At 68.5% G+C, this 57,671-nt stretch carries 50 protein-coding genes and 4 tRNA genes (1 of these 54 running past the window's edge); 34 read left to right on the top strand and 20 right to left on the bottom strand.

Annotated features, from left to right (window positions below; genetic code table 11):
- The 18 genes from MZC64_RS38215 to MZC64_RS38130 all read left to right on the top strand — a co-directional run.
- Positions 1-509: the 3' portion of a prepilin peptidase gene (locus MZC64_RS38215; protein ID WP_247764561.1), read on the top strand. 142 nt of this gene lie to the left of the window's left edge; 509 of the gene's 651 nt are visible here — the last part of the coding sequence; the start codon falls outside the window, past its left edge; its stop codon occupies positions 507-509.
- 40 nt (positions 510-549) lie between these two features.
- Positions 550-1,098, top strand: coding sequence for a hypothetical protein (locus MZC64_RS38210; RefSeq protein WP_247764560.1), 549 nt, complete (start codon positions 550-552; stop codon positions 1,096-1,098).
- Complete coding sequence (locus MZC64_RS38205; RefSeq protein WP_247764559.1) at positions 1,095-2,051, top strand: hypothetical protein; 957 nt, start codon at positions 1,095-1,097, stop codon at positions 2,049-2,051. Before MZC64_RS38210 ends, MZC64_RS38205 begins: the two co-directional genes overlap by 4 nt.
- A 5-nt stretch (positions 2,052-2,056) precedes the next feature.
- Positions 2,057-2,737: an SAF domain-containing protein gene (locus MZC64_RS38200; protein ID WP_247764558.1), complete on the top strand. Its 681-nt coding sequence runs from the start codon at positions 2,057-2,059 to the stop codon at positions 2,735-2,737.
- Positions 2,738-2,753: 16 nt separating this feature from the next.
- Entirely contained in the window at positions 2,754-3,566 is an 813-nt protein-coding gene (locus MZC64_RS38195) for a hypothetical protein (protein WP_374205847.1), read from the top strand.
- Complete coding sequence (locus MZC64_RS38190) at positions 3,563-5,038, top strand: CpaF family protein (protein WP_247764556.1); 1,476 nt, start codon at positions 3,563-3,565, stop codon at positions 5,036-5,038. Before MZC64_RS38195 ends, MZC64_RS38190 begins: the two co-directional genes overlap by 4 nt.
- The gene (locus tag MZC64_RS38185; RefSeq protein ID WP_247764555.1) at positions 5,035-5,913 is read left to right on the top strand and encodes a type II secretion system F family protein; all 879 of its coding nucleotides are present in this window, start codon (positions 5,035-5,037) and stop codon (positions 5,911-5,913) included. Before MZC64_RS38190 ends, MZC64_RS38185 begins: the two co-directional genes overlap by 4 nt.
- Positions 5,910-6,815: a pilus assembly protein TadB gene (locus tag MZC64_RS38180; RefSeq protein WP_247764554.1), complete on the top strand. Its 906-nt coding sequence runs from the start codon at positions 5,910-5,912 to the stop codon at positions 6,813-6,815. Before MZC64_RS38185 ends, MZC64_RS38180 begins: the two co-directional genes overlap by 4 nt.
- A gap of 6 nt (positions 6,816-6,821) precedes the next feature.
- Positions 6,822-7,079 (top strand): hypothetical protein, encoded by a 258-nt coding sequence (locus MZC64_RS38175; RefSeq protein ID WP_247764553.1) that lies wholly within the window; start codon positions 6,822-6,824, stop codon positions 7,077-7,079.
- A 12-nt stretch (positions 7,080-7,091) separates the two neighbouring features.
- On the top strand, positions 7,092-7,535 hold the full coding sequence (locus tag MZC64_RS38170) for a TadE/TadG family type IV pilus assembly protein (protein WP_247764552.1): 444 nt from the start codon (positions 7,092-7,094) through the stop codon (positions 7,533-7,535).
- Positions 7,532-7,978 carry a TadE/TadG family type IV pilus assembly protein gene (locus tag MZC64_RS38165; RefSeq protein WP_247764551.1) on the top strand — a complete coding sequence of 149 codons (447 nt, stop codon included), beginning with the start codon at positions 7,532-7,534 and terminating at the stop codon, positions 7,976-7,978. Before MZC64_RS38170 ends, MZC64_RS38165 begins: the two co-directional genes overlap by 4 nt.
- Positions 7,975-8,403 (top strand): hypothetical protein, encoded by a 429-nt coding sequence (locus tag MZC64_RS38160; RefSeq protein WP_247764550.1) that lies wholly within the window; start codon positions 7,975-7,977, stop codon positions 8,401-8,403. Before MZC64_RS38165 ends, MZC64_RS38160 begins: the two co-directional genes overlap by 4 nt.
- Positions 8,400-11,186, top strand: a complete 2,787-nt coding sequence (locus tag MZC64_RS38155) for a BTAD domain-containing putative transcriptional regulator (protein WP_247764549.1) — start codon at positions 8,400-8,402, stop codon at positions 11,184-11,186. The genes MZC64_RS38160 and MZC64_RS38155 overlap by 4 nt, the downstream gene beginning before the upstream one ends.
- Positions 11,187-11,974: 788 nt before the next feature.
- Positions 11,975-12,388: a hypothetical protein gene (locus tag MZC64_RS38150; protein WP_247764548.1), complete on the top strand. Its 414-nt coding sequence runs from the start codon at positions 11,975-11,977 to the stop codon at positions 12,386-12,388.
- A gap of 112 nt (positions 12,389-12,500) precedes the next feature.
- Entirely contained in the window at positions 12,501-12,782 is a 282-nt protein-coding gene (locus MZC64_RS38145) for a hypothetical protein (protein WP_247764547.1), read from the top strand.
- A complete protein-coding gene (locus MZC64_RS38140; protein ID WP_247764546.1) occupies positions 12,782-13,144 on the top strand; it encodes a hypothetical protein in 363 nt (120 codons plus the stop codon). The genes MZC64_RS38145 and MZC64_RS38140 overlap by 1 nt, the downstream gene beginning before the upstream one ends.
- 44 nt (positions 13,145-13,188) lie before the next feature.
- Complete coding sequence (locus MZC64_RS38135; RefSeq protein ID WP_247764545.1) at positions 13,189-14,454, top strand: hypothetical protein; 1,266 nt, start codon at positions 13,189-13,191, stop codon at positions 14,452-14,454.
- A 189-nt stretch (positions 14,455-14,643) separates the two neighbouring features.
- Positions 14,644-16,509 carry a hypothetical protein gene (locus MZC64_RS38130; RefSeq protein ID WP_247764544.1) on the top strand — a complete coding sequence of 622 codons (1,866 nt, stop codon included), beginning with the start codon at positions 14,644-14,646 and terminating at the stop codon, positions 16,507-16,509.
- A gap of 141 nt (positions 16,510-16,650) precedes the next feature.
- Here MZC64_RS38130 and MZC64_RS38125 read toward each other — a convergent pair whose 3' ends face one another.
- From MZC64_RS38125 to MZC64_RS38075, 11 genes are all read right to left on the bottom strand, one after another.
- On the bottom strand, positions 16,651-17,229 hold the full coding sequence (locus MZC64_RS38125; protein ID WP_247764543.1) for a hypothetical protein: 579 nt from the start codon (positions 17,227-17,229) through the stop codon (positions 16,651-16,653).
- 149 nt (positions 17,230-17,378) lie between these two features.
- The gene (locus MZC64_RS38120; protein WP_247764542.1) at positions 17,379-18,134 is read right to left on the bottom strand and encodes a hypothetical protein; all 756 of its coding nucleotides are present in this window, start codon (positions 18,132-18,134) and stop codon (positions 17,379-17,381) included.
- 1,019 nt (positions 18,135-19,153) lie between these two features.
- Positions 19,154-20,083, bottom strand: a complete 930-nt coding sequence (locus tag MZC64_RS38115; RefSeq protein ID WP_247764541.1) for a bifunctional lytic transglycosylase/C40 family peptidase — start codon at positions 20,081-20,083, stop codon at positions 19,154-19,156.
- A gap of 83 nt (positions 20,084-20,166) precedes the next feature.
- Complete coding sequence (locus MZC64_RS38110; protein ID WP_247764540.1) at positions 20,167-21,153, bottom strand: replication-relaxation family protein; 987 nt, start codon at positions 21,151-21,153, stop codon at positions 20,167-20,169.
- A gap of 19 nt (positions 21,154-21,172) precedes the next feature.
- Positions 21,173-22,561 carry a type IV secretory system conjugative DNA transfer family protein gene (locus MZC64_RS38105; RefSeq protein ID WP_247764539.1) on the bottom strand — a complete coding sequence of 463 codons (1,389 nt, stop codon included), beginning with the start codon at positions 22,559-22,561 and terminating at the stop codon, positions 21,173-21,175.
- Between the two features lie 23 nt (positions 22,562-22,584).
- Positions 22,585-23,766 carry a hypothetical protein gene (locus tag MZC64_RS38100; RefSeq protein ID WP_247764538.1) on the bottom strand — a complete coding sequence of 394 codons (1,182 nt, stop codon included), beginning with the start codon at positions 23,764-23,766 and terminating at the stop codon, positions 22,585-22,587.
- Positions 23,763-25,586, bottom strand: coding sequence for an ATP-binding protein (locus MZC64_RS38095; protein ID WP_247764537.1), 1,824 nt, complete (start codon positions 25,584-25,586; stop codon positions 23,763-23,765). Before MZC64_RS38095 ends, MZC64_RS38100 begins: the two co-directional genes overlap by 4 nt.
- 5 nt (positions 25,587-25,591) lie before the next feature.
- Positions 25,592-26,587, bottom strand: a complete 996-nt coding sequence (locus MZC64_RS38090) for a PrgI family protein (protein ID WP_247764536.1) — start codon at positions 26,585-26,587, stop codon at positions 25,592-25,594.
- 5 nt (positions 26,588-26,592) lie between these two features.
- A complete protein-coding gene (locus tag MZC64_RS38085) occupies positions 26,593-28,548 on the bottom strand; it encodes a hypothetical protein (protein WP_247764535.1) in 1,956 nt (651 codons plus the stop codon).
- Positions 28,549-28,550: 2 nt separating this feature from the next.
- Complete coding sequence (locus MZC64_RS38080) at positions 28,551-28,910, bottom strand: hypothetical protein (protein ID WP_247764534.1); 360 nt, start codon at positions 28,908-28,910, stop codon at positions 28,551-28,553.
- Between the two features lie 242 nt (positions 28,911-29,152).
- Complete coding sequence (locus MZC64_RS38075; RefSeq protein WP_247764533.1) at positions 29,153-29,920, bottom strand: hypothetical protein; 768 nt, start codon at positions 29,918-29,920, stop codon at positions 29,153-29,155.
- Positions 29,921-31,340: 1,420 nt separating this feature from the next.
- Here MZC64_RS38075 and MZC64_RS38070 point away from each other — a divergent pair.
- Both MZC64_RS38070 and MZC64_RS38065 read left to right on the top strand, forming a co-directional pair.
- Positions 31,341-31,709, top strand: coding sequence for a hypothetical protein (locus tag MZC64_RS38070; RefSeq protein ID WP_247764532.1), 369 nt, complete (start codon positions 31,341-31,343; stop codon positions 31,707-31,709).
- Positions 31,706-32,704, top strand: a complete 999-nt coding sequence (locus MZC64_RS38065; RefSeq protein ID WP_247764531.1) for a TRM11 family methyltransferase — start codon at positions 31,706-31,708, stop codon at positions 32,702-32,704. Before MZC64_RS38070 ends, MZC64_RS38065 begins: the two co-directional genes overlap by 4 nt.
- Here MZC64_RS38065 and MZC64_RS38060 read toward each other — a convergent pair.
- Positions 32,620-32,928 (bottom strand): hypothetical protein, encoded by a 309-nt coding sequence (locus MZC64_RS38060; RefSeq protein ID WP_247764530.1) that lies wholly within the window; start codon positions 32,926-32,928, stop codon positions 32,620-32,622. The genes MZC64_RS38065 and MZC64_RS38060 overlap by 85 nt on opposite strands.
- A gap of 809 nt (positions 32,929-33,737) precedes the next feature.
- On the opposite strand from MZC64_RS38060, the gene MZC64_RS38055 reads away from it, so the two are divergent.
- The gene (locus MZC64_RS38055; RefSeq protein ID WP_247764528.1) at positions 33,738-33,998 is read left to right on the top strand and encodes a helix-turn-helix domain-containing protein; all 261 of its coding nucleotides are present in this window, start codon (positions 33,738-33,740) and stop codon (positions 33,996-33,998) included.
- A gap of 136 nt (positions 33,999-34,134) precedes the next feature.
- Entirely contained in the window at positions 34,135-35,277 is a 1,143-nt protein-coding gene (locus tag MZC64_RS38050; RefSeq protein WP_247764527.1) for a tyrosine-type recombinase/integrase, read from the top strand.
- Between the two features lie 117 nt (positions 35,278-35,394).
- Here MZC64_RS38050 and MZC64_RS38045 read toward each other — a convergent pair.
- From MZC64_RS38045 to MZC64_RS38030, 4 genes are all read right to left on the bottom strand, one after another.
- A tRNA-Val gene (locus tag MZC64_RS38045) sits at positions 35,395-35,466 on the bottom strand.
- 56 nt (positions 35,467-35,522) lie between these two features.
- Positions 35,523-35,930 carry a TIGR02611 family protein gene (locus MZC64_RS38040; protein ID WP_247764526.1) on the bottom strand — a complete coding sequence of 136 codons (408 nt, stop codon included), beginning with the start codon at positions 35,928-35,930 and terminating at the stop codon, positions 35,523-35,525.
- A gap of 66 nt (positions 35,931-35,996) precedes the next feature.
- Positions 35,997-36,851, bottom strand: coding sequence for an anti-sigma factor (locus tag MZC64_RS38035; protein ID WP_247764525.1), 855 nt, complete (start codon positions 36,849-36,851; stop codon positions 35,997-35,999).
- The gene (locus tag MZC64_RS38030) at positions 36,848-37,426 is read right to left on the bottom strand and encodes a sigma-70 family RNA polymerase sigma factor (protein WP_247764524.1); all 579 of its coding nucleotides are present in this window, start codon (positions 37,424-37,426) and stop codon (positions 36,848-36,850) included. The genes MZC64_RS38035 and MZC64_RS38030 overlap by 4 nt, the downstream gene beginning before the upstream one ends.
- 332 nt (positions 37,427-37,758) lie before the next feature.
- On the opposite strand from MZC64_RS38030, the gene MZC64_RS38025 reads away from it, so the two are divergent.
- From MZC64_RS38025 to MZC64_RS38010, 4 genes are all read left to right on the top strand, one after another.
- Positions 37,759-38,184: an SsgA family sporulation/cell division regulator gene (locus MZC64_RS38025; protein ID WP_185007996.1), complete on the top strand. Its 426-nt coding sequence runs from the start codon at positions 37,759-37,761 to the stop codon at positions 38,182-38,184.
- A gap of 160 nt (positions 38,185-38,344) precedes the next feature.
- Positions 38,345-38,417: transfer RNA gene (locus MZC64_RS38020), tRNA-Gly, on the top strand.
- Between the two features lie 70 nt (positions 38,418-38,487).
- Positions 38,488-38,559 (top strand) — tRNA-Cys (locus tag MZC64_RS38015).
- Between the two features lies 1 nt (position 38,560).
- Positions 38,561-38,635, top strand: a tRNA-Val gene (locus MZC64_RS38010).
- 13 nt (positions 38,636-38,648) lie between these two features.
- Here MZC64_RS38010 and MZC64_RS38005 read toward each other — a convergent pair.
- Positions 38,649-40,040: a site-specific integrase gene (locus MZC64_RS38005; protein WP_247764523.1), complete on the bottom strand. Its 1,392-nt coding sequence runs from the start codon at positions 40,038-40,040 to the stop codon at positions 38,649-38,651.
- Positions 40,041-40,251: 211 nt separating this feature from the next.
- Entirely contained in the window at positions 40,252-40,572 is a 321-nt protein-coding gene (locus MZC64_RS38000) for a helix-turn-helix domain-containing protein (RefSeq protein WP_247764522.1), read from the bottom strand.
- Between the two features lie 598 nt (positions 40,573-41,170).
- On the opposite strand from MZC64_RS38000, the gene MZC64_RS37995 reads away from it, so the two are divergent.
- Complete coding sequence (locus MZC64_RS37995; RefSeq protein WP_247764521.1) at positions 41,171-41,314, top strand: hypothetical protein; 144 nt, start codon at positions 41,171-41,173, stop codon at positions 41,312-41,314.
- Positions 41,315-41,403: 89 nt separating this feature from the next.
- Here the strand turns inward: MZC64_RS37995 and MZC64_RS37990 are convergent, their stop codons facing one another.
- A complete protein-coding gene (locus tag MZC64_RS37990) occupies positions 41,404-42,168 on the bottom strand; it encodes an SAM-dependent methyltransferase (protein ID WP_247764520.1) in 765 nt (254 codons plus the stop codon).
- Positions 42,169-42,712: 544 nt separating this feature from the next.
- Between MZC64_RS37990 and MZC64_RS37985 the strand changes: the two genes are divergently transcribed.
- The 3 genes from MZC64_RS37985 to MZC64_RS37975 all read left to right on the top strand — a co-directional run bounded on the left by MZC64_RS37985 (position 42,713) and on the right by MZC64_RS37975 (position 48,823).
- A complete protein-coding gene (locus MZC64_RS37985) occupies positions 42,713-43,315 on the top strand; it encodes an RNA polymerase sigma factor (RefSeq protein WP_247764519.1) in 603 nt (200 codons plus the stop codon).
- Complete coding sequence (locus MZC64_RS37980) at positions 43,315-45,747, top strand: GGDEF domain-containing phosphodiesterase (protein WP_247764518.1); 2,433 nt, start codon at positions 43,315-43,317, stop codon at positions 45,745-45,747. Before MZC64_RS37985 ends, MZC64_RS37980 begins: the two co-directional genes overlap by 1 nt.
- 592 nt (positions 45,748-46,339) lie before the next feature.
- A complete protein-coding gene (locus MZC64_RS37975) occupies positions 46,340-48,823 on the top strand; it encodes a tetratricopeptide repeat protein (protein WP_247764517.1) in 2,484 nt (827 codons plus the stop codon).
- Positions 48,824-48,862: 39 nt separating this feature from the next.
- Here MZC64_RS37975 and MZC64_RS37970 read toward each other — a convergent pair whose 3' ends face one another.
- Positions 48,863-49,210, bottom strand: a complete 348-nt coding sequence (locus MZC64_RS37970) for a hypothetical protein (protein WP_247764516.1) — start codon at positions 49,208-49,210, stop codon at positions 48,863-48,865.
- Between the two features lie 1,552 nt (positions 49,211-50,762).
- On the opposite strand from MZC64_RS37970, the gene MZC64_RS37965 reads away from it, so the two are divergent.
- From MZC64_RS37965 to MZC64_RS37950, 4 genes are read left to right on the top strand one after another with little or no spacing between them, the layout of a single operon-like run.
- Positions 50,763-52,193, top strand: coding sequence for a hypothetical protein (locus tag MZC64_RS37965; RefSeq protein ID WP_247764515.1), 1,431 nt, complete (start codon positions 50,763-50,765; stop codon positions 52,191-52,193).
- Positions 52,180-55,026 (top strand): ATP-binding protein, encoded by a 2,847-nt coding sequence (locus tag MZC64_RS37960; protein ID WP_247764514.1) that lies wholly within the window; start codon positions 52,180-52,182, stop codon positions 55,024-55,026. Before MZC64_RS37965 ends, MZC64_RS37960 begins: the two co-directional genes overlap by 14 nt.
- The gene (locus MZC64_RS37955) at positions 55,023-56,642 is read left to right on the top strand and encodes a DNA/RNA non-specific endonuclease (protein WP_247764513.1); all 1,620 of its coding nucleotides are present in this window, start codon (positions 55,023-55,025) and stop codon (positions 56,640-56,642) included. Before MZC64_RS37960 ends, MZC64_RS37955 begins: the two co-directional genes overlap by 4 nt.
- Positions 56,643-56,650: 8 nt before the next feature.
- Entirely contained in the window at positions 56,651-57,055 is a 405-nt protein-coding gene (locus MZC64_RS37950) for an immunity protein YezG family protein (RefSeq protein WP_247764512.1), read from the top strand.
- The last annotated feature ends 616 nt before the right edge of the window (positions 57,056-57,671 follow it).

The following is a 57,671-nucleotide window of genomic DNA, read 5'->3' as shown; positions in this document are numbered from 1 at the left end:
TGGTGGGGTTGGCGCTGACCACCTGGTTGGGCTGGCGCTCACCCGACGACCCGGCCACAGCGGCCTGGTGCTGGCTGGCGGTGTTCGGCCTGGTCCTGGCGGCCATCGACATGGAGCACCGGCGACTGCCGCACCCGCTGACCGCCTTGCTGGGGCTCGGCGGGGTGGCGCTGCTCGCCTTGGCCTCGGCGCGACTCGGCGCATTCGGCGGGCTGTGGCGCGCCCTGGCCGCCGCGGCCGTGGTCGGGCTGGTGACCGTCGCCGTGCACGTGCTCTGGCCTGCGGGGTTTGGCGGGGGCGACGCGGTGTTGCTGCCCGTCCTGGCCCTCTTCCTGGGGTTCCTGGGCTGGGAGCACGTTGTCCGCGGGCTGACGCTGTCCTTCCTGCTGACCGGGGCGGTCGCGGTCGGCCTACTGGCCACCGGGCGCGCCCGGTGGGGACACAGCGCCGGGTTTCCCGCCGGGCCACCGCTGCTTGCCGGTGCGCTGCTCGTGGTGATCACCCACTGACCGTGGCGCGAATGCCGCGGCAATCGGAACGGAGTCGGCCATGACCACGCACAACCGGGTCTACAAGGCAGCCGCCTGCGTGCTGGTGCCCGGCCTGGTACTGGTCTCCGCCTGCACTCCGAAGAACTCCGCCGTACCGCAGCCGAAACCGTCACAGACCTCCTCGGCCTCGCCACCGAGCACTTCGACCGATCCGTCCTCCTCGATCAGGTCGGCCTACCAGGAGTTCTGGCAGGTGGCAGCCGCGATCGACAAGCAGCCCGAGTCGGAGTGGCAAACCCGCATGAGCGCGGTGGCGGCAGACCCGCAGTTGCGCAGGACGGTGCAAGGGCTGGGTCTGCTGCGGGAGCAGTCGGTGGTCCTGTACGGCAGCACCACCGCGCGCATCACCAACGTCGAACTCGCCGGAGATCGCGCGACGGTGCAGGACTGCCAGGACGGCAGCAAAGCCGGTCAGGCCGACGCGAAGACCGGCAAGCCGAAAACCGTTGGCGTGGCGAGGAACCCGGTCACAGCCACGATGCAGCGCGGCACCGACGGGCGGTGGCGGGTTTCTGACGTGGTCTTCGGGGGAGGTGCGTGCCGGTGACACGCGCCGCCGCCAGTGCCGTGGCCCTCGCCGCGATACTCACCTTCGCCGTGAGCGCGCCGATGCGTGCTGAGGCGAGCTGGGATGGCCAGATCGTGGTGGTTCCCGGTGACCTCTTCGGCCACATCAGGGCCCCGTCGGTCGACCTCGGCGCCACCGCACCCGGCCAACCGGGCCGCCCCGGTCGCGGCGCGAGTGCCTCCACCGGTCGCGGCGGTGCGGCACCGGCCTGCACCTACTCCCCTGCCGCGCACAGCCCGTCGGAGATGTTCGACAAGTACCGCGAATGGCACACGGGCTCGCTGGGCGGGGACGGCAAGGCCGCCTACACCCGCACCTGCAACGGCGCGACCACCGGTTGGGTCACCGGTCCTGCCCCAGGCCCGGGAGCCGGGCCGGTGCCGGTCCTGCCCAGCCCGGCCGAGCTGGCCCAGCGGGCGTTCGAGCAGCTGGTATTGCCGTTGCCAGCGCCGCGGGTGTCCCCGGACGTGCAGCTGGCCGACGGGCGCCGGGCCACCGTGGTCGGCGAGCACACCTGGCTGTGGACCGCGCCGACAGTGTGGCGGCCGCAGGTGGAGCGGGTACAGGCCGGCCCGGTCTGGGCCCAGGTCACCGCGATCCCGGCGAAGCTGACCTTCGACTCCGGCATGGGCCAGGGCCGCACCTGCACAGGCCCCGGCACTCCATACACCCGCGCGGCCGGGCTGCACGCGCCGTCGCCGGACTGCGACTTCGTCTACCTGCGGTCCTCCCACGGCCGACCCGGCGAGCAGGTCCGCGCGGTGTTCGCCATCACCTGGTCGGTGAGCTGGACCGGCTCCACCGGCACCGCTCCAGCCAGCGGCCGCCTGCCCGATCTGATCTCCCGCGCCGAGCTGACCCTGGCCGTTGTGGAAGCCCAAGCCCTCCGGCGCGACCAAGCGGCGAATTCCGCGTTATCAGGAAAGGGGTGAACACCATGAGACCCCCACTGCCCAGTGCGCCCGCTGCCGCCCGGAACAGCGCAGCACCCCAGGCAGCACGATCGGACCATCCGGCGCGGTTGCCGCGTCGGCGGCGCTGGTGGTTGCTGCTCACCGCGCTGGGGCTGGCCGCCGGAGCTGGCTACGGCAACTACCTGTTCATCTCCGCCCACGACGCCCGGGTCACGGTGCTGGTGCTGGCACGCCAGGTGGACTGGGGACAGCGGATCACCGAGACCGATCTGGTCACGGCCCGCATCGTCGAGGATCCCGCCGCGCACATGATCCGCGATGAGGACCGCGCCGCCGTGCTCGGCAAGACCGCGGCCACCGGGTTGCCCCAGGGCAGCGTGCTCGCCCCGGAGCACCTGACCGCAGACTTGATTCCTGCTGCGGGACAACACGTTGTCGGCCTGGCGGTCAAACCCGGCCAGCTGCCCGCCCGCGGTCTGCGCCCCGGCGAGCGGGTCCAGGTGACCCCGATCGCCTCCAACCAGACCACCGCGGAGGGTGCGATTCGGGGAACGGGGTTCACCGCCCGGGTGCTCCTACTCGGCAAGCCCGATACCCAGGGCGCGATCACCGTCGACGTCGTGATCACCGCCGACCAGCTCACCACCGCGACCGCGGCGGCGGCCGGTCCGGTGATCCTGACCCTGCTCGGCCCCGGGAACTAGGCAGGTGTGGCACGTGATGGCCGTGATCGCGATCGTCTCCGGCAAGTCCGCGCCCGGCGCGAGCACCACCGCGGCCGCCCTCGCCTACGCCTGGCCGGTACCGCTGGTACTCGCCGACTGCGACCCCCACGGCGGTGACCTGGCCACCGGCTGGTTGTCACCGTGGTGGCTGTCGGGACGGCTGCACACCGAGTTGGGTGTGTTGTCCTTCGCCACCGCCACCCGGCACACCACCACCATCACCGCCGACCTGCTCACCGCCCACCTCCAGACCGTGCCACCCGCCCCACGCGCCAGGCTGCTGGCCGGGCTCGCCGACCCAGCCCAGGCCGCCGCGCTCGGCGACGGCGGCTGGCAGCGGCTGGCCGAGGCGTTCACCGCGGTCTCCACGAATCCGGGCGGGGCGGTGGACGTGCTGGCCGACTGCGGGCGGATCACCGACACCACGGTGCCCTGGCCGGTGCTGAAGGCCGCCGACTTGGTCCTGCTCGCCGTGCGCCCCGTGCCCCGGCACCTGCACTCCGCCCAACCCGCCCTGACCGCGCTACGCGAACGCATCCCGGCCGACCGGCTTGGCCTGGCGGTCTGTGGCACCAGCCAGCGCGGTGTGCGCGAGGTCCAGCGCCTGCTCGGCGTTCCGGCGCGCCTGAGCATGCCCGAGGACGCCATCACGGCTCGGGTCTTCAGCGACGGCGCCGACCGGCGGCGCATCGAGCGCACCGTGTTCGCCCGGGTGGCGCAGCGCACCGCGCTGCGCCTGCACACCGCCGGACTTCTCGCCCACCCCGCACCCGCGGCACTGACCACCATGAAAGGGGCCTCCCGATGACCGCGGACCAACCCGGAGCGGCCCGGCCGCCCCGGCGCGGCGGACTCCACGCCGTCCCCACCGACCCCCACACCCCGCCAGCTGACTCGCCGAGGACGAGACCAGACCCCGAGCTGGTGCGCCAACTCCGCCTCGCCGTCGCCGAGCGGCGAGCCGAAGCCGACCACGACAACACCGGTGACCAAGATCCGGCTGCGGAGCATGCCCGTGTGCTGGCGCTGGTGCAGGAGGAGATCACCGCCTGGGTCGTGCGCAATGCCCAAGCCGGGCAGCCGCCGGTGACGATGGCCTTCGAGCGCGAACTCGCCCAGGCGGTGGTGGCCTCGATGGCCGGGCTCGGCTCGCTCTTGCCGCTGCTGGAACAGGACGATGTCGAGAACATCCACATCCACGGCTACGACCAGGTGTGGCTGGATCTGGCCGACGGCACGCTCCAGCGGTGGGAGTATGCGGTGGCTGACTCCGACGCCACCCTCATCGCCATGGTGACCGATCTGGCCGCCCGCATGGGTCGCAGTGCCCGCGAGTTCAGCTCCGCCACCCCGATGACCAGTTTCCGTCTGCCCGTCGGTGGTGTGCTGGGCGCTCGGTTGTCCGCGGTGATGGGGGTGTCGGGTCGGCCGCGGATCTCCATCCGCCGCCACCGCCTGCACGAGGCCGGCCTGGACGACCTGATCCGCGCCGGGACGGTCGACACCATCCTGGTGGCGTTCTTGCGCGCAGCCGTATTGGCGGGCAAGAACATCCTGGTCACCGGCGGCCCCTACACCGGCAAGACCACCTTCCTGCGCGCCCTGGCCCGCGAGATCCCCGCCCACGAACACCTCGCCACCGTCGAAGATGACGCGGAACTGGGCCTGGACCTGCTGGGCACCCACACGCTGGTGACACCCCTAGAGACCCGGCAGGCCAACGCCGAAGGCGTCGGCACGATCAACCTGGACGACCTGCTCAAACAAGTCCTGCGCCACTCACCGCACCGGGTCCTGGTCGGGGAAGTCCGGGCCGGAGAGGTCACCTCCCTGCTGCGGGCGCTGGGCAACGGCGCCGTCGGCGGCGGCATGGCCACCCTGCACGCCGCCTCCGCCGCCGCGGTCCCCGACCGCATCGCCGCCCTCGGCCAACTCGCGGTACCGCCGTTGCCGGTGGAGGCCGCCTACCGCTGGACCGCCTCGGCGGTGCACCTGATCGTGCAGCTGGCCAAAACTGACCACCACGACACGCGCACCGGCCGGTCCTGCCGCCAGCGCTATGTCACCGAGATCGCCGAAATCGGCCCGATCGGCGACACCGGCCGCCCCGACCTCACCCGCATCTTCAGCCCCCGCCCAGTCGACAGCCGGGCGATCCCGGACTTCCCGCCCAGCCCGACCTTGCTGGCCGAGCTGATCCGGCACGGCTTCGACCCCGGCCTGCTCCACCAGGTCGACGGAGACTGGCAACCCGCCCCACTCCGCCGGGACCTGCCATGACCGCCCTGTCGGTAGTGCTGGGCGTGGCCTTGGCGGCCGCGCTCGGACTCACTGTCGCCGGGCTCCGGACCTCACCGATGCGGGACCGTTCCGGTCCCCGTCGGAGCGCCGCGGCGCTCCGACTGCGGCGGTGGAGCTGGCTGCAGCCGCTGATGCTGGGCCTGGTGGTCGGCGGGGTGGTGGGGTGGGCCAGCGGGTGGCCGGTCGCCGCCGTGGCCGCCGGACTCGGCGCCGTGCTGGTGCCGCGCGCGGTAGCGCAACCGGGCAACCGCAGCATGATCACCACCCTGGAGGCGGTGGCCGAATGGACCCGCCGGTTGGCTGACCTGCTCGGCACCGGCGCCGGCGGCCTGGAAGCCGCCATCACCGCCAGCGCCCACACCGCCCCTGCCGCGATCGCCGAACAGGTCCAGGCCCTGGCCGCCAGTACCCGCGTCGGTGGGCTGGACCCGGCGTTGTGGGAGTTCGCCCGCCAACTCGACCACGCCGCCGCTCACCGCGTGGTGGCCTGCCTGATCCTGCGCCACCGCAGTGGCGGCCGCGGCCTGATCCCGATCCTCAACGAACTGGCCAGCTCCCTGCGCCAGGACGTGGCCGGACGCCGCCAAGTCGAGGCAGACCGCGCCAAGATCCGCACCAGCGTCCGCGCCCTGCTGGCCATCATCACCGCCATGACCATCGGTCTGCTGGCCGCCACCGAGGACTACCTGGCCCCCTTCGACACCCTCACCGGACAGCTGTGGCTGGCCCTGGTCTTCGGCCTGATCGCCCTGGCCTGCACCTGGCTGGCCGCGCTGACCCGCCCCCGACCGGAACCAGGATTCCTGCTGCACCCCCAGCCGTCCAGTAGTACCGCGCGGGGGTGGTGGTCATGAACTCCACGGCGATGGTCGTGGCGCTGGGCGCCTGCGCCGGGCTGGCCCTGTCGTTGCTGATCGCCGCGGTGGCACCAGCACCGCGGCTGGACCTGGTTGCGGCCATGACCCAGGTGCAGAACCGCCACAGCCCAGCCGATGCGGCCGGGATGCCTCGTGGTCGGCGGCGGTGGCGGCCCGTGCAGGTGCTGGCGGGGCTGGCCGAGCGCGCGGCCGGCTCGAACAGCCGGTGGTGGGGCGCGCCGGTGGTCGAGCTGGAATTGTTGCAGCGCACCGTTATCGGCTACGTGGCCGCACGCCTGGCATGGGGCCTTTTCGTCTGCGCCACCATCATCCTGATCGGCAGCGCGCTCGGCGCGGACGTGCTCGCCGTCCTGGTACTAGCCGTGGTCGGTGCCGTTGCCGGGTCGCTGATCCCTGCGACCCGGGTTCGCCGGGCCGCCGCCGCGACGCGGCTGGAGTTCGCGCGCACCCTGGCCTCCTACCTCGAACTCGTCGCGCAGGAACGCGCCGCCGGCGCCGCGCCCACCACCGCTCTGACCGAGGCCGCCACACTCGGCAACGGCCTGGTGTTCAGCCGCATCCGGGAAATCCTCACCCTCACCCGCACCCGGCACACCGGCACGCCGGCCTGGGACGCCCTTTCCGAGTGGGGGCAACGGTTCCAGGTACCCGCAATGGTCGAGCTGGCCGACATCACGGCCACCGCCGCGGACGGCGCGGCCATCTACACCACCCTGACCGCCAAGGCCGCCGCACTACGCCAAGCCGCCCTGGCCACCGACCGCGAAGAAGCCAACCGGCGCTCGGAAACCCTCGTCGGCCCCCTGGCGTGCCTGCTGATCGCCTTCATGATCCTCATCAGCTACCCGCTGTTCGCCCGCCTGCTCGAAAGGATGTAACCAGCCATGCCCCGCACACCCCGATCCCCCACCGGAGAACCGAATCTCCGCGCCCGGCTCCTCCTGCTGCTTCTGCTCGCCACCGTGGTGCCCGACCAGATCGGCACCACCCTGTCCCGGCGGCGCCGGGCCCGCCGGGGCGGTGACGACGGGGTCGAGACCGTGGAGATCGCCATCGGCATCGCCCTGGGCGTCGGCGTCGCACTCCTGCTCTGGGCCGCCTACAAGGTCGTCGTTCAGAAGTACCTCGACCAACTGCCCTGACCGGTGAACACCATGACCACCACCATCCACACAGGACAAACCCTGGCGCGGCGAACGCGGTGGGATGATCGGGGCGCGGCGACCGTGCAACTGGCCGTGCTGCTGCCGATGTTGTTCCTGCTCTTCGCCCTGGCCACTCAGCTCGGGATCCTCTGGTACGCCCGGAGCGTGTGCCAGGCCGCGGCTCAAGCCGGTCTTCAGAGCGCCCGCACCGTCACCGGCACCCCCGCCGAGGGGCAGCAGGCTGCCCACTCCTTCCTGGATCGCGCCGGCACTGGCCTGCTCAGCAACACCGCGGTCAACGCCACCGCCACCACGAGCACGGTGAGTGTGGAGGTCTCGGCCACCGTGCCGCGCCTGCTTCCCTTGCCTGGACTGGAGTTACGTGTCATACGAAGCGTCACCGGCGCCAAGGAACGCTTCACCACCCCCAGCGACACCGGGAGCCCCCGATGACCCGCCGCCCCCGTCCCCGCCTATGTGATGAAGCCGGGTCGGTCAGCGTGGAGTTCGCCGCCGCCGCAGGCCCCGTACTGCTGGTGACGATCGCGGTCATGATCGCCGCCGGGCGGATCATGTTGGCCGACAACGTGGTCACCGACGCCGCCATCGCCGCGGCCCGCACCGCGTCCCTGGCCCGCACCGCCATCCAGGCCCACCAGACGGCATCCGCGACAGCGCGCCGGGTGCTCACAGAACAGCAGTTGCATTGCCGCAGCATCACCGTCAGCGTGGATACCTCCAGCTTCACCATCCCGCCCGGCCAACCGGCCACGGTGTCCGTGACGGTGACCTGCGTGGCCGAGCTGACCGACCTCGCGCTGCCGGGACTGCCGGGTAACCGGGTCCTCCACAGTTCCTTCACCAGCCCCCTGGACCAGTTCCGGGGCCGAACATGACGCCCCCGGCCCGGCGGCTCGGCGACGCGGGGGCGGTCAGCGCGATGACCGCGATCCTGCTCGCCGCCCTCCTGCTCGTCTTCGCCCTCCTCGTCGACGGCACGGCACGGTTGCGGGCGCTGTCCCGGGCGGATGCGATCGCCGCGGAAGCCGCGCGGGCGGCGCTGACCGCGGTCGACACCCGCAGTACGCCCATCCAGCTGGACACCACCACCGCGCACACCACCGCCCACAGCTACCTGAACCGCTCCGGCTGTCCTGGGTCGGTCGAGATCACCTCCAACCGGACGGTCCGCGTTGAGGTGCGCTGCACTGCACCGGCCCGCATCGGCCTGTTCGGCACCCACCACACCGTGACCGGCACCGCCACCGCCCAACTCGATATCGGCACCACTCCACCGCCCGGCCACGGTGCTCGGCCGTGAACAGCACCCGCCCACCGCGCCGTCCGGGCGATCTCGCCCGGGGTATGGCCGCCGTCCTGCTGGTGGCCACGATGGTCGTAGGGCTCCCGGTCGGGCTGCTGGAGATCGGTGCCGACCCGCGCCACCTCATCCCGGACCCGTGGCCCCGCTGGGCCGAGATCGACATCTGGCTGGAACGAACCTGGCACGCCGCCCGCTTCGCCCTGGGCGCCGGCACCCTGATCCCGGGCCTGCTGCTGGCCGTGCTCTGGGTGACCTGGCTGGCCATGCTCGGCCTGGTCCTGGCCGAGACCATCCACCAACTGCGCCGCGGCATCCACGTGGTGCGTTCGGGAGTCGGTCCGCGGCGGTGGATCGCCGGGCTGGTCGCCGCGATCCTGATTGCTCTGCTGCCCCAGTCCGCGCTCGCTCTGCCCGCCACCGGATCGACCCCGGTGGCCACCGCCCTCCACGATCCTGAACATCCCGACAGAGGGACCGTCCGCAGCAGCAAGGTGTCCACTGTGGACGGAGGTCTGGCGCGGCGCCGAATGGTGGACCCGGCGGTGCGGCCGGAATGTCCCCGGGTCACTGTGCGGCCCGGCGACACCATGACCAGCCTGGCCCACACCCACCTCGGCGATCCCCGCCGCTACAACGAGATCCACCGCCTCAACGCCGACCGCATCCCCAACCCCGACGCGCTCTACCCCGGCGACGTACTCCTGCTTCCACCACCAGCCCCGAACACGCCACCAGCCGGGACCCGGACCGTGACGGTCACCGCCGGGGAGACCGCTTCCACGATCGCACAACGGGAATACGGACACCACGGCGGCTGGTGGCAGCTGTGGGAGGACAACCATGACCGCCCCCAACCCGACGGCCGCGCCTGGACCAACCCGGACCAGCTCCGCCCCGGCTGGCAACTCCGGATCCGCACACCGGCACCCTCGGCCCCGCCGAGCACTCCACCGCCGGCGACACCCGGAACACCCGCGACCTCCACCCCAGCCCAACCCTCCACCACCCCAACGACCCCAGCCACAGCGTCCACGCCCGGCACGAACATCAGCTCGTCCCAGGACAACACCGCGGGCGAGGTGGTGCGGTTGCCTTCCGGGGCGATCATCGGGATCGGACTGGCCATCTCCGTGGCGATCACGGCCACGACGCTGCGCCTGCGTCGCCGACACCGCCGCCGACTCACCACCACCCTGGAACCGCCGACTCCCGCCCCGCCGTTGCCGCCGACCGTCAGCCACCTCGAGCGCGCCGCCCACCAACACGGCCCGCTGCCACCCCGGCGCCGCGACTGGCCCCCACCACCAGCGGTACTCACCGCCCACACCGCCACCAGCCAGCGCCTCACCCTCGACCTGGCCGCCTCCGCTGGACTCGGCCTGACCGGTGCCGGAGCCGCCGCTGCGGCACGCGCCGCGGTGGCCGCGATCCTGGCTGCCGACACCTTGCATCCCGCCGAACTCCTCATCACCGACACCAACGCCTCCCGCGCCGTGCGCCTGCCCGACACCCCAACGCAGCCCCCAGGCGAGCTGGCCCAAGGCATCGCCGGCGGTGTGCGGTGCTTCGACGAGGTATCCGCGGCACTGGGCGTGCTGGAAGCCGAAGTTGCCCGCCGCACCCGGCTGCTGTCCGAAGCCGAACTCGACGCAGACCTCCCCGCTCAGGCCGCCGCTCAGGACCGCCGCCAAGCCGATCCGGGCGAAGCCCTGCCCACCGTGCTCGTCCTGGCCACCCCGGAGGCCGCGACAACCCCACGCCTGCGCACGGTGCTGGAAATGGGCCGCGGCCTCGGAATAGTCGGCATTGTGTTGGGGGAGTGGCCCTGTGGTCTGGAGGTCGCCGCCGACGGCCTGGTCACCACCACCAGCGGCGAGCACCCCACCGCCGTCCTGGGCGCCCGGCTGGAGACGCTGGCCGAGACCGAAGCCGCCGAGGTGCTCGGCGTGATCATCGCCGCCCGCGGCGGAACCGACACCACCACCACGGCTCTGCCTGTCTCACCCGCCGAGGTTTCCTCGTCCGACACCGCAGGTAGGCGAACCCGGCCCGCGCCGGTGTGGCTGCAGGTCTTCGGCCCGCCGAGGATCACCGTGGTGGGCAAGGAAATCATCACCGGGCTGCGCAGTCTCAGCCGGGACCTCCTGGCCTACCTGGCCACCCACCCCGCCGGTGCGACCGCGGAAACCCTGCACGAGGACATGTTGTCCGAGACCGGCTTTGAGACCGGTCGGGCGCAGATCCACACCGCGGTCAGCAACATTCGCTCCGTCCTGCGTCAGGCCACCGGACGCAGCAGCGCCCCGTTCCTCCGCTGTATCAACGGCCGCTACTCCCTGGACCCCGACCTGATCACGGTGGACGCTGCGGAGCTGACGGAGGCGATCACGCAGGCCCGTGCCGCCGCCACGGATCCCGATCGGATACGGGCTCTGCGACTGGTGGTCGAACTTGCCCGCGCCGGAGCCCCGTTGGTCGACGTGGGCTCTCTGTGGGCTGAGGAGATCCGCGAATCCCTGCGACAGCAGGCATTGCACGCGCTGGTCCGCATCGCCGAGCTGCTTCGGCCCACCGATGTCGAGGCCGCTGCGGACGCCTTGACGGTGGCCATCACCGTGGACCCCTACGCCGAACCGGTCTACCAACTCCTTATTCAGCTGTATCGGGATGCCGGTCGTCGGGAGGCGGCAGCCGGGATCTATCGGCGGCTGAGGGTCAGGCTTGCCGACATCGACGCCGATCCCACACGAGAAACGGAGGCACTGGTGAACTCGAAATAGTATTCGGTCCTGAGAAACTGGCATAATGAATCGGAGATGTCGGGCATCGCATGAAAAGGGGGTGGTACTGTCGATATAGATCGCGAATGTCGATCGTGGCGAAGTGGCGAAGAGCGAATGTGGACGGTCGAGTAGGTATGGAAATGGGGATGTCGCTGAGGGGGCCGTTAGGGGCACCGTTGGGGACGCCGGTAGGGCACCGTCTTAAGCATGACGGGCCACCGGTGCCCCGGCGGTGACCGAAACAGGGGCGGTGATGCAGCTCAGCGGCCTGCCTGTCAGCTCTGGTGACGTCCCAGACTCAAGGACGATAGATCCCGACCCGCACTCCCACCCGGTGGTGGCTCCAGATGGACTGCTCGCCTGGTGTGGGTGATTGCTCTGTTCTCGCTGGCCAAACAGGACCTCGTGACCCTCACCAGGTGACACTCGGTTGCCGCCGGGGCTGGACCGCGGTCACCGGCGAGGCTGGCCCGCGGGAGGACCGGAGCCCCGGAGCGCCTGGCGGGGCCGGAGCTGGCCGTCAGCCGCCCCGATGCCGCCGAACTCACCCAGGGTGCCCCCGCGGGGCGGCCGGCGAGTTCGGCATGAACGGCGCAAAATGGGAGAGAACTCACCTGTTTCGCAATTGTGCATAGAATTCGGGAAAAGAGTCTTGAAAAACCCGGCGGACACCTATTGAGATCATCGCGTAGGCGAGCTATCTTTGAATTGTCGCCGGGGAATCCGGGAAGTCGCCGAAATTCCACACCTGGCGTGAGCCATGCCTTCGGGAGAGGACCTTGGTTATGGATTCCACTGTTGTGGGAACTGGTGTGCTGAACTGGAACTCTCTGGAACGGCACACTGACCGCTACGGCACCGTCCACCTGCACAGCACCGCCAACGCCCCCAGCCCGGTGTCCTTCGACCACGCCCCCATCGGTGCCCGCGGCCATCTGGTGGCAGTGATCCTGGAGGCCCCGCCGGCCCTGACCCACTGGGGCAGCACCCACCGCGGTGAACCGGAACCGGTGACCGTGGGCACCGAGGTCACCCTCGGCACCGGAACCCTGTTCGTCGAGTCATCCCCTGACGGTGACACCGAAATCGGCGTCCGCCCCGACGACGGACGCGAGGAGAACTGGCTCGACCCCACCGCGCTGATCCGCTGCTGGGAACACACCGTGCGGCTGGAACTGCGCCCCGACAACCACCCCTGACCCTGGCCCACCGCGGTGCCCGACCACCTGCGCCGTGGCTGCGGCTACCTACCGGGCCACCACCGCCAGCCCACCCAGCCCCACACCAGCACCGCCTTGGGAGGTGTTCACCGTGAACGACAACCACATCGCGACCGTGGGCGAGCTGATCGCCGCACTCGCCACCCAGGACCCCGCCAGCCCAGTCCGGATCGCCACCTGTATTCGCCTTCCCGTCGGTCCCCAGAGTCCGGTGCACCATCAGGTCACCGTGGGAACAGTCGTCTCTGCCCCGGACGAGGATGCCGAAGCCGCCGACCTGCCTGTGGTGTGGCTCGGCGGCGGCAAGGAGGTCGGCTGGCCGTTCCACCGGGACCTGCCGCCAGCCGTGGCGACGGCGCTGAGGTGGTCGTGATGACCACGACCATCCCGCCGGATGCCACCGGCGACATCTACCGCCAGCTGCGTGGCGATGAGATCCGGGTGGCCGAGGACTTCGTCGAGCTGATCGACTACCTCTCCCGCATCGAGGCGGGCATCAGCCGCGGAGACTGGTTCTACACCCGCAGCAAGCTGCCCGACCTGATCCGCGCAGCCGACAACCTCCGTGAGGTGCTGTCCACATCCGACGGGACGGAGTTCGAGGCGCCCGACGCGCGGCCGCCTTTCGTGATGGTGGCAATCAGGCAGTGGGCCCAGCGGTACCGACTCGGCCGCGCCATCTGGCACCCGACCCGAAGGCCACTCCGCCACGTTCCCGAACCAGATCAAGGCTGACCCCGACCGCAACCACACCAGACCCCGTGTGCAGGAGGCCCGTGATGAACCCCAACCGCACCCGCCGCCGGACTGTGCGTCCCTGCGACGGACTCGCCCTGTTCGCCGCCACGCCACCCGAGCCGGGCGGCGTTCGGGCACGCCGCGGTGACCTCGCGCTGATCGTGACCGCCTACCGCGATCCGGTCACCACCACGGTCACCCGCACCGAGGTCGAACTGGCCGAGATCGCCGGGGTCACCCGTGACGGGCGGATCACGACGGTCCGGCCGGCCCTCTCCGGTGTGCGTACCGGATTGGCCGACTGGCCTGGGCGGGCCGAGGTTTTCCTGCTGCCGCACAAGAGGATCAACGTCTCGGCAGCCCTGATTGCCGCGCGTGCCCGCACCCGCAACGGGCAGCCGGTGCCCTATCCCGACCTCGACACCGCGTGCACGGAGTTGCGACCGCACCTGATTCCCGACCCGGACAGCGGCCAAGCCCACCCCCGGCCCGCTACCACGGCAAGTCAGGCCACCGAGGCCGTCGGCGAAGCGGACCCGGACCGTCCACTGCCCTCCGGCGGGCACGGCCGGCACAACGTGGTCTGCCCCTCGGACACCGTCGAGCGTTCCCTCCGCGAGGCGGCGACCCTGATCCTGGCCGAACTGATCACGATCAGCGACAGCGAGCCTGCGGCGGTGTTGCCCGCCCGAATTCGCTTCGCCGCCAAGGTCAACACCAGCCCGAACGTGATCTGCATCCAGGTGTTCGGGCTGAGCGACGCCGAGCTCGCCTACCCCTACCAACGTCCCGAGGACGCGCCAAGCCCGATCGACATCACCACAATCGTCTATGCGGTGGCAGATGCCGGCAACCCGTGCAACCCCGCCTCCGGGAAGGAACGGTTCGACGTGCAGGTGTTCTTCCCGAACGAAGGTGATCAACACCGGCTGGCCGGGTTCATCGGCACCGTGACCACCGACAGCCAACCCGCACCCCCACCACGACCAGACCCCACGGAGAGCCCGCTCACCCCACGGCCCGGCCACTACACCAGAGCAGGGGGCGAAGCCATGGCCCGTATCGACACCGTCGGCGATCTCCTCGCCGCGCTGACCCGTTACGACCCGGCCACCCCGGTGCGCTACGCCGCCCAACCCGACTGGCCGATGGCCTACACCGTCAGCCAGGTGGTGTGCACGCCGGAGGATGCCGTGGATGCGGACGAGCTGGCCGACGGTGAGGCGCCGGTGGTGTGGCTGGCCGAAGGCCGCCACCTCGGCTATGCGCCCCGCACCGCGTGCACTGCACTGGGATGGGCACCGTGACTACACCCGATTAGACCCGCGCTGCCACTGGAGTAGCGCATCCACGCGGCCGCTGGAACCCGGCGGTCAGTGGGGCGTGAGGCCAGAGAGCTAGTCCCGGATCTCGGTCAGGACGGGGTGCGGCCGCGGCGCTCTGGAGGGTGAAAGCCCCTATGGTTGCGGTGTCTGTTGGAGCAGCGAGGGGGCCGGGTGGACAGAGACGACAATTCCCAGGCGCTGTGGTCGATCCAGAACACGGTTGACGGAGTCGTGACTGGGCCGGTGGTGCAGGCCGGAAGCATTCACGGCGGAGTGCGGATCGTGCTGAACCCCGCCGAGGACTACGTGCTGGAGTTCCGTATGGACTCGGCCGGGCCGTCGCGGAGGTTGGCCAGAGACAGTCCGAGCTACCTCCTCGACGCGCGATCGGCGGTGGTGCCCTACCGTGTGCGTTCGCGCGAGCAGGAACGGCTGCGCACCTGGCGGGACGGCTCCGGTGAGCTGTCTGTCTTGCTGGTCTACGGCGCTGGCGGGCAGGGCAAGACGCGTCTGTCGGCCCACTTCGCGAACGAGTCCTTCGAGCGGGGATGGGCCGTCGCAGACGCGTCCCGAGGAAACCGGCGAAGCGGCGGCTCCCCGGCTCACCGGGTGAGCGATGGCCGGCCTGTTCTCGTGGTGGTCGACTACGCCGATCGATGGGGGGATGCCCGGCTCACGGAGATGGTTGAGCAGCTCGCCGACGAGCGCCGGGGTGCCACCATGCGCGTGCTGCTGTTGGCGCGCTCGGCTGATCAGTGGTGGCATACCGCTGCCAGCAGGTTGGATCCGCTGGCGCCGGTGGAGACCCCGCTGCAGTTGGGCGGCTTTGCCGCCACCGACCTACACGCCGCCTACGCCGAGGCGGTCGAGGCATTTCAGCGGGAACTCGGACTCTCCCGTCTGGCCGTGTCGATGCCCGAGGACATCGAGGACAGCACAGGCTCGCCACTGGAGCTGCACATGGCAGCCTTGGCCGCCACCTGTGCGAGTCGAGAACACCTCCCACGTCCCACACAGCGTGACCTGTCCCAGTTCCTTCTCCATCGGGAACGTCGTTACTGGGCAGACCAGGCACCCCTGATCGAGCAGGTGGCGCTGATCGCGACCATGTTCGGCCCGTTCGAGACCGCCGCCGCGGCACGATCGATGCTGCGCGCGGCACGGGTGGCCGGGGACGAGGCCGAGGCGGACCGAGCCGTGCGCGCCTACCAGCGTCTCTATCCACCGGCGCCGCGGGAGGTGCTGCCACCGATCCGCCCGGACCGACTCGGGGAAGACTTCACCGCGAGCATGATGACCCTGCCGTTGAACGCGGAACTCATCGTCGAACTGGTCGAGGAACTCGATCAGGACCGCGATGCCAACTGGCCGTCCTTGGCGCGGTGCATGGCCGTCCTGGGAGCTGCCGGTCACCGCAACGAGCAGGTGGAGGCGGTCGCGGTCGAGGTCTGCACCCGGGTCCCCTCCAGCATTCTCTACGGCCTGGGCGATGCCTGGTCGCTGCACTCCCACCATGAGAACCTCGCGCTGGTTGAGCACACTTTCGCCACGGTCCTGGGGGCGGCCACAGAAGTGTCGGACATCGACCGAGCTGCCACCTACACCGAGTTCCTCACCACCTATGCCGACCAGCTACCAGAAGGTGATGTGCTGGACCTGGTGAGGAGGACGTTGGTCTGGGAGCTTGTCCGGATATCTCGGCGTCTGTCCGATCAGGACGCCGACACCTATCTGCCGCTGCTGGCCAGCATGCTGAACCTGCTGTCACAGCTCAAGTCACAGGACAACAGGCTCAACAGCGCCGAGCGTGCGGCCATCAAGCAACCGCCGGGACTGGAGCCTGCGCATGAGGCAGTGCGCGTGTACCGCAGACTCGCCAGGACTGACCCAGGCACCTACCTCTGGAAGTTGATCGACGCACTGGGCTGGCTCGCGGATCTCCTTGCCCAGGCGGAGCAGCATGACGAAGAGATCAGCCTGCGTCTTGAACAACTTGACCTCGCCCGCCCCCTCCGCCCCAGCGGTCCTACTCCGTAACCCTGTGCAACACCACGGCGTGCCGGACCTGGGCGGGCGAAGGCCGTGGAGCAGGAAACGCCTCCAGGGATCAGCCTCCGGGCGCATCCGGTCTGTGATCGCGCTCGGCTTCGGCAAACGGGCGCCGTGGTGGCGTCCACGTCAGGGGGTGACCTGTCGCAAGTGGGCGGCGACCTCGGTGTCGAGCCAGGCGATGACCGCATCGATGTGCTGACGCCGCAACCCGCTGCCGGCCCCGACGGGCACGATCAGGGTGGGGATACCGTCGGCGCGCCGGTCGGCAGCCCATCCGCACTCCTTGCCGCCGAACTGATCATCCAGCCAGGCCAGCGGCCGCCCGCTGGCCCAGCGGCGGATCGGCCCGCCCTTCGGCGACCAACCGAAGGCAGGCCCGTGGTGGGCAACCTCGATGACCGGCATCTCGGGAAGGCCCAGGCGCGGGGCGATCCACTCGGCGGCGCGCACGCCCCAGCTCGTCGCCCACGCCAGCTCGGCACTCCGATTAAGCAACTCGCGCAGCCACCCGCCATGCTCAGGGTTCAGCCAGACGGCTCCCGCCGCCGGATGACCATCCGGACCCAGCCCGTCGAACCTGAAGGACTGGTAGCCCAAGGCCGACAGCACCTGCTCACCACCGGCCAGCCGCGGGTCGGCGGCGAGCACGCCGTCGACATCGACCGCCACCACCGCGCCGTGCATCGCACTCTCCTTCAGCCTCATGGACGCCCACCCTGGGGTGCGGAAATCGCGCCGGTCTCGTTGTGCGCCCGACGCAGCTTGTCCGCAGTGCCAGTGCGAGCAGGCAGCGAGTGCGCACCTGGGCGTTGTCGGTGCCCGGCGGAGCCCGCCGGGCACCGACAACCACGTGATCATGTGCCGGCAATGGCTGGATTCCGGACATCCTCGTCGATGGTGCGGGTGTAGCGCTTGGGGGAGGCGCTGGACTGCGTGGCCACGCCGCGTTCGGCCAGTCTGACCAATGCGTTGGCCACCGCACCCGGGGATCGGCTGAGTTTGCGGCCGATCTCCCCGGCGGTGAACTCCGCCTCGGGGTGTTCGCTGAGGAAGTCTTCGATCATGCCGTGCAACGCGCCGGGGCGCAGTCGCTGCTGTGCTTCCGAGGCGACCTCAGCCACGCCCGGCTGCGCCGAGACCGACGCGCCAGCCCCAACACTGTCCACAGTGGACTCTTGGGGGGATGCCGGTGGTTCGGCGACGTCCGCGGCGGATTCGGCCGCTGCTGGACTCGCCTTGGTCTCGGGCTGTTCCTCCTCGGGCTCCGGCTCCGGGGCAGTAGTCCCGGTGACCTCGTGGGGTGCGGTCGCAGCGGCTGTGGCGGTACCGGGCTCATCGGCCACGAACCACCGGTCACCGGCCCGCGGGGTGGCTCCCCGTTCGCGGACCGCGGAGCCTTCCTTCTCCAACACGGTCAGGACCCTGCGGGCGGTGGAGCCGCCGACGCCGCCGGCCAGGGCGATCTCGGCGGCGGTGGCGCCGGGCTTCTGCCGCAGTGCCTGCCACACCTTGTCCTCAGCCGTAACCGCGGCCGGCGAGGCGGAGCTGCTCGGCGTCGCCGAGCGCGGTGCGAGTGTTGGATTGAGGGTGCTGGGCTTGGTGGTGGGCATCGTGAGCGCATCCCTTGCGAGCGAATCGGTGGGCGATGTCAGGCCCCCGGGGGCTGTGAGTCCGGCGGTGCGCGCTACCGGTGTTTCGGGCTCAACACCATGGACGCTCTGCTTCACGGTGAAGTCAAGGCGGCTGCCCGAATATCGCCTGCCTCGTGTCGACGGGACGTAGTGAAGTCGTTGCTGCCCAACCGAATGGGTGAACTCTCTGTCGTGGCGCCAACCCGGGATTGACATTCCGTCGGGAGTCGAGCGTCCATACGTCTGGACCAACCGGGCACCCGGAAACGACGAAACAACAAGGGGCACAACCGATACACCCATCGCCGCCGCGCGATGCCGGTTGCCAACGATCCGGACGCCCACCGTCGACGCGGCAGTCCGAGTCACGCCCACCAACACCGAAAGGGCTGTATCGCCATGACAGCGAACGATCCCCATCCGGCCCCTGAGTAGCGCGGGCGATCTGTGGCTGATCGGAGAGCACTACGACGACACCGCCGACGACTCACTGGAGAGGTCGCCCGCCACATCGAGAACAGCCTATGGAGTGTCCAAAGCGATGACCTCCTGCCCCCGCACACCAGGTTTGAGGTCACCGCCGACACCACCGGATCCGTTGACCTGATCCGGATCATGCTCTTTGGGGTCGCGGGCATCGGGGAGTGTGCTGACGCGGTACATCGAGCCTTTGGGTTGGCCAATCACTACAACCGGGTCAACCTCACTCGGCCCGAGCAGACCCGGTTCGTCCAGTGCGTGCTCGCAGTGCACGATGACCGCCGGCCCGCCGTGGCCGTGGTGGGCATGATGTCCGATACCGTGCCCGACCTACCATGTGGTCAGGCTGAACCACAGTCTTCGGCAGAGGCAATCCCGCCCGCCTCGGCATCCTGAGCCACGGCCACCGGCGTTCCGGCGTGCCGACAACGGGACGCCGGAACCCAACCTCGACAGGACCCAGCACCCCGGAGCTGGGCGGGAACGCGAGTATCGATCGTGCAACCACAGCATTCTCCTTACGCGGCAACCGATCCCGAAGGTCGAGTCGCGCCGGCGTACGGGCCGAGGCTGGCCAATCGAGCGACCTGGACGCGCTGGCCGAAAGTCGGCGCGTGCACAACCTTGCCGTCCCCGACGTACAGCACCACGTGGTGGATCTTGGTGTGGGGGTTGCCGAAGAACACCAAGTCGCCTGGGAGCAACGGAGCCCCGGGTGGTAAGCGCGGACCGGCGACGTACTGGGTGTGCGCGGTGCGGGGCAAGGTGATCCCGGCGGCGGCGTAGGCGGCCTTGGTCAGCCCGGAGCAGTCGAATCCGCCCTCGTGCGCTCCATCACCGCCCCAGACATACCGTTGGCCGATCTGGCTCATCGCGAACGCGATGACCCGCTCGACGACCGATCCCGTTGTGGCCGAACGACTGTAACTCGCGGCGACGGCCAACACCTTGTCCACGTACCAGTTGGCGTGGTTGTAGCTGAACAGTGCGGCGTGGATGTCGTGGTTGTCCTTGGCGCCGTTGCGGCAGAGCATCCGCGCGGCGGCGTGGATCGCATTCACCGGGTGGTAGGGCGAGGGAGGGTCGACACCTCCGGGTGGCACGGGGTGGGCGTAGGCGGTGAAGGTGGCGGGCAGGAACTGCATGGGGCCAGCGGCGCCCGATGGATTGAAGCCGGTGCGGACTCCGGGCAGGGTGGATCGGCCGTGGTCGGTTTCGACCTTGCCGACCGCGGCCAGCACGGACCAAGCCAGTCCGGGACAGGTGACTGCGGCGGTGCGGTAGATGCCGAGGTAGTCGGTGGGGATGTCGGCCACCGCGTCCGGGCCGGGCTGTGCCTGGCTCCCGCCGAGTGCGCCGATTGTGGCGGCGACGAACAGGATCGGGACGGCCAGGACAGCGGTGGCACCCATGGCGATTTTGGTGGCGGCGGAGGCGAGGATGGGCACGGTCGGACTCCTCTCCGTGGTTCGTGGCGGTGACCAGGCCGTTGAGTGGCGTCGCTGTGGCCCGTCGTTGCGGACTGGCTCGACTACTGGTGAAGGTGCAGTGCGTGCAGTAGTTGGCGGCCGGAGGCGTTGAGCGGAAGCCAGATCGGCCCGGCTGGGCTGTGCACTTCGGTGAGGTCGGCGTGGGTCGTTGCGACAGCCCACCGCACGGACCCGTGCGTGGGCTGAATCAGGGTGGGATCGGTGTGGATCCGTTGGCGCAGGTGGGTTTCCCGGGCTGCGGAGTGGAGGCGGAAGAGCACCCAGAACGGGCCCGGCATGCTCCGGTTCGGGTGCAGTGGTGCCGCTTGTCCGGCAGGGTCCTCGGTGTGGGGCAGGGGTAGTTGTGGGCCGCCGGAGTGGGCGAGGTCGCGGTAGCCGTCGAGTTTGGCCTGGACCTGGCCGAGGTTTTCGGTGCCGGTGTCGTACTCCAGCAGAAACACCACTCGGCCTTGGGCGTGTTGCCACACGCCGAGGCCGTCGGGGCGGGCCAGGTTGCCGCAGGCGCGGGCTGCCTGGCGTTCGCCGAGCCATCCGGCCAGCGTCTCGCCGGGGTGGGTGGCGGTGTAGTTGGCGAGGTCGGCGAAGAGGCCGTTGACGCCCAGGAGGTGGTGGAGGGCGGGGTGGGCGGCCAGGCGGAGCAGGCGGGTGCGCAGGGTGGCGGGGCGGGGTGGTTCGGTGCCGCGCATGGCGGCCAGGATCGCCGCGCCGGCGGGGCCTACGGCGTAGCGCCAGGAGGTCATGGAGCCGTCCGGGCGGGGGTGGCGGAACCGGTCAAGCACGTGGGTGCGGTAGAGGGCAAGCAGACGGCGTTGGGCGCGGTCAAGGGTGGGAAATCCGGCCAGGGCTGCCAGGTGTTCGGTGGTGAGCACCTGGTGGGCGTCGAGGAGGCGCAGGATGGTGCGGTCGCGCTCGGTGAGGCGGCTCCACAACGCGACCGCGTCCAACGGGGCCGGGCGGGCCGGTCGCGGAGCCCGGTGGCGAGGTGGCGCGCATGGGGCGGCGGGTTCATCTGGTTGGGGGTGCTGCATTGTCGGGCTCCTTCCGGGATCAGAGGTCGGTGATCGGGTGGGCTGCCTGCTCTTCCGGGGCCGGGATGTTCCGGCGGCGGCGCGCGACGTTCTGCTGGCGGGTGGCGCGCAGCAGGCCCTGCTGGCGGGCGGCGTGGCGGAGGTGTTCGGCGCGGCCGGGGATGGCGGGTGGGGGTGGCTGGGTGCGCAGGGTGAAGCCGGAGGTGTTGGTGTTGGCCACAACCAGGCGACAGGCGGCCTGAAAGGCGCCGAGGGTGTGCAGGTCCAGTGCGGACAGGTGTGGGCCGACGTGCGGGGCGAGGTGGCGGGCGTCTTCGGGTGAGACGCCGAGGAGGATCTTGTTGCGGGCGTTGGCTGAGAGCGCGGTGCGGAGCACGGTGGTGAGTTGGTCGAGGTGTTGGTGGGCCAGGACCCAGGAGACGTGGTAGCCGCGGGATTCGGTCAGCGCGTCATCCAGTGGTGTGGGCAGGTGGAGGTAGTTCTGGCACTCGTCCACCAGCACGGTCGCGTCCAGCCTCTGGGGTTCGGGTTGGCCGGCTCGGGCGGTGGTGGCCTGCCACAGGGAGGACAGCAGCAGGGAGCCGACCAGGCGGGAGGTGTCCTCGCCGAGTTCGCCCTTGGGTAGGCGTGCGAGGAGGATGCCGCCGTCGAGGATGTCGGCGGGGTGGAAGGAACTCGTTGCGGTGCCGAAAAGGTCGGCGACGAACCGGCGGGTGGTCACCGCGCGCAGCTTGGACAGCACCGGCCCCATCGCACTGGCTGCGGCGGCGGGGGTGAGTTGGTCGAAGGCGTGCCAGAACGCGCCGATCCCGGCCGGGTCTTCGGCACGGACGGCCGCGGTGGCCTGGCGGCGGTAGGCGGTGTTGGTCAGCAACAGCGGGATGTCGGCCAGGGTGGCGCCGGGCTGGCGGGTCAGGGTGAGGGTGGCGGCGCGCAGGGTGTCTTCCACGCGAGGTCCCCACCAGGCGTGGTAGAGGCGGTGCAGGGTGGAGACGAGCTGGTCGGCCACGGTTTCCCCGCCGAGGCCGGTGGGGTCGAGGACGTTGAGGCTGGGCGGGGCCTGGGTCTCGTCCGGATCGATGAGCACCAGGCGTTCCCCGGCGTCGGCGGGCATCCGGTCGAGGAGGTCGCGGATGAGGTCGCCGCGGGGTTCGATGACGGCCAGGCCGCGTCCGGCGTGGATGTCGGCCAGGGCCAGGTTGAGCAGCAGGGTGGTTTTGCCGGCGCCGGTTTCCCCGCAGATGTGCAGGTGGTAGCGGGCATCCGGGACCCGCAGCACCACGCGCCGGGCAGGACCGGCATCAGCGTGACCGAGCGGTTTCGGCGTCTGCCGCCGCTGGTCGTGGGCGGGGGTGAGGGTGAGCCGCCGCGGGCCGGCGGGCGTGCCGGTGTCGTTGTGTGCAGGCATCGCGGGCTCCTTCCCTGTCGTGGTTAGTTGGAGGTTTCGGGGTGGTCGAAGACTTCGGGTGGTGCGGGGACGGTGCGGGCTCGGCCACCGGCCAGGGCCGGGTTGCGCACCGGCAGGTGGGCGAGGGCGGCGACCTCGGTGGTGGACAGCAGCGCACCGCGGCGCAGCCGCCGCCGGGCCAGGGCGGTGGCGGGGTGGCGGAGGTGGTGGCGGGCCAGGGCGTTGCGCCCGGCCAGCACCGCGAACATCGCGAAGACCCCATCGGCCAGCCCCCGCACCCGAGCACGGGCCACGCCTCCGGCGGCGGAGGTGGCCGTGGCGTAGCGCAGCACGACTTCCCACTGCGGCAACACGGCCTTCCCGCGGATCTCGCGCAATTCCTCCGCCCGCTGCGGATCAGCGCCACGGGTACTGGAGTAACCGGTCGAGCGGGCTGGCGTGCGGCTGCCGGTGATCAGGTCCAGCAGCTCCCTGGCCAGTTCGGCGGGCAGCGCGCTCACTCCGGAGCCGGTGGTGGGTCGGTTGGTGTGCAGGCGGCGCACGGTGCGTCGGTAGCGGCGTAGCCGCCCGCCGACGCCGGGGCGGAGCAGAACTTGCACGAGCGCGCATTCCCCGGGTTGTAGTGCGGTGGCAAGGGACTGCAAGGCGCGCACGGGGTCGGCGTCTTCTCGGGCGTCGGTGACGTGCAGTGGGAAGTACTCGGGGCGTTCGAGCCGGACTGTGCCGCCGGTGACGGTGTGTCCGGTCGGGATCGGGGTGTCGGTGGCCGGGATGAGCAGCGTCCCGGGCCATGCGGCCCGGACGGCCGCTTCGACCCGGCCGGGCGGGATCGGTCCGGGGATCCAGATCCGGACCGTGAGTCGCTCGGCGGTGAGCCGGTACTCCAGGGCCAGCGCGGGGTGGTCGAACACCTTGCGGCGCCAGGCCGGTGGGGTGATCCCGGTCAGGTCGCGCCACAGTCGCCGGCCACCGGCCAAGGCTGCGGCCAGGTCCAGATCCGACGGTGGCAGCACCTCCACCAACCTGGCCCGATCCCGCCAACCGCGCCGCGCCCTGAGGCGCAGCACGACCAGGATCACCTTGGCCACCAACGGGAACACCGCGGCCAGCACGATCAGCACGGTGTGCTGCTGCCACACCCCGGCCACCCAACCCGCCACCTGCTCCGCCGCGGAGAACAGCGCGGTCCAGTCGAGGCCGTTCACTGCGGCATCTCGCCAGGGCTATCCCAGTCGAACTCCTCGTCCTCGTCGAGGAGTTCGGCCGGGTCGGTGGTGATCAGCGGACCTTCTTCGGCGGAGGCGACCACGCTGAAGGCGACCCGGCTGGAGCCTGAGAGCAGTAGCGCTTCGCCAGGGCCCGCGGCCAGAAGATGATCACGTTCGCCGTCGGAGAGGCCGAACGCCTCGGTGATCGCCTCGATCGCCTGGGGCGCTTGACGAAGCAGCACCTGGGTGGCGGAGTTGGCGGCGATGGCCTGACCGAGGTCAGTCGACAGAAGGTCGCCGGGGTCCTGGGAGACGAAGGCCAGGCCGGCCCAGAGTTTGCGGGCGGATTTGGCCATCCGGAACAGGAACCGGGCTCCGGCGGGCTGCTGCATGAGCTGCCACGCCTCATCCACGATCACCAGGCGCCGCCGACGGTTACGGGGGTTGAGGACTTGCCGCCAGATGGCGTCCAGCGCGAGGAGGGTGCCCACGGGTTTGAGTTCCTCGGGCAGGTCCCGCAGCGAGATCGCCACCAGGTGCCCAGAAGGGCGGTGGGTGGTGGGGCCGTTGAACAGCCCGGCGTAGGCACCGGTCACGAACGGCGCCAGCCGGGCGGCCAGCTCATGGGCGACCGGGTCGGGGTCGGCGGCCAGGACGTGGGCGAGGTGGCCGAGTTGCGGAGCTGGACGTGCCCAGGTGCGGGGGTCGGTGGTGATGCCCACCGCCGCGTAGGCCGCGGTCACGGCGCGATCCAGCACGGCGCGTTCGGCCGGGGTGAGCGTGGTCTCCAGCAGGACGGCTACGGCGGTGTGGATGAACAGGCTGCGCCGGGTCACCGCATCCGGCATGTGCTGGGCACCATCGGGCAGATCGAAGGGGTTGAGGCGCACCTCGGGTGCACCGAGAGGGAGGTAGGTGCCGCCCACGGCTTGGCACAGCCGCCGGTATTCGTGTTCGGGGTCGATGACGAAGACCTGCACCCCGGGCGCGTCCTGCGGGTCGGTGTCGCGGTAGTCGTAGAGGCTGCGGAGGGCTTCGAGCTTGGTGAAGAAGGACTTGCCGGCGCCGCTGCGGGCGAGGGTGATGCTGTTGTAGTTGTCCTGGCTCCACCGATCCCACAACACCAGCCCGGTGCTGGTGGCGTTGAGGCCGTAGAGGATCCCGGTGGGCTGGGCCGCGGGTGCCGGGTCGGTGGGCAAGTCGGGGCTGGTGAACGGGAACGCGGTGGCCAGGGCCAGGGTGTCCAGGGTGCGGCGCATCTGCAGCCGGTCGGTGCCCATCGGCAGGGTCGACACCCAGCCCTGCAAGGCGCGGAAACTGGTCGGCTGGGTTTTGAGCAGCAGGGAGCGGCACAGGGCTCGGACTTCGGCGACCTCGGTCTCCAGCTCCTGCTCGCTGGCGGCGTGCACGGTCAGGTACAGGCCGACTTTGAACAGGCGGGTCTGGCCACGGGCCAATGCCCTCGACAGCGCGTGCACGTCCTCCACCGCCGCGCCAAGTTCGGGGTCTTCATCACCGGTGTGGTGCTGGGCGCGGTCGGAGGAGCCGAGCCGGCCGCGCTGGGTACGCAGGTGCCCGGCGGCGATCTCGGGGTCGACGGGCTCGATGTGCAGGGCGAGGTCGAGGCGCCCGGGATAGCACAGGAGGGGTTCCAGCCATCCGGCGCCGACCTCGGCCGGGTAGCCGGTGACCACCAGCGTCGTTGCGTATCCCGCGCCCAGGCGTAGGTGCCGCGGGGTGACCTCCACCGCCTCGGGCCCGGTCAGCACCTCCTGGCCACCATCAGCAGAGGTGTTGCGGGAGAACAGGTTTCGCACGGTGATCACCTCCCATCCGGGTCGGGGTTGGGGTGGAGCAGGGTCGGGGCGGCGGTGACGGTCCCGCTGGCCGAGGCCACATCGCCTGGTGGGGCGGGGTCGCCGTGGGGATCGGTGGCGGCGGCCAGGACCCGCTGGACGTCAGCACCGTCGAGGGGGCGGACGTGGACTTCGGCGGAGGCCAGCAGTTGCCGGGCCAAGGCGGCTTGCCGCAGCACCGCCTGCTGACCACCCGCCTGCCGTCGGCTGCCTGCGGCTGGGGTGGCCAGGACGAGCAGGATCTGGCGGCGCAACAGATCCCGCGAACCCGACAGTTCTTCCAGGAAGGCGGCGTGGGCGTGGCAGGCGTCTTCCAGGGCCGGGTGGGGCAGGCTGGGGGCGATCTCGCGCAACGTGGTGATGACCGGGTCGAGGTTGAGGCGGTCGGCGCGTACCACGATCTGTGCCGGGCCGGTGAGGGAGTGCAGCCAGCGGGCGAATCCGGCGACCAGGACGCGTTGTTCGCCGGGGGTGCGCAGCCCGAAGTTCACCCCCGAGCAGGCGCACTGCACCACCTGCCCGTCCCGACCCAGATCCAGTACCCCCTCGGGGCTGATCGCGGTGACCGGCAGCCGCAACGGTCCGGGCAGCGCCCCGGCGCGGGCCTGCACCCAGGACGGTGCATCCGGTACCCGCTTGCCCGGCACGGCCTGGGCAGGGACCAGGCGCCGCGGCGCACGGTGATGCCCCAGCACGGCCCACAGCAGTTGGTCGAAGCCCTGGCCGTTGCGTCGCCCGATCACGGCGACGATGGCGATGCCGGTCACCGGGACCGCGACGGTCAGGAACACCCCGATCGGGACCAGGTCGGCGGTGACCTCATACAGCCCCCACAACCCGGCCACGATCGCGCCGAGCACGGCCAGTTGGCGGGCGGTGAGCCCGAAGGCGATCCGGTCGGGGCGGTCGATGTCGGCCGGGACCGGCACGGTCATCGGCACTTCATGTTCGCGGCGAGCCATTGGTCTCACTCCTTCGGGTCGCTCGGGTTGGTGCGGCGTCGGATCCGGCGCCGTCGGCTGGGTTCGGTCCCGTCGGCGGGTTGGACGTGGGCGCTGGCGGTGCTGGTGGAGATGCGGGCGGGTTCGGCGGAGATCCGGCCCGGGGTGTAGGCCGCCGGGTCTGGTGGCGGGGTCGGGCGTGGGGTGGGGGTGTGGGAGATCCGTGGCGGGGTCGTCGAGATCCGGGCCGGGGTGTAGGCGGCCGGGTTCGCCGCGGCGGAGACCGGTGCGGATGCGGTGGGGGTGCGGGCGGTGCTGGGCGGGACGGTCGAGATCCGCGGCGGCGTGACCGCCGTGGTCCGTGGTGGCCGCGCCATCGGTGCCGGCGGTGTGGAGATCCGGGCGGGCTGCACCACCCCGGCGACCGGTGTCGTGGACAAGGGCAGCGGGGTGGTGGAGGTCCGGGCCGGTGTCGAGCCGGTCCGTGGGGCGGGCTGGGAGATGCGGGCGGTGGGCGGTGGCGGGGTCGCGGTGGCCTGGGGCGCGCCGTAGGAGCGGATGGCCTGGGCTCGGGCCCGCTCACCCGCGGTCCGGATCCTGGCTTGGGCCTCGGCCAGGCGGCGCTGGGCCTTGGCGGGGGTCGGCTTGGCCACGAACTGCGGTGCCAACTGCCCAGCCGGAACCGCCGCAGCGACAACGGGTGAGGCGCCCCGGCGGACTCCGCCCACCATGCCCCCGGCGACACGGCCCGCCTTGCCTCCACCGCGCGCCGCCGCCCCGCGGCGGGCGCCTTTGCCGAGGCCGAGCATGCCCAGGGTCTTGGCGGCGATGGCGTACTTGACCAGCGAGGTCAGCATCCCGCCCCGAGCGGTCCAGACCTGTTGGAAGGCCCAGAACGGGATCTTGATCTCGATGTAGAACAACACCAGGAACACCAGGAAGGTCAGCGCCCCGGTGCCGATGCCGATCCAACCGGGGGTGGGGTCGGCGGTGGCGAAAAACGACCGCAACGCCAGTACCAGCACCAGGGCCTGGGCGATCTGGACCGCGAGCAGTGCGATCATCGCCTTCCACCACAACCGCGCCAGCCCCTCGGTGTGCGGCAGGGCGTGGGCGGACAGGGCCAGCGGTGCGGCGATGAGCAGGACCGCGGTCAGGGCGATGCGCACGATCCAGATCAGCAGCAGGATCACGATCAGCACGATCAGCACCGAGGCCAGCAGGAGCAGGAAGATTCCGGCGGTCTGGACCTGGGTGACGATGTTGGTGTTGAGCTGGCCGACCAGGTTCGCCGGGCCGGTGCCTTCCCCGAGGATTGCGGAGGAGAGCGCGTTGGCCATGACGATGGCCTGGCCCACGATGGTCAGGCTGAGGTTGCTGGTCAGGAACCCGATCACCAGCCGCGGGAGCAGTTCCTTGACCGCATACCGGGTTTGCAGGCTTTCGTGGGCCATGAGGATGAGTGCGGAGGCGGTGGCCAGCAGCACGTAGAGGGCGTTGGCGATGTGCCGTGCCCAGTCCCACAGCTCGGTGATGCGGGGCATCTCGGCCATCTCCGGGGTGGACAACACGGTGTCGCCGAGCAGCTTGAGCACGGTCTGCAACCCGGTGCGGACCAGGCCCCGGACCCACTCGGTGATCGCCATCCCCGCCACATCGACCATGCCCACCCCGGAGAAGCCGTCCAGGAACGACGGACCCGCCGGCGGCGCTGGCGGTGGCGCCGGTGTCGTCGTCGGTGCAGCCGTGGTCGGAGCTGAGGACGGTGGAGAGGAACTCGGCGGCGGTGTGGGGGCGGTGGGCAGGATCGGGACCTGCGTCGGCTCGACCGGTTCAGCCCGTGCGGTCCGGCCCCCGGCCCCGGCGAGCAGCAGCACCAGCATCAGGCCGGTGAGGGCGGCCAGCAGGCCGGTGGTGGGCAGGAGCCACCGTGTCCGCGGCCTGCGCTGCCGGTCGGTGTCCGGGGCTCGGGTGGTGGGCATGGTCAGCTCACCACCGACTGGAGGACCTTGACGATCAACTGGGCGATGGCCGCGCCGAGGAACCCGACCGCGGCGCAGCGGATCGCTTTCTTGGCGCGCTCGGTCTCACCCGGGTCCCCGTCCGCGGCGGAGTAGCGGAAGAACCCGATGGTGATGAACAGCCCGACCAGCGCCCCGCCCAGCACGAGCAGGGCGAGGCGGATCCGCTCGATCACCTGGTTGAGATCGCCCGGAGGGGCAGCCAGCGCCGGGGCCGCCATGCTCATCCAGGTGAACACCGCACAGGCCGCGACGGTGACGCTGCGCAGCAGCCACCGCCGCGCCGCCCTGTAGCGGGTGGGGACACTCGGACGAAAACGCATGGCGGATCCTCCTTTCCAACAAGTCGAACGACAGCGAATTGGTGACATAGGTGTCTCGGATGCGGGGGCAGAAGGTCACCGGTGGCAACGGCAGGAAAACCGGGGTGATTCTCCTTTCACGGAGTCGCGGCAGGGCTGGTGTCAGAACAAAGAGGTCCGGTCTGCCGTGTGAACACTCGGTGGGCCTTCTGCCCCCGCATCTCTCTAAAGCGCGCCCACGACCGTGAATGGACAATCCCGGGTCAAGAATTGTGTTCGGATGTTCCCGTGAGGTGGGCGACAAGCCGCTGTTCTGCCTGGGCACGCAGGTAGCGGATCTGGCGATAGTTCAGCCCGATCGCGGGCGCGATATCGACCAGATGGAGCCCTTCCAGGCGGGTCGCGCCGATCACGGCGGCCTCGCGCCAGGTCAACACGCCCTCGCTGACCGCGGCAGCCAGGACCAGGTCCGGATGCGCTGCCGGCGCTGTCGGCGTGAGGGCTTCGTGCCAGGGCACTTGGCGGGCCGCACCGTTCCACTCGGTGGCCCGCAGCCGGGCGCCGGCACGTTGAGCGGCCCAGATCAGCCGGGCGGCCAGCATCCCGGCGTCGGGGTCGATGGTCTTGAGCCGGTCGCAGAACCCAGTCAGGACCTCCGCGTCGAGGTCGTGGACCTCGCCGGTGTAGCCGAAGGCCAGCTGGCCGGCCGCGGCGCGTAACCCGGGCAGAGCGACCCCGACCGCGCCCACCACCCACGCCGCATCCGCGGTCTGGGCCTGGCACACCAGGTGCACCCAGGCGGCTTCCCGCATCGCGTGCGTGGCCCTCGGGGCGAGCAGCAGATCCCGCAGCTCAGACAGAGGCACCAGCCTCGCGGGCAGGCCATGGCCGAGTTCGACACCATCGACTGCCAGGGGCTGCGGGCCGGTGGTCAGCAACCGGAAGGCATTCTCGGTGGTGTCCAACAGCGAGGCGCACGCCACTACCGCGGACGCGGCGCTGTCGGCATCAGAGTCGGCGGAGTTGTCCACAGCCTCAGGGGGAACGTCTACGGGATCGGACCGGTCGGCTCTCGTCGGCTTGGGATGAGCGGGCTGTGGCCGGCGGTGGTGGGGGCGGGTTGTGCGGGCGGTCATGGTGGCGACCCTTTCCGTGGCGGCCCCCGGTGACGGGCGGCCGAGCGGGCGTGGTGACGCCGTCCATCCCGCACTCCCGGGCTGGCACACACCGCACACAACGATCTTGTGAGCGATTGACAGCCTCGTGTCAGCGGCCCATGCAACGTGACGGAAAGGGTGTTAGATCCGTTCTCTGAGCTGCACTGTTAGCGGAGCTCGGTGCGACAGAGCGCTGTGTGCAGCGCGGTGAAATCCGGAGCCGGAATTGCTCCGGCCGCGACCGCACCGGAGCACCGGGGCGGCCTTCGACGGGCAGGACAGCGGAGGCCACGAACGCGTGGGAGGCCCAGGAGGTCGCCCGGCGCAAGTTCCGCTCGGCGATCTTGTCTGGTAGCTGTCCGTACTCGATAGGACGGTGGCGGCCAGGTGCTGTCGACTCCGGCGCGCGACCTGTGGATAACTGGCCAGCGCCATCCGCGCCCCCGGCTGGCCGGGGAGTACGAGACGGACACGGTAGTACCGGTTCCGCGCGTGGTGGTCCAGATGATCGACCGCAGTCCGGTCAGCTCTGACAACCAGCTCCGGCACCATCAGCCGCACCGCGGCCTGCGTGGTCGGCGCCGCATGGTCATCCGGCTCCGCTGAGCGCGCGCGGTACTGCAACAGAGTCCCAGCCGCCTCAGCGGAGCGGGCGCCCGCCAGCATCGCCAGGCGTGCTGGGCACCTCGACCACGCCACGGGAACATGCCGATCACCAGGCCAGTCCGGCTTGTCGGGTTGGCCGAATCTGCACACCGGCGCGTACAGCGGCTACCGCAACCCGCGGGCTTCCTGGCCAAGAAGATCACCACAGTCAGAAAGAAACTCGGAGATCGATTGTCAATTCCGGGTCGAGCGTGCGCTTTAGAGAGGTGTCAGAACACAGAGGTTGACGGGGTGAACCCGTACCATGCCCACACGCAACTCGCCGACCACGGCCCGTACAAAGTCTACTTCCGGCCGGGGTGTTAGAAAATCTGCAGAGGCGTCTACCGTTCCGCTGGCGGTATGGCTGTGCCCGCCGGATCGAGGTGAGGACACGGGCGTTTCTATGCTGCCGGAGAATGTCTCCCGAACGCTGATTACCCGCATAGCCCAGGAATTCTCTCGGCCGGCCGACACAGTCCTGGTCAGTGGTCCCCACGCGCACCGCATTGCCGCGGTCGTCGACTCCCACGGCCACCGACACACCGCAGTCGATGCCCGCCGCCCGCTCACACCAGGTCACTACGCCGACGGCGCCGGCGGCGCCAGGCCGGAGCAGCAGTCTGGCGAGCGGTGGCACCTGCCACCGGTGCCACCGCGCAGCGCCGGGCTTGTGCTGGCCGTGGAACTCCCGAGCCCGTGGATCACCCCGACCGGGCAGCCTTACACCGACTGGCGGGACTGGCTGCGCCCCGGCGGAGTCCTGGCCGTGCTCACCACCAACCCCGCCGGCACCGGATGTTTCGCCAACCACACCGGCCTCATCGTCGCCGCCGCGCAGGCCGCCGGGCTGACCTACCGCCAGCACATCGTCACCATCCAGGCCCACCCCGGCAGCGACCAGCCCGGCGACCCGCATGCCCCCGCCGCCCCCTCCTCGTCGGCGACCGGGCAGGTGCACGTGTCGGCTCACCTCGACCTGTTGATCTTTACTGCCGATCAAGGAGGCATCCGGTGACACAGCCCCGCCGCACACCACCCCGCCGCGGGGACCGTGAGTTGTTCGAGCAGCTGCCGGTCTCGGTGTGGCCTACCGCGCAACAGGTCGCCCGCACCCAACGCCGAGACCGCTACGTTCCCGGCAGCGCAGCCCACCCGGCCAAGATGCTGCCCGCGATCGCCCGCCACGCCATTACCAGGTTCACCACCCCCGGCGACCTCGTGGGCGACCCGATGTGCGGAATCGGCACCACCCTCGTGGAAGCCGTCCACGCTGGCCGTCACGCCCTGGGGGTGGAGTACGAACCACGCTGGGCTGAGCTGGCCCAGGCCAACCTGGCCCTGGCTGCGCAACTCGGCGCCCCCGGCACCGGCCACGTCGTCCAAGGCGATGCCCGTCATGTCCTGCCGCAGCTGGCCGAGCAGTACGCCGGTCAGCTCGCGTTGCTGCTGACCTCCCCGCCGTACGGGCCGTCGTTGCACGGGCACGTCCGCAACGACCACAGCCACGGCGTGCAGAAGTTCGACCACACCTACGGCCACGACCGCGGCAACCTCGCCCACCGCAGCGTGCACCACCTGCTGGGCGCCTTCACCGAGATCCTCCGCACCGCGCTCCCGCTGCTGCGGCCCGGTGGGATCGTCGCGATCACCACCCGCCCCTTCCGACAGGACGGCGAACTCCTCGACTTCCCGTCCCTGACCCTGGACGCGGCGATCACCGCAGGTCTGCAACCGGTACAGCGATGTGTGGCCTTGCTGGCCGGGGTGCGCGACGGACGCTTGGTGCCGCGCTCGTCGTTTTTCCAGCTCGACTACGTCCGCAAACTCCGTGCCCGCGGCGTCCCGGCATGGGTGATCGCCCACGAAGACCTGCTCATCCTGCAGGCCCCGCAAAAGTCCGTGGGTTCCCAGAAATCCCAGCGTATTCAGGAGGAACCCAAGCGCGCATCGGCGCCATTGTGGCGGTCGGACACTTGGGTTTGCAAGGATTCCGAGGGCGTGGTGGCATGATCGTCCTTGAGGAGTCGCTGCGCGGTGAGCGCGTAGCGGATTGCGGTGGTCTGCGAGACACCGAAGATCGACGGGACACGCAGCGGATCACCGCCGCTGGCGAGAGCTTCCTCGAGCTGCCGGTCGATGCGCAGCCGTTCCAGCGTGGCCGGTTGGCCGCGCAGGTAGAGGATCCAGGTGGCGCTGACCGGACCATGGTGGAGCGCGCTGTCGTTGCTGATCAACAGGTGCGGGTTGGCGGTGTGCGGCCAGCGATCGCGCCGGTGATCGAGCCAGCCGAGCAGGACGTGGTGGGTCGGCTCGTCGAGCGGCCGAGTTGTTCAGGCGATGGCGAGGCGTCGGTCGCCGAGGTGGACGTTGCCGTGATTCGCCGAGTACACGGTGGTCTCCACCGTGTACTCGGCGACCTGGCCGAAGCAGGGTATGACGCGCTCTGGCATTGCGTCCGCGCCGCTGACATCGGCGCGGCCCACCTCCGGGAGCGAATGTTTGTGTGCGCCTGGCCCTGTGCCGGGGCTGTTGAGTACGGAGGCGGAGATGCTGCCGACGCCGACCGCACACGACGGTTCCTCCAACGGCATCTCGGCAGCCAGCAGACAGGGCGGCCCGTCGCAGTTGGACCGGTTGCAGTTGCTGCCGACGCCGAGGGCTTCGGGCACAGGCACGGCAGGGCGACGGGTGGGGGTGGGTTTCCGACCGCCGCGGTCGCAGCAGGTGCTCCCGCCGCCGGCGACCTCCGAGGCGAGCGTGCCCCGGATCGGGGGGTGGCCTGATGTCCGCGCATTACCCGGACGGGTGGACCGTCGAGGCCATCACCGCACTGCAAACCGAGGTGACTGACGAGCTCCGGCGTGAGGATTATCCAGTCTCGCCACAGTCAGGAGCGGGAACCGGCAGGTCCGGCGGCAGCATCGCGCCGACCCAGACATCGGCATCTTCTGCTTCGCCGCAGCCGTCCGCGCACAGTGGTTTGGGCGGGGACGGCGGGGCGGCCGGACGCTGGCCGGATGCGGCCCAGGCGGCGGGTGATTCGGTGCCGTTGCTGTGTACCCCGGCGCAAGCGGCGGCGCTGTTGCAGGTGCGGGAGTCGTGGCTGCGGCGGCGCGCGGCCTGCCGCCAAGTGCCGTGCACCTTCCTGGGCAAGCACCTGCGCTTCTCCCGCCTCGACCTGGAACAGATCCTGGCCGACGCCGCCCGCCCGGCAGAGACCACCCGGCGCACGATTCCCGTTCCCGGTGCACGTCCACGTCGTCCAGAGCGACCTCGGGGGCGAGGCCGTACCGACTCCCTCTGACACGACGCCTGCAACACACGAGCCTCTCTGGCCAGTGAACACATTTGGGTTGCGCTTTTCCGGCAACGGAGCGTCGATATGGCTGTGCCGATTCTTAGGTGCAGCCATATCCATTCTTTCGCGAAGGCGGCAAACAATGGCATGGGTAGAAAAACGGGGAGATGGTTTCCGTGTCCGGTATCGCCTGGACGATGGAACGATCTTCACCGAGAGCGGCTTCGTCACCCAGGTGGAGGCGGACAACCGTGCGGCTGACATCGAGTCTGACCAGCGGCGGCACCGGTTCCCCGACCCTCGGCTGGCGCAGACCACGATCGATGAGTGGATTCGCAAGTGGACGGAGGCGCATCACGTCGCCGAGGTGACGTGGACGACCTACGACTCTCATATCCGTAACCACATCATGCCCCGGTGGACCGGTACCGCGCTGGGGGACATCCAGCGCATCGAGGTCAAGGGGTGGGTGAACAAAAAGCTGCGCCCGGTGTTGGCGGACAAGAGTGCCAAGGACATCCTGGTGCTGTTCTCGGCAATCCTTGGCGAGGCCGTCGACGAGCAGCTGATCGGGTCGAACCCGTGCCGGAAGCTGCGCATCAACTTCAACGACCGCCCCGAGCGGCCACACGCCACCACCGACGAGGTCGACGCCCTGGCCGGTCGGATGGAACCGGACGCCGGACTGATGACCATCACCGATGCCTACACCGGACTGCGGTGGGGCGAGTTGGCCGGGCTGCAGTGGATCCGCACCTACCTCGATGAGGATCCGCGCATCGAGGTCGACCCGAATTTCGGGGCCCTGCACGAGGTGAACGGCAAGCTGGAGCTCGGCCCGCCGAAGACCCCGGCCAGTGCACGGACGGTGCACCTGCCGCCGTTTCTGACGACGCAGTTGGCCGAGCACCGGGAGCGCAATCCCGACTCGAGGTTCGTCTTCACCGGGGCCCACGGCGGGCTGCACCGGCGGTCCAACTTCCGCCGCAGGGTCTGGCTTCCCTCCTTGGCCGGGGACAAAGACAAGGACTGGCAGCCGCTCAATGAGGAGATGCACTTCCACGACCTGCGGCACACGCACGCGACCTGGTTGATCGAAGACACTGTGCCGCGCATCCTGCGGTTGATTCGCCTGGGGCACAAGCGCAAGGACGTCGACGACGACTACTCGCATGTCACGGATCTGATGATCGAGCAGATGCTGGCGAAGCTGCAGCGGCGGTGGGAACAGGACGGCGGCTGGATGTGGAGACGGAGTCCGGGGCTGGGGTGTGATGCGGCGTGACCACTTCGGATTCGCGGAAGTGGTCAGGAGGCCGTGCTCCCCATTTGCTCCCCACAATGGCAGATGGCCTGCCGATGAAGATCATCGACAGGCCATCTGACCAGGTATAACCGGCGGTGGGCGATACTGGGATCGAACCAGTGACCCCTTCGGTGTGAACGAAGTGCTCTCCCGCTGAGCTAATCGCCCGGGTCTTCCCGCCCTGCCTTCCGGCCGGGCAGGAAGAACATTACACGATCCACTCGCTAGCGCGAAAACGGGGTCCGCAGCCAGGAGATGTCCAGGTCAAACCAGCCGGCGATCATGCCGAAGACGTTGAGCAGCCACAGGGTGAGCAGGACGATGAGGCCGGTGGCGGCCAGGACGCCCCAGCGGACGGCCCAGTGCTGGCGGCGCAGCCAGTGGGTCCAGGCGTCGTACTTGGACTTGGCGAAGGCGAGGGCCTTGCCCGCCCAGGAGAACTCGGTGGCCAGGATGGCCAGGCCGGCGAAGACGACCAGCCAGCCTGGGCCCGGGTAGGGGATCAGCACGACGCCGAGGGCGAGCACCAGGCCGCCGACCACGCCTACGGCGATGCGGAAGAGGAGTCGCAGGGTGGGGTTGCCGCGGATCTTGGCGGCGAAGCCCCAGCGTTGGGCGAGGCGGTCCAGCACGTGCGGCTGGGCGCCTTCCTTGGTGAAGCCCGCTGACTCGGGTTGTTCGGAGGTGGTGCTCAGCGCCTACTCCAGGTTTCCTTGGCCCACGACGGTGGTCGGGGTCGTGGGTGCGGCACGCCCGTTCTCCAGGGACACCGCGTACCCGGTGAACTGCGGCGCGTTGTCGGGCCAGCTTACGGTCCTGGGCTCGGATTCCGGGCCTGCCACGTCGAAGGCGCCCAGGGCCTGTGGGGCCCGGCCCGCGCCGGCGACGCCCCAGAGCACGTAGGTCTGCTTGGTCTGGTCGTTGGCCGGGAGGTCCATCGGGACCAGCACGCCCCGGTTGCCCGCGGCGACCACCATCGCCACCGGGTGACCGTCGCCGGCGGCGCCGATGAGGGCCCGGCGCATGTTGGGGTCGCCGATCAGTTGCACGGCCTTGGCCAGCGCGGCGGAGCGGCCTGCCTCGGCGTCGCGTTCGGCGCCGAGTTGGACGACCCGGATGCCCAGTCCGCCGATGGCGACCACGGCGAGCACCGAGGCGGCGATGGCGAGCAGGGTCCGCCGGTTGCCCGGTCGGGCTGACTTCCGGGCGCTTCGCCGGATCGAAAGTTCGTCATCAGGCTGCCGTTCGCCGACCGTTGACGACGCTTCGGCGATACCGCCGGAATGGCCGTCCGGGCGGGCGGACACCTGGGGTTCTTGGTCGATTCGGGCGAGCAGGTTCGCCCGAAGGTGGACCGGTGGATCTTCTTGCGGGACACCGCGACCGAGTTCGGCGCTGACCTCCTGGGTGGCCGCGACCACGTCCTGGCAGCGCGGGCAGCCGGGCAGGTGCGCCTCGAACTCGGCCACCTCGGCCGGTTCCAGCACGTGCAGCGCCCAGCCGGTCGCCAGTTCCTCATGGGGGCAGTCCTGGCCCCGGTACTCCGTGTTCACCGCTGCTCCCCGAGATCCCGGTCCTGTTCGTTCCCGCCGGTCAGCAGGGTGCGCAGCCTGCGCACCGCGGCGAACATGCGTGATTTCACCGTGCCGAGCGGGACACCGGTCAGCGCCGAGACCTCGCACTGGGTGTAGCCCCCGTAGTAGGCCAGCACGACCACCTCCCGCTGTTCGCCGGTCAGCTCGTGCAGGGCGTCGCGCACCTTCTCGCCGAGCACGCCGGTGATCGCCGCGATGTCGGCTCCGGGGTGCTCCTGCTCGCTGACCAGGGCCTGTTCGGCCTGCGCGGCCGATCGTTTGCGCTGGGTGTTCTCCCTGCGCACCGCGTCCACCGCGCGGTGGTGCACCACCGTCAGCAGCCAGGTGGACACGCTGCCGCGCTGCTCCTGATAGCGGCCGGGATCCCGCCACAACGTGAGGAAAGCCTCCTGGACCACGTCTTCGGCGAGCTGGGTATCAACACAGACACGTTTGGCCAACGAGTACGCCTGTCGGCAGTACCGGTCGTACAGGGTTGCGAACGCTACGCGGTCGCCTTCCGCCAACCGGGTGACAAGCTCGCCATCGGTCACTCCTCCGGCGGGCCTGCCGGTCTGGGCGGCGGTGCTAGCGTGGTCGAGCCGTGCAGCCGGGGATCTCGGCCGATCAGCAACCAAGGGGTTCCTCACATCCAGCGTTCGCACGAGGGCGCGGACCGGTTCAGGCTAGACCTCGACGCAAAATCCAGAGACGATGACTGACCACTCAGCGCAACATTCTGGTCGCCCACCGAAGTAGTTCTGCCCCGGATGGGTGATCTATCGACAATAGGCGAGCGCAACTGGCCACTCTCGCGTCACAAATACATCGCACGGCCGTTCCCAGGGCGGCAGGCAACGGCAGCAGTGCAGAAAGGCGGGCGACGATGCGCAACGACCATGTGACCCTCCGCTCCACGGCGGTCTTCGATCTTCTGGCCCCGCGGACCCCCGCGGTCCCGGTGCAGGTCGAGCTTCGCTACGACACCCGTGACCCGTACGCGGTGGTGGCCGCGTTCCGGACCGGGCGCACCGGCTGGGTCGACTGGGTCTTCTCCCGTGACCTGCTCGCCGACGGCCTGATCGCCGACGCGGGTGACGGCGACGTCCGCATCCGCCCTGCCGTGGACGACCCCGAGGTCGTCGTGATCGAACTCAGCTCCCCGTCCGGCCACGCCATGTTCGAGGCCTCCGCGCAGGAGCTGGCCGACTTCCTGGACCGGACCTACGACCTGGCCGCCCCGGGCAACGAGAACCTGTGGGTCAACATGGACGAGGCCCTCTCCCAGCTGCTCTCCAACGACCTGAGCTGAGGAAACGGCGCGCGGTGCGGCGCGCGCCCGCGGTGGGGGACCCCCCGATTTGATCCGGATCCCCCTCGTCGGATAAGGTTCTCCTCGTTGGACGGCAAGAGCGAAAACCCCCGGTAACACAGGGGGAAGCAGCACGGAAACTTCGCCAGGCCGAACGCACGCGGATGTAGCGCAGCTGGTAGCGCATCACCTTGCCAAGGTGAGGGTCGCGGGTTCGAATCCCGTCATCCGCTCTGGGCGGCTCGTTCACGGGCCGGACCTCTGGAGGATCACGATCTTCGGATCGGAAGTCTGACAGGGAACGGCGGAGTGGCCGAGTGGCTTAGGCAAGGGCCTGCAAAGCCCTGTACGCGGGTTCGATTCCCGCCTCCGCCTCGGACGATTAGCTCAGCGGGAGAGCACTACCTTGACACGGTAGGGGTCACTGGTTCAATCCCAGTATCGTCCACCAGATATATATGCAGCTAAGCGGACCGCCGGTTGATCTGACCGGCGGTCCGTGCGTGTTGAGATGGCGAAATCATGGCGACGACCCGGGGATCCTGCTCTTGCCGCCAGGATGTGGCGTTGTTCACAACCTGCTCCAGATGGGGGAACCAGCGCACCAGGCGCCTCTGCTCCTCGAGGTAGAGCCCGGCCAGCGCCGAGTCCCACATCTGCTCGCACGCGAGCAGCACCTGCTCCTCCATCACCGGTGTCACGTGGTCATAGACATTCGCGATGCCCTTCATCTTCTGCCCCAGCCGCGCCCGCCGGGCCACCTCCGGCACCCCCGCTTCGGTCAGCAGCGTGGTGTGTGAATGCCGCGTCTCATGAAAAGTGAACCAGCGCAGGATCGCCGGCCTGTGCTCGGGATGTCCCGGAGTGTCAGGACGTGCCCCGTCAAAGGCGGGCCGCCAGTAACGCTGGCGGAAGTTCCCTCGCCGCAGCGGCAGTCCTTCCGGGCTGACGAAGACGTACGGGAAGTCATGACTGTCCAGCAGCAGGTCGAGGAATGAGCCGATGCTCGGCGGCATCTGCACCCATCGCACAGAAGTCGGGGTTTTCGCCCGCCCCTTCTTCCGGCGCTTGGCGCCGCCTGGCCGTGACTTCTCCGCCAGGGCCTCGGCGAGATCCGGAGCGTCCTGGGCGTTGACACCCCGCTTGGTCAGCTCACCGCCGACTTCTTTGAGCGGAGCTGTGATGCCGATCCGCTGCCCATCCCGGTCGTATTCGCTGCGCAGCTCGCCGGCCAGTTCCCCCCAGCGCGCACCTGAGAAGAAGGCACTCAGGCACAGGGTGAACCCGGACAGCCCCAACGGGCTCTCATACAGGCGCATGGCACCGCGGAGCGCCTGCACGGGAGAGGCCACCAGGTGGTCGACGGCGAACCCGCGGGTGACCCTGACATGACGACAAGGATTGGACGGAATAATCTGTGCCGCCTCCGCCTTGTTCAGGATCGTGGAGAAGTAGGCGAAGATCGCCGCCACTGTCGAGTCGGCGTAGTCCTCGTGAAGCGCGGTCACCCACTTCTCGATCATCATGTAGCTTCTGGCGATGTCGATCAGGCTCCACTCACCCCACTCCGGAATAAGGTGGGCATCGAGGTAGATCCGGTACTTGCTGGCAGTTGTGCTGGACAGGCGACCGACGAACGATTCGTAGCATTCCTCCGCGAAGTCCTCGAAGGGCATCTCCGCAACCCGCGGATCAACCCACCTGTTGAGTCGAATCAAGGCTTCCTGTTCGTTGCCCCAGTTCTCTGCTTCTCGCTCGGTCAGGAAACCCGACTTGCTGCCCAGGTTTCCGTCGGGCCTCTTGTATCGAGCCCGCCAAGGAAAATCTTTACTCCCGCTTGGTGCGCCGTAAGCCATATGACACCTTCTCGATTTTCAGTTGTTGTTGCTTGAACCTTGGGTGAACATTGGCGATCAAGTGTCGCCTGATAATAAGATACCATAAGTTCTATAGGTATCCAAAATTGGGGTTGTATTCCGATAGTGATGGTGACACTTCTCGAATGGGCCACGCTACTGTGCTTATGGAGTGAAACTGGATTGCCAGCGGCCTGTCAATGTCGCTGTTCTAGCGGATTGTCGGGCCTCGGGACCCAACGTGCCGGGACCTGCGCACGATCTCCTTGTAGTCCTCGGCCGAGAACCGGTAGTGCTTTCCGAAACGACGGTGCGGGATGGCTCCGGCCGCCAACTGGTTCTTCAGTGTTCGCACAGGAATCTGCACTAATTCAGCGACCTGCTCGGGTGTCATGAGGGGCTCAGGTGTGTCCTTCTGTGTCTTTGTGGATGCCTGGGCGAGTTGGTTCAGGATGGAGTTCAAGTGCTGTGCGATCTGGCTGAGCGCGGGGGGTTCGGTGCTCTCCGTCTTGAGCAACGGTTCATCTGCCATGGTTGCTGCCTGAGGTGGGTTCATCTGCGGTGCAGGCGAGGGCGAGCGGGAACGTGTCCTTGTAGTGCCCCGGCCAAGGCGGACGGCCCTCTGATGATGTGATCTGGTGGTCATGCGATGTTGTGTGGCTGCTCCGGAGAGGGGTCACTGTCGATGTCCCGTTGGGGTGCGGAGAGGTGTGACCACATGGTGAGCGACGCGTTGCTCTCTGTTGAGACCGGAAAAGTCCGCATGCTGTTTGCATAGGCAAACGATAGTCGATGATGCCCTAGAAGGCCAACAACCGCCAGGAGTATCGACGTACTGCACACGGCAGCAGTGGCCCCAGGCCACGTGATGACGATAGGCCAACATCGATTCGACCCTGCGCCTGGAGCTGTCTGCCATGGCAGACCGAGCCTGGAGCCCATGACAGTAACCACCGGTCCTCGCCCTGATTCACCACACCCTGCGGAACTCAATCGGCTCGCCCTGGTCCGGCTCAACGGCCACGACTCGAGGAGCCCAGACCAATGCGGAGTACCCGCCAGCTGGACGGCATCTGCGGGTGTGGGGATCGCTGATCCAGCAGGCCCGCATAGCTACCACGCCAACAGCGATGGCCGAGTTCTTCCCCAACCGAGCCTCAACCTCGCTGTCCTTCAGCTGGGCTGTATCCGCGCCCACGCTGTACACGCTCTCGACCACGGCAGACTATGCCGACATCGAATCAAGACACAGCGTGGGCGAAGTGAAGCAGTGAACCGGAGACCTGAGCGGTCCGCCGTACTCCGCGGTTGTCCTCCCTCTGTGAGCGCAACAGAGCAGGCGCAAGGGCGTGGACCTATCTCCTTAGATCATGACCAATGCAGCGATGGCAGGCAGGTCGGCATCTGAGCCCAGTACTTCCACCCGGGGTGACCGCGCCCACCGCCCCAGCAGTTCCAGGAGTTGACCCTTGCTTACCGGGCGGGTGGGAACACCGTCTGCAGCGCAGAACTCCAGGTAGTCCGCGAGAGAATGGGTGCGGCTCACGTCGCTGAGCACCGAGACAGCCAGGACACTGCCAGCGGCCGCAGCCTGTCGGTAAGCCGCCAGTGCCTGGCCGAGCTGATCATGGTCATCGACCAGATGGAGGGAGTCGATGGCCAGAATGCCCACCGGCCGGTCAAGGTCGAGGCCACCAGTCCTGGTGCAGTGATCAAGCACCGTCACGGTGTCAGTGAGGTCGGCCCGCAGGACGTGTACGCGGGAGTCGGCTATGCGACGGGCTTGCTCGGCAACGTCAGGATGGTTCTCCACTAGGACAACCCTGGCCGACCCCGTGGCCGCGGTGATGGCATGCGCCGCGGTGCCCGCAGTCGGAAGTCCGGCACCCAAGTCGAGGAACTGGGTGATGCCGGCTGCCAGCATCCGCTGCACGGCCGAGAGTGCGAAACGCCGATGTGCCTGGGCAAGCTTCTTCGCGCAGGGCAGCACGGTGAGGATGCGAGCAGCCTTGTCGCGGTCCAGCGCACTGTGTAGTTCGCCGCCCACGAGATAGTTGTAGACGCGCGCGGGGCTCGAGTGGTTTTCGGCAGGGGCAGGCCCATGCTCGGGGCGCACGTCATCCTCCACTGACACCCCCTACCAGTCATGATCAAGTCTAGGGCGTGGTGCTGGTTGTGGAAGCCGCTAGACGGGGCACACCCGCGACCACTGATGATGGCGGGCCGCCATCGGGACAACCGCCTGTGCATGATCACGCCGTAGCCAAGCGCCCACTGGTGTGATCCGCGCGAGTGAGTAGCCGCGGTTGTTCACACGATCGCCTGAACCGGCCGGATCGGTACCGAGGTTTCGGTGTCGCTGGGGCTCTTTAAGAGTGCGGGTCTCCACTGAGTGGCCCGAACCCCGATTGGGAGGGAACCCTTCAGTTGAGTCGAATGACGTCCGTGGTGGCCGAGGTGCTGCGTTCCCACGGCGTGCGGTGGGTTGGTCGGGGGACCCTCGCCGTCATGATCTCCGCTCCCGGTGCCGCTGCGGCGATACCCGGGATGCGGCGGCGGTCTGTCACACCGTCCTGCCCGTGCAGGCCGGCGTTGACGGTGCCGGAACGCGGCCGCGGTCTGCGGCATCAGGGCGTAGGGGATGGCCGGTTGCGAGGTCAGGGCGATGTTTCGTGAACGAGGATCGTCCCGAGGACCGTGCTCGCCAGGAGTTTTCCGCCTTCTACGAGGCCCATCACACCGAGCTGCAGATCATCGTCCGGTATCGCCTGCTGGGAGCTGGTGTGGTTAACCGGAATCCCGAGATCGCCGAGGACATCGTCGCCGAGGCGTTCCTGCGGTGCTGGAAAATGTGGGACCACCCGGTGGAATCCCGCAAGGGCTACCTGATCGCGATCGCGCGCAACCTGGTGAGCAGTGGCTATGCCGGCACACCGGAGGCATCACTGTCCGATCGGCATAGGCAGTGGATGGAGACCAGCGCCGGTCATGCCGTTGACCCGAATGTCCAGGCCGTCCTGCTGGAGCAGATTCCCAAGCTGCGGCCCCGGCTTCGCCAGGTCATCGCGCTGATCTTGCAAGGGCTGGAGCCCGAGGAGATCGCGGCTCAGCTGCAGATCAAGGTCACCACGGTTTATGACTACCGCAGCGAGGCCGTCGAAGCGCTGCGCACGGCGTTGCGCCGGGCAGAGACCGGCCCCAGTCGCGGGCGCACTGCGGCCCAGCGCCCGCCTAGAGCCCCACAACCTGACCGCGACCACAACGGAGGCGCCTGATGCGTGGACTCATCCAGCGTGTGCTGCGACGGATCCCTGGCACAGCGGCCTCCCGCCTAGAGCAGCTAGGCCAGCGGGTAGACACCGGTCTGGCCGATCTGAAGGCAGCCCTCGACAACACTCCCATCGATCAGAAGGCCAAGGCAGCCACACTGGCCGCGATCCTGGCAACGCCCAGAGACGAAAGCCCAGCAAGGACTGCCATGGAGACCGCAGGGGCCGAGGACGCTTCACTGCCTGCTTTACACGACCCCGAGAGCGCGCCGCGCAGTGTGGAGGACATCGGGAAGGAATGGCTGCAAGCCGCGGTCAAGGGCACCTACCTGCCCCACAGCGACGCGATGGTCCTGCAGAGCCTGACCGAGGCCGCGGGGCACGTGCGCACGCTCGTGCTGTCCGGCCACGCCGACCGCTCGGCCTATGACATCGGCTATCTGCTGGCCCATGACCTGCAACTGACCCCGGAATCGCTCGCGGCCATCCTCGCCTGCGCCCACGTCTGGATCAGCAGCCTGCAGCGCCACCACCGGAGTCCAGCCGACGCCGCGGGCATGGTGGTGGGAGAGCTGGTGCGCGGCACGATCTCAGGCACCCGAGAGCGCGTCTATCACGAACAACAAGGCGTGATGCAGGCCGTGCTCACCGCCCACCGACGCAAACTGAGCCCAGCCCTGACCGAAAGCAGTGTCTTCCGGTCCCGCCTCAAGAGAACAGCCGTGCCCATGGCCGCGCTCAGCCCACTCGGGGTGATCCAGGACGCCAACGAGGCCTTCACCCAGCTCATCCCCCGAGGAAACCCCATCGGCAAACTGCTGCGCGTGCTCGGACACACCTCAGCCGACCGTGAGGCACTGCACACGGCCCTGAACAAGGCCCTAGGCATGCCTGGGCAGCAGAGCTGGGTCGAGATCACCGTCGCTGGGACCAGCGCCACACCCCAGACCCTGATCGCTGTCGGACTGATCTATGACCCTGCCGACAGCGGCGGCGGCCTGCACCTGGTCGTGGACGACATGACCAGCCTGCAGCACTGGTCCCGACGCCCCCACCCGGGCAGCGCGCACGAGACGGTGACCGATCTGCCCAACCGGCGGCACTTCCTGGCCTCAGCCAAGCAGGAGATGGCCCTGTTCTCAGCCGACAGCTCGGTGGGCATCTGCGTGGTGCGCCTGGACAACCAACACGAGATCACCCGCAAACTTGGCCAAGCCGCCGCCGACACTGTCATCAACGCCGCCGCGCTCCGCATCATCGGCGCCATCGCCGATATCCGCGGTGCCTTCACCGCGCGGCTGGACGCCGCCAGTTTCGCGGTGCTGCTGCCGGTGCCGGATGCCTGGGTCGGAGTCATGGACACGGTCAAACGCATGATGGACTGGATTGCCGATCCGGTCACCGTGCGGCCCAGCGCCGACAAGGGAGCCGCCTCCGCGGGGCAGGTGGTGGAAATCTGCCCGCAGGTACGAATCTCGGTGGCCGAAGGCGACCCGGCTCGAGTCGAGGCTCACGACCTGCTCCAACGCGCAGAGAACGCGCTCAATGACGAACAGGAAGTCACGATCCGCTCCTCGTGCCCGATTGCCCGGCCCAACAGCAAGGAGCAGCGGGAGCACAACAGCAAGCTGATGGGCTTGCACCAGGCATGGGGTCTGGGGCAGATCCAGATCGCCTGGCACCCGGTAGCCCGTGTCGGTACCCGGATGCTGGCCGGTGTCCAGGCCACTGTGGAATGGAATCATCCCGACTTCGGCACGATCGGCATCGACGATCTGGTGGAGGAAGCCGACCAACTCAAGCTGGTCGGCGGCCTGCTCCCGTGGATCATCCAGCAGGCCGTGCACGACGGCGCCCGCTGGCGTCGGCGGTTCGGGCACACCGCCCCGTTCGTCCACATGCCGGTTCCCCTGCGCATGGCCGCGGATGAAGCTCTGCTGCACCATGTGCGCTCCGCACTGACCGACGCGGCGCTGGAGCCTGAGCATCTGCACCTGCAGTTGCCAGAGACGGCCATCATCGACGAGCAGGGCCAGGTGCACCCGATGCTGGAGCAGCTCTGCGCCACCGGCGTCAAAATCGCCATGACTGGTCTGGGCATCAACGCCCGGCGCCTGGACTGCCTGCCGAAAATGACTGTGGCCTCCGCGGTCATCCCACCGCAACTGACCGCGTTGCTCTCCCCGCTCGATATCGAGGGCTCTGGGACAGTCCAGGACGGGGCGGTCAGCCCGATGCGTGCACCCGCGGAACGGTTGATCCAGCTGTGCCGCGACCTCAACCAGCAGGTCACTGTCAGCGGTGTCACCGAGCAAACCCAGCTGCGGCAGGCACAACGACTCGGCGCGCGGCATGCCCAAGGCCCGTATTTCGGCGAGCCGCGCACCGCGGCGGACATCGAGGAGCTCCTGGAGAACCCGGTGGCCCTCGCCCTCTGAACACTCGCCCCACCCCCGGTGGTGCTGTTGTGGCTACGCGTCAGCACGGCAGCACCACCCGCACCGGCGTGCGGATCCGTTGCTGTGTAGTTGATCGGGGCACTGTGCTGTCCACATCGGACAGCACAGCAGGCCCAGGGTCGGAGGTGTGTGTCAGATGACGCACACCGTCAAACCCGACCCGAAGACGAAGTAGGAAGCCCCGCCTGCCGAGGACAGCGCGCCTACGACGACATTCCTGCTCCGAACGCAACCAGGGCAGCACAGGCCCGGGTACAGCTGCTGTGATGAAAGGCAGAACCTGTCCGTGTCCGAAACCCCCACCACCAACCCGCAGCCGCCGGCCAGTGAACCCACCCCCGGTGAGACTGACCTGGTTGCGCCCCACACTCTCAATCGCGCCGAGCGCATGCACGGAGTCCAAGGCGGATCCATCGGCACCGTCTACTACGAACAGAACACCTTCAACGCCCCAGGCCCGGTGATGCTCACCCGGCACTTCCTGGGGCCCCTCCCCCCAAGGGTGAGCGCCTTCCAACACCGGGCCGCCACTCAACAGCTCCAGGCAATCTCAGCCGAGCACGGTACGGCCGTGCTCGTCGGCGCCTGCTCCCACGTGTTGTGCGGCCTGGGCGGTGTCGGCAAGACCCAGATCGCCGCCGAGCACGCCCGCCGCCTCTGGGAGGCCGGGGACGTCGAGGTCGTGTTGTGGGTCAACGGCTCCTCCGCGGATGAGATCCGCAGCGCCTATGCGGTGGCCGCCGCCGCCGATCCCGGACCGGTACGGGCCCGCAAAGCCGGTCAGAGCACACAACGCATGGCCCAGATCTGGCTGGACTGGCTGACATCCACCACCACGCGCTGGCTGGTCGTGATTGACGATGTCCAGACAGCCACCGACCTCAATGGACTGTGGCCGCCCCATACGCCCACTGGACAGGTCGTGGTAACCAGCCGCCGCCGAGAATTCGAGTTCGACGGCGAAGGCCGCCACCTTATCCCGGTGGCACTGTTCACCGCCTGCGAGTCGCTGGACTTTCTCAATCGCCGCCTGGCCTTCTGCCCCGCCCGCGCCGACGGAGCAGCCGAACTCGCTCAGCAACTGCACCACCTGCCCCTGGCCTTGGCTCAGGCTGCGGCCTACATCCTCAAACGCCCCAGCATGACCTGCCGCACCTACCTACGGCGCTTCACCGACCGCCGCACCCGCCTGCGCGAACTCCTCCCCGCCCCTGGCGAACTGCCCGATGAACACCGCGACACCCTGGCCACCATCTGGGACCTGTCCATCGAACAAGCCAACAGCATGATCCCCACCGGCCTGGCCACCCCGCTGCTGGACATCGCCTGTCTGCTGGAGGCCAACGGCATCCCCGAAGCGCTGTTCACCACCCCCGCCGTCCTGAACCATCTACGGGCCCACACCGACAGCGACGTCACCGCGGACACCGCACTGGATGCCCTGGCCTGTCTGCACAGCCTGCACCTGATCACCCACGACGGCGACTCCACCCCACGCTGGATCCGCATTCACGCCCTGGTCCAGCGCGCCATCCGCGAAGCTCTGCCCACCGAAGGCCTCGCCACGGCTGCCACCGTGGCCGCCGACGCACTCCTGCAGATCTGGCCAGTGGCCGACCGTGATCCGCACACCGCCGCCGCGGCACTGCGCAGCAACGCCACCACTCTCATCGCCCACACCGAGGCGAGTTTGTGGAACTCGCACTGCCACCCGTTGCTGCTGCGCTACAACCTCAGCCTGGGGCAGAGCGGTCAGCTCCATACCGCCATCGGCCACGCCCGGCGCCTGCTGGATACCGCGCTCACCCAGCTGGGCACAGAGCACCTGAGCACCTTCGCCATCCGTGCGCGGCTGGCGCACTGGCGAGGTGAAGCCGACGACCCGGTCGGGGCCGCCCTGTCACTGCAGTTGCTGCTCAAGGACCGCACCACAGTTCTGGGGCCGCATCACCCCGACACCCTGGCCACCCGGCACAACCTGGCCAACCGCCGCGGCACCGCCGGAGACCACGCCGGAGCCGCCGCAGACTTCGCCTGGCTGCTACGGGATCGCATCCGCGCCCTCGGCACCGATCATCCCCACACCCTGAGCACCGTGAACAACCTCGCGTACTGGCAAGAGGAGGCGGGCGAATTGGATTCAGCGATCAGCACCTTCACGAAACTGCTCCGCACCCGCGAGCGCGTGCTGGGCGAGGACCACCCTGACACCTTGACCGCTCTGCGCAACCTCGCTTACGCCCAACGAGAAGCCGGGCAGTACCACCACGCCGTCACCACTCACCAGAGGTTGCTGACCCGCCTGGTTAACACCGGCGTCGCCCGCGACAGTGAGATCGTGGAGATCCGCTCAGACCTGGCCAGCTGCCTGGCCCAGACAGGCGACCATGCCACCGCGGCAGCGGGATTCGCCCGCCTGCTCCAGGACATCGAACCACTCCTGGGCCCGGATCACCCCGACACTCTGACCACCCGGCACAACTTGGCGCTGTGCCGCGGACACGCCGGAGACCTCACCACTGCGCTGGCCGAGCTGACCCAGCTTCTGATCCTGATGCAACAGGCGCCCGGTCCGAAACACCCGGACTGCCTGACCGTGCGGGCCAACCTCGCCGAGTTCCTCGGCCTCACCGGCGATCGGGCACGGGCGATCGCTCTGCTCCAGCCTCTGGCCGAGGACACGCAGAGCGTGTTCGGCCGCGGCCATCCCCTTGTGCTGGCCACACGATCCAACCTCGCCCACTGGCAGGCCAGCTCCGGAGCAGTCACCGAGGCGATCGCCACTCTCCAACACGCGCTGGATGACACCGTCGGAGCCCTCGGACCGGAGCACCCCAGCACGCTGACTACCCGATACAACCTTGCGCACTGGCTGGCCGAGTCCGGAGCCCACCCGGCTGCGGCCGCGATCCTCGGTGACGTGCTGCGCCGGCAGGAGGTGGCACTGGGCACGGGGCACCCGATGACCGAGGTCAGCCGAGCCCGGTTGGCTCAGATTCCCCGAGGACCACAGGACGACACACCAGAGCAGCGCAGCTGCTCGACGGCATCCTGAACGAACCAGCGTGGGTGTGGCGTCCTTGCTCGGGCTGCGTCAGTACTGCGGCTCGTGGTCCCGATCTTCCGGTGCCCGCAGCCGCAACGCCCCCCTCGGCACCAGGTTCTTGATCTCCAGCGGCGGCACCACTCCGCCCGGCCGCGCCGCCACGTAGTAGGACACCAGCCCCGCCCAGTACCCCTCCTCGGTCCGCAGCCACGCGTGCAGGGTGCCGGGGACCCGGCCGGTGAGCACCAGGCCCTGTTGCCGGATGAGCAGGCTGGCGGCGGTGCGGTCGCCCAGGAAGCCGTGCCGGTACAGCTCGTTGAGGTCCACCCAGACCGGTTTGCTGCGGTCGTAGACCCGGCCGAGGGAGGGAGCGAGTTGCACCGTTCGGTCGAACACGTGTGCGAGTCTGGATGACTAGGTAGATCGACAGCAAGCAGGAGGAGGCCGCACGCTGGCCGCAGTCTGACTTTGACGGCTGCTGGGGCTGTACCGGCCAGGCACCGCCCCTGCCGACAGCTGAGAAGGCACGGGCTGGTGAGGGGCAGGCTACGTCGGTCCCGGTCAGAGTGCGATCCATCCCCGCTGATTGAGCCGAATGGGTGCACCTGAGCGAGGCGGGTAACAGCGGTCGCGTCGGCTACGACGCACCGGGCGTACTGCAAGGCCCTCGCCGGTGCCCAGCCCCCCGAGGCGACGGCGAGGGCCTGCTTCGCCGCCACTGGCCCGCCTGCAGTCTGTGTCTGAGCGGCCGCTTGGCTCGCGCAACTCCAGCTATTCGCGGCCAGGCTGCTCGTGAACGGTTCCTGAGTTTCGGGTGGGACTGTTCCTCGACCCTGGCTGCCTGGCAACTTGCTAGTCGGCTGCCGGGTCATATCTGACCGGGTTCCTCCTGCTTGGCCCGCAGCGCGCTCCCTGCGCCTACAGCGGTCTCCGGTCAAGAATAATCGTGATTGGCGTCCTGCTACGACCACGCCTCAGCCTGTGCCGTCGGCTTGGCGATGGACTGCCGCCGACCTTCCGCTGCCACGACTGGTGAACGCTGCGGGCCGACCGCCCGCTGTCGGTGCTGAAGTCTCCATGCCGCCGAGGCCATCTGGTCTCGTTGTCTGATGTCGGCGCGGCGCCCGAGGTTGCAGCCTTCGAGGAGTACCAGCCGCGGCCGGCAAGACACTGTGTTTGGCGAACCGGGCTGGTTCCGCATGCGGTGCCAGGCACAGGTGCCCTGACACGTGGATGCATCGTGCACACCGCGTCATAGGTCGAGGCACCCGCAGTCTCGCTCTTGCGCGGCTACTCCACGTGCCCTTCCGGCTACCGGCCCTGCTGGCGGGCGACCCGGCGTCGCGAATGGGCTGAATGGGTGATGGCGCTACTTGCCGCGGCCGAACACCTTCGTGCTGGCACAGAGTGTCAGAACGGCCGCCTACAGTGACCACCACGTGAGAGGCAAGGGGAGGACTTCTCGGTGAGCAGCTCCATCACCGCCGACGGTCCCGGCGACCGTCAGCAGCAAAATCAGGCTGCACTCGCTCACGTGCTGTTCGACCCAGCCACTTCCAGCACGGAACGGTGGGGCTGGTTCCACATGGAGCGACCAGACCCACGCACGGCGGTGAGCGAGGAACTCGAGCCGCAGTGGCAAGAGCCCAACCGAGCAGAGATCGATCACCTCTCAGCCCGAGAAGCCCGGATCACCCTGGGCACCACGGCAGCAGGCGCCACCGCCTTCACCGTGGGAGTCGGGGGTGCGTTCGTTCACCTCGCCGCACTGGGAATCGCTGTCGTCGGGATTCCCCTCGCCGTCGGGATACACAGACTGGCCGCATGGCAGCTGGAGCGAGCATTCCGTGTTCGTGATGAGGCATACCGCGACTATCAGACCCACCACCAGGCATGGAAAGCCAGGCGTTCGGCCTTCTCCCAGGAACAGCAGCGTGTCCTGGACTCGATGAAGGAATGGTTCCCTTTCACGGCTTCCCGGTCCCAGCGCGTAGACGTCTTCGGAGGCACCCCGGAGGGCTGGTCCAGCCTGCTGGCTACGTTAGGGACCTCGCTGCTGGCCCAGGGCCAGGCACTGACGGTGCTGGATTTCACCGAGACCCACATCGCGCTCCCGCTGGCCCGCTTCACCCGCACGGTGGGGCTGCCAGTGCACGCCATCGGGCTACCGCGCACACTCGCCGACTCCGGCCTGCTCCAAGGCCTCCAAGGCGCGGAGATCGCCACGCTGGTGGCCGAGGCGCTCAGCGTGCTCAACCCCACGCCGCTGAGCCACACCGAGATCACCACCTACAGCGACCTGCTGATCGCAGTCACCGAATCCCTCGAACGCGGCTACACGTTCCGGCGGCTGGCCGCGGGCTTGCAGGTGCTGAGCAGCATTGCCCGCCCGGCAGATGAAGACTTCCCGCTCAGCCGGGAGGAAACCCGGGCGATCCTGTCCCGGCTGGGCACCGTGGGAGCATCACCCGCGGCAAACGACGCACTACGGCACTTGCGGCGACTGATCGCCGACCTGGCCGTTCACGAGACCCCGCCACCAGACAACGATGCCACCGCTGCGAGGGAGCCGCTGCGGCTGTGCCCGGCTCAGGGCCTGGTGGTCACCTACACCACTGGCGGTGACAGCACCAGCAAGGCGTTCCTGGATGCGCTGGTGCTACGGAGGCTGCAGCACCACCTCAGCAGCCAACAGCGGACCCCGGGACAGGACGTCGTCTTCCTCGCCGGTGCAGACCGCTTCAGTGCCCCCGTTCTGGACTCCCTCACCCGCGCGGCCCGCCGGGCCGAGGTCCGGCTGATCCTGCTCTTCGAGCAGCTGCACGAGCAACATCAGCACCTGCTGGGCAACCGCGACTCGGCCACGGTCCTCATGCGCCTGGGCAACGCCAAAGAAGCCACTATGGCCGCAGACAACATCGGGCGGGAGCACCGCTTCACCCTCACCCAGGTCTCCACCAGCACCGGGACTACCTATACCCACGGCACCTCGATCAACCACGGCGCACAGAAATCCACCTCCACCACCGACAGCACCGGCGATTCCAGCAACCGCCAGGCGTGGAGATGGACGGATGACTCCCACAGCCGCAACAGTTCACAGACTGAGGGGGCCTCGGAGTCCACCAGCTGGGGCAGCAGTGTCAGCGAGTCCACCGCCGAGGCCGAGACCACCGGCACCACCGAGACCCGCACCTACGAGCACACGGTCGAGCCGAGCACACTGCAGAACCTGCCACCCACCGCCTTCATCGTGATCGCCCCCGGCCCCGGCGGCCGGCTAGTGCAGGCCGGTGACTGCGACCCTGGCATCGCATTGCGCCCCACCACCCATATCGCCCGCCCCGCAGTCAGAAGGGGCGAACATGGACCAGCTTGAGACGATCCGCTTCTATCAGATCGACTCCACCCCGCAGCCCCCACGGGAACCCGGTGCCCAGGACCCGATCCCAGCGCAACTGTTTTCCGCGATCACCGCCGCACACGCGGAATTTCGCACTGGTGACGGCGACAGGGCACTGTTGGTCTCGGCGTGGCAGCGGAGACCCGGCGATCCGCGGATGCGTATCCTACTCGGCGGATCCCCTTACCTGCCTGCGGTCGGCGCCGAAGCACACAGTGCCGACAAGACGGTGCCAGTGCTGTACCCACCCGGCAGCCAAGGGCGTGCCCTCACAACAACAGAAGTGCTCGCCGACTGGCATCAATACGCCCACTGGGTGCACTGCCACGGCGAGCCGGATCCACTGTGGACACCCCAGGAATCGACGTCAGCCCCCGCTCCACGCCGGGGTGGTTTCGACGACTACGTCACGCATTTCCGTGACCCGTTCATCTGGCTCGTGCTGGCCCGGCCACGACCGTTGAAGCTCGTCGAAGACGAACTTCAGCACCTGCAGTTCAAGATCCCCGGATTGCGGGCCAACGAGGCTGATGAGCAGTCCCGCATCGAACTGCAGCGCAGCCAGGGCCGCTACCGGGAACTCTCCCGGGCCGTGGCCTCCGGCATGTGGGACCTCACCGTTCTCGTCGGAGCCCTGACAGCACCTGTCGCCCAGCGCGCCGCAGCGCTGCTGTGCAGCGCCAGTGACCTCGACGACCTGCCCTACATCCTCACTCCCGCACAACAGACCTGCCCCCCAGCCCTCGCGCTGGCATCAAGAGCCACGGCAACCGCTGCATCCTTCGCCGCGTCTGCCGAGATGCTCGCAGCACTGGCCCGGCCGCCGCGTAGGGAACTGCCCGGAATCCGCCTCATCGAAGCCCCTGACTTCGATGTCACACCCGAGCACATCGGCGAGATCGACCTCGGCGAGATCCTGGATGTCGCCAACCAGCCTGCGGGCCAGTTCACCGTCACTTCGCAGACGATCAACCGGCACACCTTCGTTGCCGGCGCCACCGGATCCGGCAAATCCCAGACCGTGCGCCACCTTCTCGAACAACTTCACAACGCCGGGGTGTCGTGGCTGGTCATCGAATCCGCCAAGGCCGAGTACGCCAGAATGGCTGGCCGCATCGGCGCTGACCAGGTCGCGGTGATTCGCCCCGGCGACCCCGATGCGATCCCCGTCTCCCTCAACCCCCTGGAACCCGAACCCGGCTTTCCACTCCAAACCCACATCGACCTCGTACGGGCACTGTTCCTGGCCGCTTTCGAGGCTACCGAACCGTTCCCGCAGGTTTTGTCCCACGCATTGACCCGCTGCTACACCGACCGCGGCTGGGATCCAGTGCTGAGCACGCCTGCCCGGCCTGGGACAGGCTTGACCTACCCGAGTCTGGGCGATTTGCAGCAGACCGCACGGCAGGTGGTCGGGAACATCGGCTACGGCAAGGAGATCACCGACAACGTCCGCGGCTTCATCGACGTCCGCATCGGATCTCTCCGCCAGGGCGCACCCGGCCGCTTCTTTGAGGGCGGGCACCCACTCGATGTTACCGACCTGCTGGGGCGCAACGTCGTGCTGGAGATCGAAGACATCGGCAGTGACCAGGACAAGGCCTTCGTCATTGGCGCAGTCCTGATCCGACTGTATGAGCACCTCCGCGTGCACCGCGTCGAGGCGGAGGGAACGGTCCCGCTGCAACACGTCACCGTCATCGAGGAAGCACACCGCCTGCTCAAACGGGTCGAACCAGGCAGCCCAGCCGCCCACGCTGTCGCGCTGTTCACCTCCCTTCTGGCAGAGATCCGCGCCTACGGCGAAGGCATCATCGTCGCCGAACAAATCCCCTCGAAGATCGTTCCCGATGTCATCAAGAACACCGCGCTTAAGATTGTCCACCGGCTTCCCGCAGCCGACGACCGCGAGGCTGTCGGCGCCACCATGAATCTCGACGACGCCCAATCTCGCCACATTGTCTCCCTGCCGCCGGGCCGCGCCGCAGCCTTCACCGATGGCATGGACCGCCCGATACGCATCGCGGTGCCCTTCGGTGAAACTCGTGAAGGCACCGCCGAGAGGATCCCAGTAGCGATCCGGCGCAGCCGGAGCGCTGCCTGCGGCCCCGAATGCAGCACCAAGCCCTGCGCACTACGCGAGATGAACCTCGCCAGCACATTTGCCGACGACCCACGCCTCATCCTGTGGATCGAACTGCTCACGATCGCCCACCTAGTGGGCAAGCCCGCGCCTCGCCCGGACAAGACGTGGCTCGACGACCTGGCTGGCCGCGCCGACCGCCGCACCGTCGAGTGCGCCATCTCTCACCGCGTGCAAGCCGCCATCGACAACCGCTACAGCGGACTTACCCAGTACTACCAACCCGAATCCCTCGCTCAACACCTCGCTACCGCGGCACTGTCCACCGTCGACGCGGCCGCACCACCGTGCGACGGCACTGAGGTCTGCTGGCAGGCTGGCCGCTACCGCTGGAGCGATGTCTTTCGAGCGCTCCGTGCACCAGATGTCCCCGTCTCTGCCCCGCATCCCGACACGGCGAGTTGGACGGACCGCGGTCTGTTCCTTAGCGGCACCACGACCGAGCAGCTAGCCCAGCTGCGCGAGCACCCGGACACCTGGCTCCCAACCCGCTCAACCATCACCGGCACTGCAGTGCCTCCGAGCTATGAGACCGCCGCGGCCCGTCTGAGCAAGGCAGGAAGCTCGGCTGATCGCTTCCTTGCCGCCACCGCCTTCCTGGGGTTCCGCACGACATGGCCACTGTTTGCCCTTGGCCTCAGTGATGGCACTGAGGATGCCCGATGAGCGCCGAGATCACCGAGACGGTGCCACTGGAGCCCCCGCGCCCACCGGACGCCGCCTCCGCCACGGGAGGACAGAACGATGGGTCGGCAATGCGTATTCGCGGCGACGCTGACCAGGTGCTCGACCAGGAGGAACCCCTCGATTCTGCGTCGGAACCCACAACCCTGGACGCTCAAGGGCCCAACGACGCCGAGCGGACCGAGGACCTCGAATCTGCCAATACCAGCGAGACGATCACCAGCGGTGACAATAACGACAATGACGAGTTGCTGACAGGCGAACAAGACCTGGAAGTGAACCTCGAATCCGACGACCCCGCCGCCGTGACCGAGCAGTCGAGCGACGATTCAGCCGTCGAATCAGACGAGAACACCACGAACCAGGCAGTCGGTGTGAGCGCGCCCGCGTCTTTCGTTGCCAGTGATGCTGGTGTTCCTGCGAATACTGGCGAAACCGCAGTCGTCGACGACGACGATCGCACCGCGGAACCTGCCGACGGGTCCGTCGACGAAACGAGCCAATCGGATGCCGTCGAGACGTCAGATTCTGGCGAGTTTGGTCGCGAGATCGATGGCGATCGCTCGGAAGTGGCAGGTGAGAATCCGGCGATGAATGACGATGATACTGCATTTGATGCAGATTTCGTCACGCTCCAAGATGTCGGTGGCATGGGCGGCGATTCGGTTGACGATGAACCGGCGGACAATCGCTTGGATGCGGAGGCGGTCTCTCGCGGCACTGAGAAGCTGATGAGTGGCGATGACGATGTAGCCGCAGTCGCTCACATTGACGAGGGTGGAGATCCGACCGAACGCGAATATCTACCCGAAGAGCGTCACGCAAACGGCCAGGCCGTAGTCGAGTCCGAAACTGAGAACCTTGCAACTAACCCTGAAGCGCCGCCGGTCGGACGCAGCGAAGGTGCTGGGGAAGGAGATAGTCACGACCAAGAATCCGGCGACCTCCGTGAGGTCAAAGTTGACCACAGTTCAAAGGTGAGTAATCAACCTGAAGAACTTGACTCAGGCAAATTCGATAGGCAAGGCGCTGGCGTGGATACCGTCAACAAGAACGAAGACGGGGTGCGGGCGCACGAATCCGGGAAGCCAGTCAGGGATGTGGTTAGCGGCGAGAAGGGTGCATGGAACAAGGAGTTGAACAAGCCGCTCCCAAATACGATATACCGGGTTGACGATCGGTCTACATATGAAACCGACGCTCAATCTCGAGTGATCAGAGTTGAAGGTCAAATTGGCTCGAATGCTGACGTGGCTGTCGGCGCACGAAACGCCTACCAGCAGCGGGTGGCAGGCAGGGCAGACAGACAATCCGGTGACGAAGGTGGTCACCTCATCGCGTCACGCCTGGGCGGCGCGGGCGAGGCGATCAACCTCGTTGCGATGTCGGATCAGCTTAACAGTCGAGGTCAACGTCGTTGGTATAATATGGAGTCGGAGATATCGCGCCAAGTCGAGAGCGGCGGCAGCGTAGACCTGACAATTATACCCAAGTATTCAATGGGCGGAGTTCGGCCGGATTCCTTCGATGTCACCTATCGCGTCACGGACAACGATGGGGTCGTGACGTCCCGTCAGATGCGCTTCAAGAATAGGTAGGATTAGATATGGACACTGTGGACGACCTGTATGGCCGGATCGGGCAAGCGCTGACCGAGGCGGCACCCACGGAATGGGATACGGCCCGAATCGTTGTTCGAATGCTTGCATCTCAGTCTCAAATCGATGTCACGTACTCGCTCCCGGAGGGTGGAACGACTTCAAGAGAGATCTCCTTCGATGCTCTTGATGTCTTCGAGGAAATTCGAGAACTGTTGGCGCTGCCGGGGAAGGGTGCCTGGTACACTGCCGTGTTTGAGATGAACCGTGAGGGAAAGTATAGGGTCGACTTTGACTACGATCGTCGGCCGGAGTTTGATTTTCATGTCGACGACGAAGACTATTTTGAGGATCTTGAACAATACCCGCGTGATCCTGCAACTATTCCTGCGTGGATGCCGAATCGCGCATGATTCGCCGAAAGTCGGTTGTGTCGGTCCATGATGACATTGTCGTTACGGTTACCGCAGGACGCGAACTTGACTGCTGTCGAGCTGGTTGGTATTTGCTTAGGCAGTAGGTCGCACCTATTCGACAGTCAGACGCCAACGTCCCGCATGCCCGTGGTCATTACATGGCGCGGCACCACAGTTACACCTCGGTGTCGGGATCAGTGCTAGTAGCCGTTGAAGAATCCGCGGTCAGGGAGCCTCAGTTTCGCTTGAGTAGCTGCAGTCAGCGTTCGGGCGTTGCGTAAGAGTGGTGCGGATCCCGGCCTGGGACGGCAGTTGCCGGCGTGTATTCGGGGAGTTGTGCTTCCACCTTCGCGACCGCGTACCTGAGAGGTGGCGCATGCGCAGGCCCACCACCTTGATGGTCGCGCCAAGTGGTGCGAAGTTGCCCCCACAGCACAGACCACGCCTCCCCAGGTTCTGCGCACTCCATGCATGCTCAGTAGTGGCTCTGCCTTGGACAGGAGCCGGACTGTCAACAGTCTCTGTCAGTTCTGGCGCTAGTGTCCTGCGCCTGAAATCCGCTGGCAATATCGTGCGAGTGAGTCGATGATCTCTTCGGCGGTCTTCTGCCACA

It is taken from the genome of Crossiella sp. S99.2 (assembly GCF_023094165.1).
Classification (GTDB): Bacteria; Actinomycetota; Actinomycetes; order Mycobacteriales; family Pseudonocardiaceae; genus Crossiella.
This window is presented reverse-complemented; position numbering and strand designations above follow the sequence as displayed.

Bases quoted from the DNA above. Each gene is read 5' to 3' on its own strand.
- MZC64_RS38000 (WP_247764522.1), bottom strand. From the start codon at position 40,572: ATGGCAGATGAACCGTTGCTCAAGACGGAGAGCACCGAACCCCCCGCG.
- MZC64_RS38085 (WP_247764535.1), bottom strand. From the start codon at position 28,548: ATGCCCACCACCCGAGCCCCGGACACCGACCGGCAGCGCAGGCCGCGG.
- MZC64_RS38170 (WP_247764552.1), top strand. From the start codon at position 7,092: ATGACCACCACCATCCACACAGGACAAACCCTGGCGCGGCGAACGCGG.
- MZC64_RS37965 (WP_247764515.1), top strand. From the start codon at position 50,763: ATGAAGGAATGGTTCCCTTTCACGGCTTCCCGGTCCCAGCGCGTAGAC.
- MZC64_RS38005 (WP_247764523.1), bottom strand. From the start codon at position 40,040: ATGGCTTACGGCGCACCAAGCGGGAGTAAAGATTTTCCTTGGCGGGCT.
- MZC64_RS38160 (WP_247764550.1), top strand. From the start codon at position 7,975: ATGACGCCCCCGGCCCGGCGGCTCGGCGACGCGGGGGCGGTCAGCGCG.
- MZC64_RS38110 (WP_247764540.1), bottom strand. From the start codon at position 21,153: ATGCAGCACCCCCAACCAGATGAACCCGCCGCCCCATGCGCGCCACCT.
- MZC64_RS37980 (WP_247764518.1), top strand. From the start codon at position 43,315: ATGCGTGGACTCATCCAGCGTGTGCTGCGACGGATCCCTGGCACAGCG.
- MZC64_RS38190 (WP_247764556.1), top strand. From the start codon at position 3,563: ATGACCGCGGACCAACCCGGAGCGGCCCGGCCGCCCCGGCGCGGCGGA.
- MZC64_RS38105 (WP_247764539.1), bottom strand. From the start codon at position 22,561: ATGCCTGCACACAACGACACCGGCACGCCCGCCGGCCCGCGGCGGCTC.
- MZC64_RS37950 (WP_247764512.1), top strand. From the start codon at position 56,651: ATGGACACTGTGGACGACCTGTATGGCCGGATCGGGCAAGCGCTGACC.
- MZC64_RS38135 (WP_247764545.1), top strand. From the start codon at position 13,189: ATGAACCCCAACCGCACCCGCCGCCGGACTGTGCGTCCCTGCGACGGA.
- MZC64_RS38025 (WP_185007996.1), top strand. From the start codon at position 37,759: ATGCGCAACGACCATGTGACCCTCCGCTCCACGGCGGTCTTCGATCTT.
- MZC64_RS37955 (WP_247764513.1), top strand. From the start codon at position 55,023: ATGAGCGCCGAGATCACCGAGACGGTGCCACTGGAGCCCCCGCGCCCA.
- MZC64_RS38180 (WP_247764554.1), top strand. From the start codon at position 5,910: ATGAACTCCACGGCGATGGTCGTGGCGCTGGGCGCCTGCGCCGGGCTG.
- MZC64_RS38080 (WP_247764534.1), bottom strand. From the start codon at position 28,910: ATGCGTTTTCGTCCGAGTGTCCCCACCCGCTACAGGGCGGCGCGGCGG.
- MZC64_RS37960 (WP_247764514.1), top strand. From the start codon at position 52,180: ATGGACCAGCTTGAGACGATCCGCTTCTATCAGATCGACTCCACCCCG.
- MZC64_RS38165 (WP_247764551.1), top strand. From the start codon at position 7,532: ATGACCCGCCGCCCCCGTCCCCGCCTATGTGATGAAGCCGGGTCGGTC.
- MZC64_RS38120 (WP_247764542.1), bottom strand. From the start codon at position 18,134: ATGCCCACCACCAAGCCCAGCACCCTCAATCCAACACTCGCACCGCGC.
- MZC64_RS37995 (WP_247764521.1), top strand. From the start codon at position 41,171: ATGGCCGAGTTCTTCCCCAACCGAGCCTCAACCTCGCTGTCCTTCAGC.
- MZC64_RS38050 (WP_247764527.1), top strand. From the start codon at position 34,135: ATGGCATGGGTAGAAAAACGGGGAGATGGTTTCCGTGTCCGGTATCGC.
- MZC64_RS38125 (WP_247764543.1), bottom strand. From the start codon at position 17,229: ATGAGGCTGAAGGAGAGTGCGATGCACGGCGCGGTGGTGGCGGTCGAT.
- MZC64_RS38195 (WP_374205847.1), top strand. From the start codon at position 2,754: ATGGCCGTGATCGCGATCGTCTCCGGCAAGTCCGCGCCCGGCGCGAGC.
- MZC64_RS38185 (WP_247764555.1), top strand. From the start codon at position 5,035: ATGACCGCCCTGTCGGTAGTGCTGGGCGTGGCCTTGGCGGCCGCGCTC.
- MZC64_RS38200 (WP_247764558.1), top strand. From the start codon at position 2,057: ATGAGACCCCCACTGCCCAGTGCGCCCGCTGCCGCCCGGAACAGCGCA.
- MZC64_RS38140 (WP_247764546.1), top strand. From the start codon at position 12,782: ATGACCACGACCATCCCGCCGGATGCCACCGGCGACATCTACCGCCAG.
- MZC64_RS38175 (WP_247764553.1), top strand. From the start codon at position 6,822: ATGCCCCGCACACCCCGATCCCCCACCGGAGAACCGAATCTCCGCGCC.
- MZC64_RS38090 (WP_247764536.1), bottom strand. From the start codon at position 26,587: ATGGCTCGCCGCGAACATGAAGTGCCGATGACCGTGCCGGTCCCGGCC.
- MZC64_RS38210 (WP_247764560.1), top strand. From the start codon at position 550: ATGACCACGCACAACCGGGTCTACAAGGCAGCCGCCTGCGTGCTGGTG.
- MZC64_RS38150 (WP_247764548.1), top strand. From the start codon at position 11,975: ATGGATTCCACTGTTGTGGGAACTGGTGTGCTGAACTGGAACTCTCTG.